Genomic DNA, 48,140 nt, shown 5'->3' with positions numbered 1-48,140 from the left:
TGCCCGCTCCCCGACCCGCCACCCCCGCCCAGCTCAAGGTCAAGGAAGCCATGGACGCCCGTGACGCCCTCGCCACCGCCCTCACCCGGGCCGGCATCCAGTTGCCCGCCATGGACATCCGTACTCCCTGGGCCGAGGGCGCCCGCTACGCCTTCGTCCACCTCGGGCAGTGCTCCGCACCCGTGGCACACGCCCTCGCAGAAGTGATCACTCGGGGCGCCTCCCGATGACAGCCGACGACCTGCCCGGTCCCGGCCCCGCCCCGGCCATCGGCCCGATCGTCCGGGACACCCGCCACAACCGCCTCGGCATCGTCACCGACCGCATCGGCCCCCACCTCCGGATCCGCCCCCTCACCGGCGGCCGGGCCTGGGAAGCGGAATCGGAAGACACCGAGCCGGTCAGCACCGCGGAAGTGCTCCGGGCCCGCCTCGCAGAGGTCAACGCCCGGAGCCGTAGGCCCCGTCCGAGCGGCTGAGCCGGCCGGCCGCTCCCGCGCCCCTCCGCTGTCAGTGGCCGCCGCCGTCCCGATCCTCGGATATTTGCGCCCATCAGGCCCGTAACCAGCGAGGATGCCGGACAATGTCGGAGGAACTTGTCCCGGTACCGGCACGGACTGCGACGGCGCACGCCGTCAGAAGGTGAGCGAGACGCGCAATGGCCCAGCAGCCGCCCCTCCTCCGCGATGTGATCGACATCAAGGAGTCGATCTCCACCTCCGACTTCGTCCTGCAGCTCTCCGAGGCCACCACCCCCGAGGGTGCCGAGCTCGCGCTCAAGGACTACGTCGTCACGGAACGGCTGCTGGAGAACTTCGACGAGGCCCTCGGCCTCATCAAGGCCTCCCTCGACGGGCACACCTCCAAGGCCGCGTACCTCCACGGTTCCTTCGGTTCCGGTAAGTCGCACTTCATGGCCGTGCTGCACGCCCTCCTCAGCGGCAGCCCGGCCGCCCACCGCCGCTCCGACTTCGACCCCGTACTCGCCAAGCACGAGTGGCTCACCACGGACGGCAAGAAGTTCCTCCTCGTCCCGTACCACATGCTCGGCGCGAAGGCCCTGGAGCAGCGGGTCCTCGGCACCTACGTCAGCCACGTCAAGAAGCTCCACCCCGAGGCGCCGACCCCCCGGGTCTACCGCACCGACTCCCTCTTCGCCGACATCCACGCCATGCGCGAGCGCATGGGCGACGAGGCCGTCATCAAGGGCCTCGGCACGGTCGGCGGGGAGGCGGACGAGGACGACGAGTGGGGCGAGTCCTTCGCCTGGACGCCCGCCCTCCTCGACACCGCGCTCGCCGCCGAGGAGATCCACGAAGCCGGGTACGCGCTCAACCTCGTCACCCCCTCCACCCCCGTGGAGCTGCGCGCCCGCCTGGTCCAGGACGCCAGCACCAACCTGTTGCCCGGCTTCACGCAGAACGCCCACGAGAACGAGCACGGCTTCATCTCGCTCGACGCCGGCCTGTCCGTGATCGCCGAACACGCGAAGTCCCTCGGCTACGACGGCCTGATCCTCTTCCTCGACGAGCTGATCCTCTGGCTGGCCACCCTCATCCACGACCAGAAGTTCGTGGGCCGCGAGGCCGGCAAGATCACCAACTTCGTGGAAGGCGCCGACGCCCGCCGGGCCATCCCGATCGTGTCGTTCATCGCCCGCCAGCGCGACCTGCGCGAGCTGGTCGGCGAGGAGCTGTCCGGGGCCGCCGAGTCCTCCATCCAGGACACCCTCAACCAGGCCTCCGGCCGGTTCGACAAGATCACCCTGGAGGACCGCAACCTCCCCCAGGTCGCACACGCCCGCCTGCTCCGGCCCAAGGACGCCGAGGCGGCCGCCCTCATCACCGCCGAGTTCGAGAAGACCCGCAAGGTCCGCCAGGAGGTGTGGGACACCCTCCTCGGCTCCGACCGCGGCGCCGACGGCGTCGGCGCCGACGAGGAGAGCTTCCGGCTCACCTACCCGTTCTCCCCCGCCTTCATGGACACGCTCGTCCACGTCTCCTCCGCGCTCCAGCGCAACCGCACCGGCATGAAGCTGATGGGCCAGCTCCTCGCCGACCACCGCCACGAGCTGCGCCTGGGCGACCTGATCCCGGTCGGCGACCTGTACCCGCTGATCACCGCGGGCGGCGACAAGCCGTTCACCGACAGCCTCAAGGTCGTCTTCGAGGCCGCCGACAAGCTCTACCGCACCAAGCTGCGCCCGTTCCTCCTCGCCACGTACAACGTGTCGGAAGAGGACGTCGAGCAGTACACCCACCGCCCCGAGACGCTCACCGACCCGGAGCTGCGCGGCCGGGTGAAGACCTTCGTCGGTGACAACCGGATCATCGGCACGCTCCTCCTCTCCGCGCTCGCGCCGAGCGTTCCGGCCCTCGCCGACCTGACGATCCGCCGTCTGTCCGCGCTGAACTACGGCTCGGTCGTCGCCCCGATCCCGGGCCGCGAGTACGGCATCCTCAAGAACAAGGTCGCCGACTGGGCGGGCCGCTTCCCGGAGATCAAGGAGACCGGCACCGATGCCAACCCGGGCGTCCGCCTGGAGCTCTCCGGCGTCGACGTCGACTCGGTCATCGCCAACGCCAACGTCAACAACAACCCGGGCAACCGCCTCGCCCTCGCCAAGCGGCTGCTCGCGGCGGAGCTCGACCTCAGCCAGGGCCAGCTGGTCGACGAGCTGAACCTCGTCTGGCGCGGCACCAGCCGCGCCGTCGAGGTGATCTTCGGGAACATGGCGGACGAGGACGAGCTGCCCGACCACGACCTCATGCCCCGCGAGGAAGGCCGCTGGCGCATCGCCATCGACCTCCCCTTCGACGACGGCGAGTACGGCCCCGTCGAGGACGCCAACCGCATCCGCCGCCTGCGGGAGAAGCAGCAGGACGAGCGGTCCCGCACCGTCGCCTGGCTGCCCACCCACCTCTCCAGCCAGCGGTACGCCGACTTCTGCCGGCTCGTCGTCATCGACAAGGCGCTCGCCGACGACCAGCGCTTCGACAGCCAGTACGCCGGCCACCTGAACGCCGACAACCGGGCCCGCGCCAAGGGCCTCCTCGAGACCCAGCGCGAATCCCTGCTGAAGAACGTCAAGGCCGCCTTCAAGCAGGCGTACGGACTCGCCGAGAAAAAGCCGGCGGACGTGGAGCTGGGCTTCAGCGACCACCTGGAGTCGCTGCGCGAGGTCGACGGGCTCACCCTCTCCTTCGGGCAGTCGCTGCGCGACGGCATCCGGCACATCGCCGGCAAGCTGCTCGCCACCCAGTTCCCCGACCACCCCGACCTCGACCCCGAGAACACCGGGACGGTCGTCAAGGCCGCCGACGCCAGGAAGGTCTTCACCCACGTCCGGGCCGCGGCCGAAGCCCGCGACCACCGGGCCGAGGTTCCGGCGGGCGACCGTGCGCTGATGCGGCGGATCGCCGGTCCGCTGCGCCTCGGGCAGCAGAAGGAGGCGTACTTCGAGCTGTCCACGTTCTGGGCCGACCACTTCCGCCAGCTCGCCCGGGAGAAGGGCGTCACCAGCGACCTCACTCTGATCACGCTCACCGACTGGAGCGACAAGCCCACCCCCCGCGGACTGCCCGACTTCCTCGTCCGGCTCGTCGTGGCCTCCTTCGCCGAGATGGATGACCGGGTCTGGGTGCGGGAAGGCATGCCGCTCGACCCCGCCCCGGAACTGACGCAGATCAAGGACCGCGACGCCCTGCGCAGCCAGCCCCTGCCCTCCGCCGAGGACTGGGAGACGGCCCGGCAGCGCTTCGCCGCGGTCTTCGGTCAGACGGCGCCCACCCTCCTGCGCGGCCGCATCGTCAACCAGTTCGCCCGACAGATCACCGAGCAGGCCCGTGCCTTCCAGGAACCCGCCGCCGAACTCGTCCAGCGGCTGGAGGACCACGCCGGGTTCCTGCACCTCGACCAGACCGGTGAGACCGGCCGCCTCGCACTCGCCCGGCAGGCCGTGGAACTGCTGAAGGTCCTGACCGGGACGGCGGGCCAGGGCGCCGCGGGGGCGAAGAAGACAGTCGAGGCACTGGCCCGCTTCGACCTCGGCCAGGCGAGCGCGGAGCAGTACGGGACGTCCATCGCCCAGGCGCGAAAGGTCGCCGAAGCGCTGGCCGCCGCGTCCTGGAGCACGCTGGAGCTGGCGTCGGCCGAGGGCCCGGAAGGCGAGGCCCTCCTTGAGTCCCTGCGCAACGTGGCCCGCAGTGAACAGCAGCGCACGGACAGGCTGGAAGAGGCACTTGCACGCACCCAGCGCGAGGTCCTGGCCCTGGTCAAGCGGAACCGGACTGTCTCTCCGCCGCCGGTAGCCCCGATCCCCGCCCCCGGACCCTCCGACGTCCCGCTGGACACACCCACCAGCGACCCCCGGATCCCGTATGAGCCGCAGCAGCCGTCACCCGCCCCCGCCTCGGGGCGGAAGTACCGCACGAGTGGTGGAGGTACGACCACGGCCTCGCGCGCGGTGGCCGAACTCCAGGCGGAGCTGGCGGAGCTGGCCGCCGCCGAGCCGGGCGCCAGGGTCGAGATCACCTGGCGGGTCGTCGGCGGATGAGCACCACTTCCACCACGGTCGCCGTCCGGCTGAACCTCGCGACCGTCACCCAGTACCTGTCGTCCCAGAGCTCTCTCACCGCTTCTCTGGCCGGGAGCGGCCGACGCCGTGCCGTGCTGCTGCGCTCCGCGCCCCAGTGGGACGGCCCGGCCGAGCCCTCCTGGGGTGACGGGCTGGCCGCGCGCATCGCGGCCGCGCCCTCGCCGCTCGCCGTCCACGAACTGCTGCTGGACCACCTCGACGGCAGGGTGCACGGGCCGGCCGTGCTCGTCGTCCTGACCGACCGCGAACAGAACGAGCTCGATCCGGCCATCCTCGCGCGCGCCCACAAGAAGCGCGTCGACACGGTCGACAGCTGGGATGTGGTCCGCGACGCGTTCCGTGCCCAGCAGGTCGACCCGCGTCTCAAGGAATCCAACTGGGCCGCGGAGGCCCTGCTCGACGCCACCCCGCCGAAGGGAGGAGGCTGGCCGCCCGTCGCCGGCGGCATGCTCTCCCGGCGTACCGCGCTGTCCTCCCTGGCCCTGCGCCGGCTACGACTGGGCCGCTACGACGAGGAGGCGGAATCAGCGGGCCGGACACCGACGGGGGACGCCCTGGACCCCCACGCGCTGTTCGGCTGGTCCCTGTCCGCCGGCGGACCCGAACTCCTCCTGAAGCTGCGCCGTCCGGAGCGCGACGGCCTTGCCGCGTTCCTCGGGGAGGAGGACCAGGCCGGCCACGCCGGACGGGCGCTCCTCGCGCTGGTCGAGGCCGACCACGGCGCGGACGCGGTGGCGTTCGGCCTTGTCTGCGCAGCGCTGTGGGTGCACTGCCGACCGGATGCCTCCGCGTACAAGGCACGGGGACGGGCCGAGCGCTGGTTCGGCGAACAGCCCCTCGCCCAGGGCGAGGAACTGGATCTCCTCGTGTCCCGGTTCGGCCTCGCCGCCGAGGAGTACGTCGCCTCGCTCCTGACGTCCGCGGCCCGCGGTACCGGTGGCGACACCGAGGCCGCGCGCGAGGCCCGGAGGCTCAGCGACACCGTCCTGGACCGTGCTTCCGTACTGGTCCGCCAATTCGGCGCGGAGGATGCCGCCGAGACCAGCGCGCTGCTCGCAGCCGGCCTGGAGGCGCGCTTCGCAGCGGTGGGCCGAGCTCTGTCGGGCGGGCAGCCCCTCGTCATCGCCGATGCCGTACGCGCCCTCGGCCGGCACAAGCGGGCCGGCGGTCCCGACGTCCTGGCACGGGTGGAACGGGCGCGGATGGCACAGCGGGTGGCGCAGTGGCTGGCCAGCGACCCGGCCGTCTCCTCCGACACCGTCGCCGACGCGCTGCAACGGCACATCAACGAAACCGGGTGGGTGGACCGGGCGCTCGAACACATCGAAGCGGGCGGCGACCCCACCCCCGTCCTCAAGTCGGCGTACGACGTGCTCGGCGAGCGGGTGCGCCTCAAGCGACGCGAGATCGACGGTGAGTTCGCCCGTACCCTGTCCGGCTGGACTTCCGCCGGCACCCGGCCCGGCTCCATGCTGACGGTGGAGACCTTCCTGGACCGGGTCGTGAAGCCGGTGGTCCGCCGCGGGGCCGACCGCCGGGTGCTCCTGCTGGTCCTGGACGGGATGAGCGCTGCGATCGCCTGCGAGCTCGGTGAAGAGCTGCGGTCTTCCTGGGCCGAGTTCGACCCGATGAGCGAGGGTGCACCACGCCGCCGCGCGATGGCCGCGGCCCTGCCCACGCTGACGACGGTCTGCCGTACGTCCCTGTTCGCGGGAAGGCTGACGAAGGGCACCCAGGCCGAGGAGAAGAAGCTCTTCCCCGCCCACGCCTTCTGGGACGGCGCCCCGGCCGCGGTCTTCCACAAGGACGAGCTCCGGGCCGAGGGCTCGGGCGACACCTTCGGACCCGCACTCACCGAAGCCCTCGGTGACGGGCGGACGCACGTCGCGGTGGTTCTGAACACCATCGACGACCGCCTCGCCAAGGAACAGAAGCTCGGCGACGGCGCCTGGCGCCTCGACGAGATAGGGCGGCTGCGCGATCTGCTGCGGGTCGCCGCCGCTCAGGGCATGGCCGTCATCCTCACCAGCGACCACGGCCACGTCGTGGACCGCCGCGATGTCAAGGTCAGTGCCACGGCCCCGGACTCGGCGCGGCACCGCGCCCCCGGTGGGCCGCTGGCGGCCGCGGAGGTCGTGTTGTCGGGGCCTCGTGTGGTCTGGCCCGAGCCGGGCGGCTCGATCGTCGCCCTGTGGGATGCGGACTCGCGGTACACCGCGCTCAAGGCGGGCTACCACGGGGGAGCCTCCCTCAGCGAGTTCACCATCCCCGTGCTCGCCTTCCTGCCGTTCGGCGCGACGCCCCCCGAGGGCTGGCGCGAGCTGGGCGATCAGCGTCCGGCGTGGTGGTTCCTGGAGGAGCAGAAGCCGCTTGCGGCCGTCCCCCAGGCCTCCCCCTCGCCCGCTCCGCCGGACAAGCCGAGCCGGCAGAAGCCGACGAAGGCGCAGGCCGAACTCGCCCAGACCCACGACTCCCTCTTCGACGTCTCTCTGGTACCGGCGGCCGAAGGCGAGGGTGCCCTGGTCACACCCGTTCTGGTCACGCCGGACGAGGCACTCGTCACGGCACTGCTCGCGTCCGCGGCCTTCCAGGACCAGGTCGGGCTACTGGCCCGCAAGCCTCCGTTGGACAAGCTGGAAAAGGCGATACTGGCGCTCCTGGAGGCCGGCGGCACCCTGCCCGTGACGGCTGTGGCGCAGCGCGTCGGCTACCCGGCCAGCCGCGCGGACGGCTTTGCCGCAGTGCTGCGGCAGGTCCTCAACTACGACGGAGTGCAGGTCCTGCAGACCCTGCCGGACGGACGGACGCTCCGTCTCGACAGGAGCCTGCTGCAGCTGCAGTTCGGGGTGTAGGCGGTGGCTCAGCCGGCGTAGTCACGCAGCAGGGTGGTGAAGGCCGTCAGCTCTCGCATCGACTCGAGGGGCAAAGGTTCCGCGTCGAAATGAGCGATGCGGTTCCGCACGTCCTTCACCCGTTGCAGATGGCGGACGAACTGGCCGCGGTCCAGGGACTCACACTGGAGCGCGGCCCAGTTGAGGTCCGCCTGTTGGGCCATCGTCTGCTTCTTCTGCTCGCCGTTGAGGAGGTAGACGTAGTCGCCGAACGCCAGGTCCTCGACCCTGCCCGAGCGGTGCTCCGGCTTCTTGTTCGTCTGGACCGCCTTGATCGCCTCCTCGGTGAGCCTGGATCCCAGCCACCGGCGCAGGAGGGATTCGATCTCGCCGAGCAGGAAGAAGGGGCGGGCAGCGCTCTCGAAGCGGCCGACCACGTGGGCCTGTGTCACGATGCCGGACAGGCTTCCGTCCTCGCCGCGGACCAGAAGGTAGCCGTGCTCCGACAGCATGGGCAGGCACGCGAAGAACTCCTGCCGCGCGTCGGCCAGCGGCAGCGACTCCTGCTGCATGGCGTTTTCCAGGCTGCTCTCCTTCCCCCGCTCGTACATGAGGGCCAGTGAGCGCCACGTGATGACGCCGTGGATCGTTGTCATGCCCGTCGTGACCGGTATCTGCGCATAGCCTCGCTGGCGCATCAGGTACGTCGCCTGGGACAGCTCCGTGGTGAGGGACACGCACCGCACCCCGCCACGGGCCGACGGCAGGTCGCCGATGCGGAGCCGCTGGGGCAGCGCGGCCGACGGGAGGGGATCCCGCTCCGCGGTGTCGGCGTCGTCCGCCTCGGGCTCGGATTGCACGGCCGTGGCGAAAGGGACGACCTGGACGCGCTCGCCCGGAGCGCAGGTGGCGAAGTCCGGCAGGGTGGCGAGCCCCGCATCGGTCAGTGCTTCCGCGATCTCGTGCACGTTCCAAGGCCGGCGCACGCGGACGCCGAACAGGTCCAGCAGCTCCCCGAGGGGTACCTCCGTGCCTTTGAGCGCCAGGAGTTCCTCGGTGCTCGGCTTCTGGTTCACTTGACCGCCTTGCCGTCGGTCATGTCGCGCAGGATCGTCCGCTTGCCCATGGCGGCGTACACCATGTCCTCGAGCTGCTTGGCCCGCGCCGCGTAGAACGCCTCGTAGTCGTTGTTCCTCAGGAAGTACGGATCGATCAGATGCGTCGCGATGACGTCGTCGAACCACTCACGACGCATGTCGGAGGCAGCGGCGAGCGAGTCGAGGTAGCTACCGGGTGCGCCGGTGAGGGCCTGAGCCGCACGCAGGGACAGCGGTGTCTTGTTGACGATGGAGTTGGCGGGGGACGACTTGGCCCCGTCCTGGTTCCGGCGCACCCAGGCCCGGGGGAAGATGTGCCGGACGTCCACACCGTACTCGTCCATCAGGCTCGGCTTCAGCGGCGCGTCCGTGTAGTGCCAGTCCACCGCGCCCTGCTTGATGAGCAGCGCATAGATACCCTTGTAGGCAGCGCTGTTCCGCGTGGTGAGCGTGTCCAGCCGCTCCGGGAAGAAGTAGGCGTCGGTGACGGTCTCCGGTGCGGGCCCCTCGCGCCGGACCCATGCCACCAGCTGTTCGACGTCCCGTGTGAAGCGGGTCTCGGTGGAGCCGCCGTACATCTCACCGAGCACGCCGCACCAATACCACTGCGTGATCATGTCTTCCGCACCGAGCCTGTCGGTGGCCTCCCCGAGGATGGCCCTGACCGCGGCGAGAGGTACCAGCTGGGTGCGGTAGGGCAGCTCCGCGGCGCGCACGATGCACTGCCTCTCGAGGAAGGCGCCGGCCCAGGTGAACGCCTGGGCAAGCCGCGGCGCGAGCGACTCGAAGTCCGCCAGGGGGAGCTCCAGGAGGTCGCGGCGCTTGCAGGAGACGCCGGTGCCCTGGCCGTCCTGCTTCCGGGACCACGTGCGGACCAGCGCCACGGCCTGCAGGAAGTCACTGCTGCTCAGCCCGTCGTCGATGCCCGCCTCGAGCCGTCCGAACACAGGGTGGCGGCCGGCCAGGTCCTCCTTGATCGCCCGCCAGACCTGCGGCAGCTGGTAGTAGTCTCCGGTCCGCTCGCGGTAGGCCCGGTCACCGGCGTAGGTCGCCGTCAGGAGCTCGAACACGTTGAGGGGAACGCCCCCCGTGTTCACCCGCTCGAAGACGGCGCACACCGCGTCCATGGAGGTGGAGGCCGCCAGTTTGATCATGGGTACCTGGAAGGAGCGCACGGGCTCCAGGACCTGCTCCTCGAAGCGGCTCCACCGGTCGAAATGGCCGTCGTCCATCTTCTCGTACGCTCGTCGCCAGGCATTCACCTTCGCGGTGTCGAAGACGATGCTCAGGGGGAAGAGTCCGGCAGCGCACTCGCCTTCGGCAGTGGTCAGGTCGTGGACGACGCTTCGGGCGAAGTTGGACCGCTGGACCTTGTCCTCCGGTACGGACACGATGGCCTCGTCGCGGTCAGCGGGCGAGCCGATCGCGTTCTTGACATCCACGTAGTACCAGCGCCTGACAGGGTTGCCACGCGCATCGGTGGTCTCGACAGGGCTGTCCTGGAACAGGGCTTGGAACAGCGAGGTGAGACGCTGCTGTCCGTCGAGGAGCAGCAGGCTGGGCGCCACCTCGTCCGCCACCTGCGCGCCGGTGAGGGCACGGGCACGGAACGGTGAGTCACCCCCTGTCTCCAGCGTCATCACCACGCCCAGGGGGTAGTCGAGCGTCACCGTCGCAATAATGGCTCGAATTCGATCGTCATCCCACTTCCAGTCCCGCTGGAAGTCGGGCAGTTGAAGGGAGCCTGACGCCACATCCGCCAGGAGCGCCTTGAGTTTCACATTGTCGAGTCCTGCCACGTGCCCGTTCCCCACCCTCGCAGTGCTGCGCGTTCTTCACGCGGGCGGCGATTAGACCAATCACGCGACACTGAGGTCAACGAGATCGGCCGCACCAGTAGTCGACTTCAGCCAACCGCTGGACGCCCTTGCAATGGGACACTGGTGGCGTGAGTACCGCTGCTTCCTCCCGTCCCTCCCCGGCCAGCGCGGCGCGGCGCCGTGCGGTGATCGACGCCTTGCGCCGCGGCGCCGTTCCCGAAAGCGGGCTCGACCTCCTGGCCACCGGCCTCGACCGGTTCGAGGCAGCACTCGACTCCGAGCTCGACGCGGTCGCCTCCGGTTCTTCGGTGTTCAAGGCCGTCCGCGGAGAGTACGGATCGGGCAAGACCTTCTTCACCCGATGGCTGGGTGAACGGGCCAAGCGGAGGGGTTTCGCGCTGGCGGAGATCCAGATCTCCGAGACGGAGACCCCCCTCCACAAGCTGGAGACCGTCTACCGGCGTCTGACCGAGCGGCTCACCACCACGAGCTTCCCCCCGAGCGCGCTCCGGCCGGTCGTGGACTCATGGTTCTACACCCTGGAAGAGGACGCCCTCGCGGACGGCGCCGACGAGGAAGACCTCCCACAGGCGGTCGAGAAGCTGCTGACGGCACGACTGGCCGAGGTGTCGCGGCACGCGCCCTCGTTCGCCACGGCGCTGCGCGGCTACAAGTCAGCCCTGGCCGCAGGCGACGAGGCGACTGCAGCGGCCGTGCTGGCCTGGTTGGGTGGCCAGCCGCACGTGGCTGCGGCCGCGCGACGCTCTGCCGGAGTCCGTGGCGACCTCGATCACTTCGGGGCCCTCGGCTTCCTGCAAGGCCTCCTGACCGTACTGCGGGACTCCGGGCACAACGGCCTGTTCGTCGTCCTGGACGAGGTCGAGACCTTGCAGCGCGTCCGTTCGGACGCCCGGGACAAGGCGTTGAACGCCCTTCGGCAGCTCATCGACGAGGTGCACTCCGGCCGGTTCCCCGGCCTCTACCTCTTGATCACCGGAACTCCTGCGTTCTACGACGGGCAGCAGGGGGTTCAGCGGCTCGCTCCTCTCGCCCAGCGCCTCGCCACCGACTTCACCACCGACCCGCGCTTCGACAACCCTCGTGCGGTCCAAGTACGGCTGCCGGGCTTCACACAGGAGTCGCTGGTCGGCCTCGGAGTGACCATCCGGGACCTGTATGCGGAGGGTGCCTCCTCGCCGGAACGCGTACAGTCACTCGCCGACGACGCGTACGTCGCCGACCTCGCGCGCGCGGTGGGCGGAGCCCTCGGAGGGAAGGCAGGAGTGGCGCCCCGGCTGTTCCTCAAGAAACTGGTCGGTGACGTGCTGGACCGCGTCGACCAATTCGAGGACTTCGACCCGCGCCGGCACTATCGGCTGACCGTGACGACCAGCGAACTCACGGACGTGGAGCGCAATCACGCGGCAGCCGGATCAGCCGACGACATCGACCTGGACATGTGATGAGCGCAGTCCCGGCGGGTGAGACAGGATCCGCCCACACCAGCCCCCACCCGGACGGCACGGACCCCGTCGACCGGCTCGATCCCGTCATCCTCCACCATGTCGTGAACACGCTCGGCTGGCCCGACCTGCGGCCTCTGCAGCGGGCCGCGATCGATCCCCTCATGGACGGCGAGGACGCAGTGCTGCTCGCCCCCACCGCGGGCGGCAAGACCGAGGCAGCGTGCCTGCCGATCCTGTCGGCGATGTCCGGCCGGCGCTGGTCCGGCACGTCCGTTCTCTACCTGTGCCCACTCAAGGCGCTCCTCAACAACCTGGTCACCCGTGTCGACTCCTACGCTCAGTGGCTCGGCCGCCGGGCCGAGCTGTGGCACGGAGACACCAAGGAGTCTCAGCGCAGGCGCATCCGTACGGATTCACCCGACATCCTCCTCACCACTCCTGAGTCCCTCGAGGCCATGCTCATCGGGGTCAAAACCGACCACGCCCGTCTTCTGGGCGGGATCCAGGCAGTCGTGGTGGACGAGGTGCACGCTTTCGCGGGCGACGACCGAGGCTGGCACCTCCTCGCGGTGCTGGAGCGTCTGGAACAGGTCACCGGACGCCCCATCCAGCGGATCGGTCTCTCTGCCACGGTCGGAAACCCTCAGCAACTGCTCACCTGGCTCCAAGGCTCCGGTGCGGGCAAGCGCCCGGGGCGGGTCGTTGCCCCCGGCCTCACCTTCACGCCGGCTGCGACCCCGACCACGGCCAGTGCGAGCGGGAGTCTTCGGCCGCCGGGAGAGGTGGAGCTGGACTACGTAGGGTCCCTCGACAACGCGTCCAAGTTGATCGCGGCCCTGCACCGGGGGGAGAAGAGGCTGGTCTTCTGCGAGTCCAGACGTCAGGTGGAGGAGCTGGGAGCAGCCCTGCGGGCACGCGAAGTGACGGTGTTCCTCTCGCACGCCTCCCTCTCGGCCGAGGAAAGAGCCCGTTCGGAACAGGCCTTCGCCGAAGCACGCGACTGCGTCATCGTCTCCACCTCCACACTGGAGCTGGGCATCGACGTGGGCGACCTGGACCGCGTCATCCAGATCGACTCGCCCCGCACCGTGGCCTCCTTTCTCCAGCGCATCGGCCGCACCGGCCGGCGCCCGGGGACCACTCGCAACTGCCTGTTCCTCGCCACCGGCAAGGACACCCTGCTGCAGGCCGCCGCCCTGCTGCTCCTCTGGGGGCGCGGCTGGGTCGAACCGGTCACACCCCCTCCGGAGCCTCGCCACCTCGTGGCGCAGCAGTTGCTCGCCGCCACGCTTCAGCAGCACCGCATCGGCGACCAGTCGTGGCAAGGCATGTGGAACGGACTGGCTCCGTTCGACCGATCGGCCTCCCCCATCCTTCGCTACCTGGTGAACGAGGGGTTCCTCGATGAGGACGGCAGCATGCTCTTCATCGGCCCCGAGGCGGAGCGCCGATTCGGCCGGCGTCACTTCATCGAGTTGACTGCCTCGTTCACCGCTCCCCCGCAGTTCACGGTGCTGTCCGGCCGTAACGAAATCGGGCAGACGGACCCTTCCGTGTTGACGGAGGAACGGCCTGGACCCCGTCGATTGCTTCTCGGCGGGCGCAGCTGGCAGGTGACGTTCATCGACTGGGGGCGCAAGCGGGTCTTCGTCGAGCCGACCGATGGTGGCGGCGTCGCCAAATGGACGGGCGGGTCGCTCGCCGGCCTCTCGTACGCTCTGACCCGCTCAATGCGCGACGTACTGCTCGGAGCAGACCCCCTGGTTTCTCTCACCCGTCGGGCCCAGACGTGCCTGACCGAGTGGCGCGAGGAGGATGCGCCTCACATCACCGATTCCGACGGCTCTCTGATCACTCGACTGGGGACGGATGTGCGGTGGTGGACGTGGGCCGGCTACCGGGCTAACGCGACGCTCGCCGCCACACTTCCGTCGATCAGTGACCCCGTCCAAAGGCCGACGGACTGCTACGTGCGGCTACGAGAAGACCTGACACCCGACATGTGGCAAGTGGCTCGTGCAGATGCTGACGGTGGAAACGCACTGGTGCTGCCCGATGTCGACCACCGAGCGGTACACGGCCTGAAGTTCTCAGCAGCGCTACCTCACCGACTCGCGATGGCCACCGTTGCCGCACGACTGGCGGACTTCGACGGAGCGCGCACGACCCTTCAGGGCCCAGTCCGTTTCCATACCGAATCCCTCACGTGAGACGGTCCGCAGGTCTTGATACTCACGGCCATGCCTGACGTCTCCGCATCAAGACGCCAGGCAGGACGGACAGCCAGCAGGTGTGATGGCGTGTTGATCGCCGACCACTCATCGGACGATGTGAACTGATATGCGGATACCTCCGGGGTCGCCGCGACATCGCCCTGCGCGCCCAGCTGAGGAGGTACTCACCGTATGCCCGCCCAGTTCCGCACGCCATCCACCCGTGGCGGCGATCCCAGCCTCGACCGCCTGCAGGCCGTCCTCGAGGAATGGCGAAGTCCCTGCTGGACATGGGCGGGCGCAACCGGCTGCTGAACTTCCGGCACACCAGGACCTCAAGATGGTGTCACCGGGCCGCAGAGTGCTCTCCGTCAGCGAGAAGGCCGCGGCGCTGAACGTAGTACGCAACCGCCTGCACAGCATCGGTCTGGGCGACTTCGTCATGGCTCTACACAGCGGACATGGCCGGGCCGATGTGACGGGGCTTCAGAGCGTCATTTGAGCGTCAGCATCCGAAGACTGCATAGGTGTTGTCAGCGAAGGGCGAGGGCGTTTCCTGCTGAATCCGCAGGTCAAGCGGCTTTCAGCAGTCTCCGGACCGCTTCACTCCTTGCTTGGCTGGAAACACGTCGAGCAAGGAGTGAAGGCCAAGAAACCGCAGGTCAGGACCCTTCCCGGACCGGCTCCAGGATCGCCACGCACTCCACGTGGTGCGTCATCGGGAAGAGGTGGACCCCTGGGGTGGTGAACAAAGCCGCAGGTCAGAGCCAGTTTTCCCCTGCTCTCCGAGGGGCCGTGCGTCGAACGAGCGTCACCAGCGTCGGCGTGCGTCACGGGCTATCGCCACGCTAGCTGCGCCGCCCTCCAGGGGTGCTTTGGCCAGGGTAGCGGAAACGTGTACGGCGCCGCCGGCCACACGCGGAAAGGGGTGTGGCCGGCGGCGCCGGGGAAACGCAATGGGCGAGGTGGGCGAGGGTTACCTACCGTCACCGACGAAGAGTATCCGTCGTCGGGCTCGAGGTGGCCCCCTCTGGAACGATCAGTTGGGAGTCCAGCCGCTGCCAGGCTCCGAGGACCGCTTGGTGAGCATCGGGGGCGAGGTGCGCGTACCGCTGCGTGGTCTGGTAGCTCTCGTGCCCGAGCAGGTGCTGCACCTCGTACAGTGACACCCCCTTCTGGACCAGCCAGGACGCACAGGTGTGACGCATAGAGTGCGGCGGGTAGTGCGGAACCGGCCTGCTCGTCCCGTCGGGTTCTGTGTAGTGCGCGCGCTTGACCGCGGGCCACCACGTCTGGGTCCGCCAGTTACCGTCGTCGAGCAACCGACCGGACCGGCCCTTGGTGACAGTGGTGAAGACGACTCCCACGCGGTCGCGGCCGCGCATGTGGCGGGCAAGGGCGTCGAGAACGTGCCCGGGGATCGGGACCTCGCGGCGGCTCTTCGAGCTCTTCGGGTACTCCTTGATGCCTGACTTCGTGTTGACCTCCACGACGAACAGCCGGCCCCGCCGCCAGTCGATGCGGTGCCCATGGAGGCCCGCCAGCTCTCCCCACCGCAGGCCGGTGTAGAAGGCGAGCAGCACCATCGTCTGCCACGGCTGTTCGAGCTCATCGAGGATAGCTTGGGCCTCCTCGACGGTGAACCACTGCGGCGGCTTTACTGCCTCCCGGGGGAGGTCGATGCGCCTGCATGGCGTCACGGCAATGAGGTTCTCGTCGACCGCCGCTCGCATGATGGAGGACATCAGGTTGTAGGCCCGCCGGATCGCCGAGGCCCCCTTCTTGTCCACGACCAGCTTCCGGACCCAGGACTGCACGTCCAGGCGGGCGATCGCGCGTACTTCCCAATCAGACCAGTACGGAGTGATGTGGGTACGTATGCATGAAGCGTCTCCTCGCTGCGTATGGGGCTCCACGACGCGGGCTTCCCACCAGCGGTCGTGCCACTCCGCAAACTTGATCTTCCCGGCCTGCGGATCCTGATAAGCATTCCGGCGGAGTTTCGCTTCCTGTTCCAGGCCCCACTCGCGGGCCTGTGACCGAAGAGGGAACGTTTCGGTGAACCGCTCGCCAGCATGGTTTCTGACAGTGGCCTGCCAGTTTCCGGAGGCCAGCTTGCGCAGGTACGGCATATTCCCTTTCCGATTGTCTTCGGTATGACGACGGCTCTCGCCGCAACACGTATGGGGTCGGACTCAGCTCAGCGCCGGGGGGAGGCGGCGGTGCGCCGCCGGACCAGTTCATGCACGTCCCTGCTCGGGATGCGGACACGCGAGCGCTCGTTGCCGGTGCGCAGGTCAACTACCGACAGCTCACCCGAGGAGATGTACCGGTATACGGACCTCCGGCTGATGTCGAGAATCTGGGCCACGCGGGGGACCGAGAGCAGGGTTTCGCACATGGTCAGGTCTTTCGCTTCACCCTGGGCATCCGACGACGCCCACGCAGTGACTGCGCAGGGCATGGCTCGGGCCGCAGCGGATATGGACAAGGCAGCCCGCACCACGCCACCGCCAAGTAGTCGGTGCGAACTACGTCAATGGTCTGGAGAATCCCCGGTTTGGCTAACCGGGGATCGTCGGCTATATATGTACGCCGCTGTGTGAACCTCAGGCGCTGTCCGGAGAGGTCAGGGGGCCAACCGGAATGACCGATGCGATCGCCCGTTGGCCTCGTTTTCTGCAGCCACAATCCCGTCGCAGGCAAAGCGGTCGAGGCTTCGGGGCACGACCTTCTCCGCGATGTCCACTGCGCGGGCGGTCTGTCGGGCGTTCACGCCAGGGTGCACGGCGATATGGGCGAAGACAGCTCGATCCCATCGGTAGCCGCCTTGGAGCAGGTCTTCGGCGAATAGGCCGGCCGCGCAGACAGACAGGCAGAGCGCCGTGGGCGTGCCGCCGTGGTCAAAGTGCTGCTGCGCTGTCAATGCATACACAGCGCCCAGGGTGAACAGAAGGCGGGCCGTGAGGCGCAGAGAGAGGAAGACGGTCTTGGACAGAGGATCTCCTGGAGCCATGCCTGGATCGAGGGTGCAGCGAGCCCGCTGGCCGCCTAGAGCGCGGAACCTTGCTGACGTGGTGTTCTCGGGGACGTTGTACGTTGACATGGTCCCGGGGAGCGTTCCAGTCCTTCGCGCGTCTTCCATGTCTGCCGTGGGCGAATCCTCCGAGCCGGGCACGGATTCCTGCCTCGAACGGGAAACTCCCTGCGGCACCGGACCTGACTTGGCACGATCACGAGCGTGACGCCGCACCCTCTCTTTGACGTCGCCCACGTGGCCAAATTCGAGACCTACGTGGCGGATGTCGGAACGATCTTTCGTACGTTCGCCGATCAAGACTCAGGATGTGTCTCGTACGGGGTCCTGGTGGATGGGCGGAGATGGTTCGTGAAGAGTGCTTCAACACCTGCAGCGGTGTCCTCGCTGCGGCGAGCCGTCAGCGTGCACCAGGCCGTATCTCACCCGGTCATCACGCCCCTGCTGCACAGCATCACGACAGATGAGGGACTGGTCCTCGTCTACCCCTGGGTGCCAGGCGAAGTTCTCTACCACCCCACCAGGTCGCGAAGCGGCGGCAGAACAGCGCCCGGGAATCCGATGGCCCGTTTCCGCAGGCTTCCGCTCCCCGACGTCCACGCCGCCCTGGATGCCGTTTTGGGTGCCCATCTCGCGGTAGAGGCCGCGGGGCTCGTGGCCGTCGACCTCTATGACGGCTGCATGCTGTACGACTTCGACGAGCGGCGGATGAGGCTGTGCGACCTTGACGAGTACCGGCAGGGGCCGTTCACGCTGGACGCCGACCGGCTCCCCGCCTCCAGCCGGTACATGGCGCCGGAGGAGTTCGTGCGGGGCTCGGTCATCGACGTCCGGACGACTGTGTTCAACCTCGGCAGGGCTCTGCGGCTCCTCCTTGACGCCGGCGACGAAGAGGACCAGTGGCGCGGCAGCCGCGGCCAGTTGGCCGTGATCCAGCGAGCTACAGCAGCAGATCCACAGGAGCGGTTCCCCTCGGTGCGCTCGCTCGTCGAAGCCTGGTCCACAGCAATATGACGGCTAGTCAGCACATCTCGCGCCCGTAACTGGCCTGAGGCCAGGTAAGCGACCGCCTCTGGCTCATCCCGGAGGCCATGCACGGGCGTAACGCTGCTGACCCGCTGCACAGGGTGGCGCGACGGGTACGGTCTAGCGTTCGACATCGTCCGGGTTGCGCGCAGCCCTGGGCTTCCGATCAGGAGGGGACCGCCGCACATGGGCAGGACTGAGTACTACAACGACCCCGCCGCTCCGAAGGCGAACACGCTCATCCCCGCGAGCAACCTGCTCGTCATCGACGACAACGGCGCCATCCTCCTCCAGCGACGCCGCGACACGGGCCAGTGGGCCCTCCCCGGCGGAGCCCAGGACATCGGCGAGACAGCCGCCCAGTGCGCCGTACGTGAATGCCTCGAGGAGACGGGCATCGTCGCCGAGATCACTGGCTTCCTCGGCATCTACACCAACCCTCGCCACATCGTTGCCTACACCGACGGCGAGATCCGCCAGCAATACGAGAACACCTACATCGGCCGCCCCGTCGGCGGCGAGCCGACCATCAACGAAGAGGCCGACGCCGTCCGCTTCGTCCAACCCGCGGACCTCGACAGGTACGACATCCACCCCAGCATGCGCCAGCAGGTCGGCGACTACCTCGCCGGCACCTACCCCCACCTCGGCTGAGCCACCAAGGAATAGCCCACCCCTGCCAGTCGAAAGGTACTGAAGGGTGCCAGTCACTAAGCGCAACGCCAGGGCCATCTTGCTGGACGGCGACCAGCTCGTCCTCATCAAGCGCACCAAGCCCGGCCGGGGCCCGTACTGAGTGACGGTCGGCGGCAGCGTCGAGGCTACGGACCCGAGTGTCGAGGACGCCCTCCACCGCGAGGTGTTCGAGGAGATCGGGGGCAAGCTGAACAGGGCGGAGCTGGTGCATCTCATTACCGACGTGTTCGAGGACGGCGTGGGCATCCAGCACATCTTCGCCGCACGCCTGAATCGGATGGACATCGAGGCACGCACGGGCACTGAGTTCGACAAGCCCGAGCGGGGCGGCTACGAAGTCGTGCGGTTACCGTTCACCGCGGAGACGATCCGGCAGCTCAACCTGATGCCGCCAGAGCTGGCCGAGTTCACCGCCGGCAACATCGAAGCCATCAAGGCCGTGCTCGACATACAGGTCCGCGCCATGGCCGAGGCTACGGAGGGGAAACTGACACTCGGCTCGTGAACCGCCGGAGCGGCCTCCGTGAGGCCAAAGCGTCGCACAACAGGGACACGCAACTGGCCCAGTCCAGTGCGAGGCACTGAACTGGGCCAGTTGATGAAGTAGATCAAGCTTCGATGAAGCTGCCGATGCTATCCAGCGACGTATGCAACAGCATCGTGACTGTGGATGCTTTCCAGGTTGCGGATGCTCACCGTGTGACGAAGGCCCCGCTCCCGGCACGCGAGGCTGACGTCGCGGGCCATGTCCTCAACGAATACAGGGTGGTCGTACGCCTGCATGGTGAGGACACGCTCGTCTGTGCGCTTGACCAGCGGCACTACAGGCGCCGAAGCGGAGGAGCTCAGCAACCGTACGGCGCTATGGACGGGCAGAGGATAAGGGGTGTCTCCCTGGCCCGTCACCTTGAGCGTGATTCGGCTGCGCTGGTTGTGCGCGCCGTAGTCGGAGATGGCCTTTGAGCACGGGCAGAGGCTGGTGACTTCACTGGTCACTGCCGTCGTCACTGTCACGGCGCCGTTGTCCCACTGCCCTTCGACGCGGACGTCGTGTACCTGCTTCGACTCGCGGCCGCTGGCCGGCGCAACGACGGTCGTACTGATCGGCATGGCCACTGTCACCGTGACCGCAGGCGCGTCGAGGAGGTCTGCCCCCGTCTTGAGCACGTGCGGAAACTGCCTTGGGTCGAACCTCTGCAGGTGGTCGTGTACGAGGGCGACCATGCGGCTCATGTGCGTACCACGGCGGTCGGACTGGAGCCGCACGGTGACCTCGATGTCCGCGATGCCTTCCTGACGGAGGTAGCCGTCTTCGAAGTACAGCGGATAGCGGAGGCCACTGATACCGACCTGGTCGACCTCGATGCCCCGGGAGTCAGTCTCGTTCTGGATGTCGTGCATACTCACGCGCCCCGATAGGTGCAGCCGGAGGTGCACGTCTCGCGGACGGTCAGGGCCGAGAGCGCAGGCAGAGTCGGCTGCAGGCGCTCCCAGATCCAGCGGGCAAGGATCTCGCTCGTCGGGTTCTCGAGGCCCTCGATCTCGTTGAGGTAGTAGTGGTCGAGCCGCTCCTCAAGCGGCTTGAAGGCACGCTTGATGTCGCCGAAGTCCATGACCCAGCCGGCCTCCGGGTCGACGGGGGCCTCCACATGGACGATGACCTTGTAGGAGTGGCCGTGCAGGCGCGCGCACTTGTGGCCCGCAGGAACATTGGGCAGACGGTGCGCGGCTTCGAACGTAAACTCGCGGAAGATTTCCATTACTGAATTCCCAGATACTTATGCGTCTGGAGAGAAAGGATCCAGCGCGGGTTCTTCATGCAGTAGTCGATGGTGGCCCTGGTGTTGGCTTCAGCGTCCGGACCGTCGAGGGGCTGGAGCCGGAAGTATCGAAAGTCCAGGTGCTCAAACTGGCTCGGGTCTCCGCCCGACTGCGGGTAGACGAGCTTCAGTTCTTCTCCACTCGTGACGACCAGTTCCGAGCCGATCTTGGGGCTTACGCAGAGCCAGTCGATGCCCTGCGGTGGTACGCGGGTGCCGTTCGTCTCCACTGCGACCTCGAAGCCTCTGGAGTGGAGTGCTTCGATCGCTGCTTCATCAAGTTGCAGGAGCGGCTCTCCCCCGGTGCACACGACGAAGCGGTGTTCCATGGAGGTAGACGGCCACGCCTGTTCAACTGCTTGGGCGAGGTCATCAGGGGACGTGAACCGGCCGCCACCCTCGCCGTCAGTTCCGACGAAATCGGTGTCACAGAACTGGCAGATGGCACGGTGGCGATCCTTCTCCAGGCCCGTCCACAGGTTGCAGCGTGAGAAGCGGCAAAAGACCGCTGGCCGGCCTGCGTGGCTGCCCTCGCCCTGCAGGGTGTAGAAGATCTCTTTGACCAGATAGGTCATTCTCACGCGCCCTGGTACTGCACGGGGTCCGAAACGCCCGCCTCGGCGAAGCCCTTCAGGCGAAGAAGGCAGGTCTCGCAGTGGCCGCAGGCCCGACCCTGCTCGTCCGGGTCGTAGCAACTGGAGGTCATGGAGTAGTCCACGCCCAGGCGCAGGCCCTCGCGGACGATGTCGGCCTTGGACATGGCCATAAGGGGAGAGTGGAGCTTGAGCTCCTGCGTTCCTTCGACGCCCGCCCGGGTCGCCAGGTTCGCCATCTTGGCGTACGCGTCCATGTACTCGGGGCGGCAGTCGGGGTAGCCGCTGTAGTCAACGGCGGTCACGCCGGTGAAGATGTCGCTCGCGCCGACGGTCTCTGCATAGGCAAGCGCGAAGGACAGGAAGATCGTGTTGCGCGCAGGCACGTAGGTGATGGGGACGCTGCTGTCAGCGTCGCTGGTGCTGGCGTCGTCGAGGGTGTCGTGCTTCGGAACATCGATCTCGGACGTGAGAGCGGAGCCGCCGAAAACTCGCAGGTCGATGTCCGCGATAACGTGGCGGGCTACGCCCTGCGCTTCGGCTACGCGCTTGGCGGCCTCCAACTCCACGCTGTGCCGCTGGCCGTAGCGGAAGCTCAGTGCGTACGGCGTGTAGCCCTGGTCCTTCGCGATGGCCAGGACTGTCGTCGAGTCCAGTCCGCCGCTCAGTAGAACGATCGCGGGACGCTCCATGCCTTGCTCCCTAGTTAGCTCCATGTGTACCGGAGCACCCTACCGTCAAAACTGACAGGTACAGTAACGGCAACAGTCGTCCAGTTAAGCCCGCCGGGGGAGTAGCATCACGTGAGACAACTATCGCTGGTAGTCACGTGCACTGACCGCAAGTCCGTGGTGCCGGAGGCCGCACTCCATGCGAGATCACTCCCGGAGGGCCCCGTGCGGGAACGCTCGGCTCTGTGGAAGGAGCGGGTGGCCCAGGCGGCCAGTACCGACAAAACTCGCACCCGTCCGCTCACCGATCTGTACCGCGGTGACCACTGGACACAGTCCAAGCGACTGCTTCAGTGGGCCGAGAAGGCCCACTTCAACGCGGAACTGTGGGTGGCGTCTGCCGGCCTCGGTCTACAGCCAGTCTCCGCGCCCGCACCTGCCTACGCTGCAACCTTCAGCACCCGGCACGCCGACTCGGTGGCTACCTCAACGGCGAGCAGTGCGGAGTGGTGGAGCCACCTCCAGGCGGATAGCGGCAGGACCACCCTGGAGGACCTCGGAAAGCGGGGGCCGGTTCTCATGGTCCTCTCCGAGGTCTACGCGAGGGCCATGGGCGCGGAGCTGCGGGCGCTCGGGGCCCTCGCAACCGAGGCATTGCTGATTGGCGGAGACGAAGAAATCGCCGGCATCCAGCGAGTGGCCTCAGACGCTGGGCTCCGCGGCGCACTGGGCGGCACGCTGACCAGTTTGAACGTCCGCATGGCCGCGTCCTGGCTTCAGCACTGCGAAGACCGTTCCTTGACATCCGCAGCCACCAGTAATTCGTGGCATCAATGGGCGGTCGGGGTGTCGAAGCCAGAGCGCCACAATCGTGAGCCCATGTCCGACGAAGAGGTCATCGCCTTCATTAAGAGGGGCATCGCATCCGCTCCGGGTACTTCGCGAACGCGACTTCTGCGGGCTCTACGCGACAGCGGGCGCGCTTGTGAGCAGAGCAGATTCGCCGGCTTGTTCAACCGCACGATGGGGAACCAGTGACAGAGAACGTGATCAGACGCCGGGCCCTGCGTATCGAGCAGAACCCGAAGATTCCCCTCTACCTGTTTGCGCTGGAGGCAGGGGAAGTTGACCTTGTCGCGGACGTTGCACGAATCTCGCGTGATGAGGCCGGAAAGCTCCTCGGCTACCAGCGTCCCGAGAAGAGGCAACACGTCAAGCAGATCTTGGAGTACCTCGACGGCGACGACGTCCTGTTCCCGAACGGCCTCATCCTCGCACTCCCCGCTGCGGTCCGGTTCAAGGGAAGCCGGGGCCCCAACCCCAGCGACGGACTTGCCACGATCGGAACTTTGGAGATCCCTCTGCCGGCATCACCGGAAGAGCCGCGCCCGGCACTTATCGTGGACGGCCAGCAGCGAAGCCTGGCCCTCGCCCGCACACGGAACTCGAAACTACCGATCACCGTGGCAGGATTCGTGGCCGAAGACCTGGACATCCAACGTGACCAGTTCCTGCGCGTCAACACGGTTTCACCATTGCCCGGCAACCTCGTCTCCGAACTCCTGCCTGAAGTCAACACCCAGCTGCCCACGAAACTCTCGGCACGCAAGCTCCCTGCGATTCTGGTGAACGCACTCAATCAGGACAGTGATTCACCGTTCAAGGGCTTGATCAAGCAGGCATCGACGACGGCGAGCAAGAAGTCCGAGGCTGTAGTCAAGGACAACAGTCTCCTCCAGGCCATCACTGAGTCCTTGTCCGGCTCGGGCGTCCTCTTCCCCTATAAGAACCTGTCCAGCGGTACGACTGACACTGCAACCATCCGCAACATTCTTGTCGTCTACTGGACTGCCGTGAAGGACACCTTCCCAGAAGCGTGGGGGCTTGCCCCAACTCAAAGCCGACTCATGCACGGTATTGGTATTCGATCCATGGGCCGGCTCATGGATCGAGTGATGGAGAGAGTGCTGTTCAGTGCGGATATAGATTCGGACGACGCTTACAGCAGGGTCATGGCCGAACTGTCGCTCATCAAGCCGCACTGCCATTGGACTGAGGGGCGCTGGCCCGAGATCAACTATTCCTGGAACGAACTGGAGAATGTTGGGCGACACATCAACATTCTGTCGAACTATCTGATCCGTGTGTACCGTGAGTCGAGGATGAGCGCGTCGTGAGATTCTTCTTTCCGGACAGTCAAGACCAAGTCAGCCCAACCTACGACTTCATCAATGATGAGTACTCCCCTTATCGGGTCCGCCAGAGGGACGATTTCTACGCACACCAGGCCGTAAAGCCAGCCCCGTATGACGGAGTGCTGGTGAGCAAGGCTATCGTCGATGGATCGGCTAAGGGAGCAGGAAAATACAGCGCTCCTCAGCGCGAGCGACTCTATCGACTCGGAGTCAGAGATTTCTTTCGCCTCCCGGCAACCATGACGAGTCTCGGGGACTGCGGCGCATTCAACTATATCGACGAAGAGTACCCGCCATATTCCGTTGAGGAAGTCCTGGACTTCTATATGGGCTGCCGGTTCAATGCGGGAATCAGCATCGACCATGTAATTTTCGGATACGACCCCGACTTGTCTGATCAGGATGCAAATCCTGCATGGGTGAAGCGTCGCGAGATCTCGCTTGAGTTGGCGGAGAAGTTCATTGCCGCCGTAGAGGCCCGCAATGCGAAGGTCCGCGACGAAGCCAACAAGCTCGAACCGGTGGGTGCAGCCCAGGGGTGGAGCCCGGACAGCTATGCAGACAGTGTCGCTCGACTCCAGAAGATGGGTTACAGGCGAATTGCCCTCGGCGGCATGGTCCCGCTGAAGACTCCCGAAATCCTTGATTGTCTCAAGAGGATTTCTAGAGTCCGCGCGGACGGCGTAGACCTCCATCTACTTGGCATCACCCGCATTGACAGCATGGAAGAATTCTCAAAATATCACGTCGAAAGTTTCGACAGCACCTCGGCCTTCCGCCAAGCGTTCATGGATGAACGCAACAACTACCACACCGCCAACGGCCCCTATATGGCCATCAGGGTTCCGCAGGTCGATGGAAACCCGACGCTCAAGCGTCTGATTCTTGCCGGCGTGGTGTCGCAATCCGAGGCCATCAAGGCGGAGCGGGAATGCCTTCAACTGCTGCGTAAGTTTGACGAGGATGCGGTGGACGTCGACGAGGTCATGGATGCCCTGCGGGGATATCAGACGCTCCTCGGCGACGCCAAGAAGCTGAAGCAGGTAGAAAAGTACAGGCCGACGCTTGCCGACAGGCCATGGCGTCACTGCCCGTGTGACCTGTGCAAGGAACACAAGATCGAGATGGTCATCTTCCGTGGATCGGAGCGAAACAAGCGCCGCGGATTCCATAACATGACCGTACTCGAAGCCAAGATGCGCAAGCTGACGTTCGCATAGTCGCCAATCTCAGCACCAAACGCCCAAAAAGAACTCAAACAGGAGACAGCGTGGCCGACCGATACGAACTGAGGCTCCCCGCCCTCAAGGTGCTTCAAGGCAGCAAGGAGATCTACTGCTTCGCGGTCGACGGCAAGAAACTGCACGACTTTGCGGCCGTCTCACGCGTCCGCCGTGACGGCCAGAAGCGGTTGCAGGGGTACCAGCGGCCCGAGGTCCTCAGCCACATCCGCTCAATCCGCCGCTACATTGAGTCCGAGGGGGCGATGCTCCCTAACGCCCTGGTCCTCGCGTTCGACGAGCGTGTGAGGTTTGAACCTGCGGTCCGCGGCGGCGACGTGAAGTACTCCATCCCCGGCGAGCTGATCATTCCAGTCGATGAGTCGCTGGCCGACGAAGACAAGCCGGCCTGGCTCGTGGATGGACAGCAGCGTAGCGCGGCGATCAGAGACGCTGATCTCCATGAGTTCCCTGTCGCAGCCGTGGGCTTCATCGCCTCCGGACAGGAAGAGCAGCGGTCGCAGTTCATCTTGGTCAACTCCACGAAGCCACTCCCCAAGGGGCTCGTGTACGAGCTCCTGCCCGAGACCACGGGCCAACTGCCGCGTTCGTACGCCCGCCGCCAGCTCGCCGCGAGGCTCATGGTTCTTCTGAACATGGGAGACGGTCCCTTCAGCGGAAGGGTTAGCAGCCCCACATCCCCCACCGGCAACATCAAGGACAACAGCGTTCTTAAGATGCTGGAGCACAGCATCTACGAGGGCGCCCTGTTCCAGTACCGAAACGCCGCCGACGGCACCGGGGACGAGGAGCGGATGCTGGCTCATCTGCTGGCGTTCTGGCAGCCCGTCGAGAGCATCTTCCGGGAAGCGTGGAACAAGCCGCCGAAGGAGTCGAGGCTGACCCACGGCGTGGGCATCCAGGCCATGGGCTTCGTCATGGACAGGCTTACTGCCGACGTCCCGGTTGAGAAGGTCGACTGGGACCAGGTTCGTTCCACCCTGCGGGGTCTGGAAGAGCATGTGGCGTGGACCTCAGGCTCCTGGACGCTCCCCGATGGCCAAGAGCGCAAGTGGAACAGCCTCCAGAACACCTCGGGAGACGTCCGGCTCCTGAGCAGCTACCTCCAGGCGCTCGTCGCCAGGTAGTACCGCTCAATGACCGGCTGCGGTGGCTGCCCAGTGGGCTGGGCAGCCACCGCGTCTGTCAGGAGGACGCAGCTGCCGCAGCACGGAGTTTGTCCACGGCCGCGCGCAGAAGCGAGGCCGATCCACTTCCGTTGGCATATCCGATGTGCTCGGTCACGGCGTGCTGGTCGATGAAGCCGGTCGCGGCGTGCTTCGCACAGCGCGTGGCAAGGACGATCACATCAGCAGTGCGGGCCTTCTGCCGCAACTGAGGCGTACCGACGTGGTCTGAGGCCGTCGTCACCTTCACCGCTGGCGCGAGTCGCCCGACCTCTTCACGGCAACGAGCGAGTACGGCTTCGTCCAGCGAGTACAACAAAAGCGTAAGCGGTGGGATCTCAGAAGGCGACTCGCCCTGATCGCCATCCCCGGCAGGGGGCTCCCACTCGAACGCTATGTCGAGTTCTCGTGAAAGGCGCTGGGCGAAGGCCCAGTCTGCTCTTTCGAGCCTTTGTTGATGCAGCCACAGGGGCTCCAACAGCGCGTACGCCAGATTGCTGCGCGCCTCTGTGTTGGGGCACGCGGCCAGGAAGAGCCTGTCGACGAAGTCCAAGGCAATCGGCGCCCGCTCGGGCGAGACCCAACGACCGCGCTCTGCGCCGATCTCGTCAAGGAGATCCGTGTAGGTCCGTGCTGAAGGCGCGGCACGGAGTGCGATCTCCGTGAGGGCCTGCAGCACAGCGAGGTCCCCGGGACCGAAGCGGTCAAATGTCACCGCATTACGGATAAACGCGTGAGCGGTCAGCCCGGCCGGCGCCTCGTACCCGACGGCATCGATGAACGCGCCGACCGCTCGCCACGCCTCTTCCGCGGCGTGGTTCTCCAAGCCGTCAAGGAACGCGGCGAGGGCCGCATCTTCAGTTGCGGGCGAGGGCCAGGACATCCAACTCCGGTTCTCAAGAGCCAACTTGCCTTCGCTTGACCTCGCTGTCACGGCAGCCAGAAGAGACTGCCAGGAATCGACAGGTAGATGCGCTACGGTCGCCTCCTGTGCCGCTTCCTCGGCAGTTGGCTCCAACTGAGCTGACGTCTGCGGATTGTCGGCGGTTTCCTCGTGCCGCCCCTGGAGTGCTCTCCGGGAGTCATCCCACACCAGTGGAGAGAGCTCGTCAGCACGGTCCGCATGCTGCACCGCTTCCACAAGACGGTGGAGTGTCGATACGTCATCAAGAACAGTTGCCGCCATCAAGAGAACAGTGATCGCCTGCGGGCCCAACGAGTCCACGCTGATGTCCAGGAGGTCCGGGACGAACCGGCCCCGTTCCACGAGCAACTCCTGTGCAGCCGAGAGATCGTTCTCCGCAAGCGGCCCCTCCAGCGCCGCGTAGACGGCGTTCAGGATCGCTTCCTTGACGGGGGCAGGAGGGTTCTGGCTGACGACGTCGGCAAGCTCCGGGAGGCTGAGGATTTCTCGGCTGCGACCGAGTCGATCGAGTCGCTTGATTCTCAAGTTGGCAAGGTTGGTCGCGGTCACACCACCAGCTGCCGCCAAATGATCAAGCACCACACTGGAGGCAGCCTCTGCGCCTGCCGCCAGCGATGCGTCGAACTCCGCAAGGAGCCGACCGATCGGCTTGGCGACTCGCCACAGCCTGGGAGGCCGGCTGGCCACAGTTTTCTGCATCAACAGCAGGACATCAGCGAGGTTCCCGCGGTGCTCAAGAGTCCGTCCGGTGTCTAGCCGGAAAATGGGACGGTCACCAGCGAAATCAAGGAGTGCCCGTTCAACTGGATCGTCCGGATCCAGCCGAACTGGCTGAATTCCGACCTGTTCCTCGTATGCGACGTAGGTAGGTCCAGCGAAGGCACGGATCAGCTCAGCGGTGTTCGACCGATCGCCCTGGTCGCGGGCGATCACATACATGGCGAACCGGTCTCTGTCGGCGTAAGCGCGAGGCAGCACAATCGGTGCGTCGTCGCCCCGCCGCAGCGCCTCTACAAACGGCATGCTGCGGTCCTTGTGCCGGTACTCCGCGTCCAATCCTGGCCAGGCGCGGTTTCCTGGGCCGAAGAACCGCTGCAGGAACTTCTCGACGTCTTCGCGTGTTTGCTGCTGGGCCTGGGTCACGAGCCACTCCTCCACCGCTGAGCCAGATCAAGCCGCGCCTGAGCAGCGTCAGGGCCGCCTACCTTGTAGGTGACTGACTCATCGTTCTTCGCCATCCCGCGCACCGTGTAGTTCATCGAGCCAGTGAGAATCCACTCCTGCCCGCACAACGTCTTCTCATGGACGTCTGGATCTCGCCGGATGCGCAGGTTGCCCTGTTCCGCGGACTCAAGCCGTTGCAGAAACGCCCCGTTGTGGGAATCGGGGCGCGTGATCACATACACCTGCGCCCCAGCCGAGGCGATGCGCACGAGACTGTCTGACAGCCGCCAACCACTGGGCGGTACGTCACCGAACAACGCGTCGTAGGCGCCGTGACTGTTGTCCAGCACTTGAACGTCCGTGATCCAAGGCGAAACCAGCCACACCTCGCTACTGGGGCTGATCATCTCCGCCATCAGGGCAGCGGACAGCATCGAATCAACGCGCAGGCCCGTCCGTGCACCGATGCGCAGCGTTCTGGTCAGGGTCGTCACTGGACTGCCTCCCTCAACTCCACTCGGACGCGCAACTCGTCCCGATGTCTGGCGTAACCACGAACCTCCCCGTAGACACGGAGGAAGTCCCTGTCCACTGGGAGTGCCGGCACGCGGACGACAGCTTCCGCCATGGCCTGCGCCTCGCTCGCACGGCAGACGAGTTCGACGGCTGCGCTCTCAGACATCGCCTTCTGGTAGGCCAGGGCCCAGTTGGTGGCAGTGACGTCCACCTCAGGGAAGCGGTCGTTGTGGGCGGCGTGGACAAGTAGCCGGTCGAGCACTGGGAAATCTACATATGGCTGGTAATGCTGTAGGTCCTGAGTGCGAGCTTGGCGGCCGCGTGGCCAGAGGAGGCTGAAGGCCTGGTCTGCGGTCAGTGTGCGGCTCCCACCGAGGTGAAGTCGGTTCGAGCCGACGGCGTACGCCATCACTCGAGCATCGACTTCGATCCCGAGACGCTGCTCGAGGTCCGTCCAAGCGTTGACCAGCGACAATGCCTGCATATCTGTGTCGGGGCCCGATCCCGGGCGGAGGAGCCGCGTCGACAACGCGGACACTGCGGTTCGCCGGGGGCGTCCGTCCAACTCCTCCCAGGCAGCCAGCAGCCCGTTCAATGCCTCCTGGGCCTCCTCGGCGTTTTCGGCGCCGCGCAGTGTCCTGATGGATTCGGCTGCATCGCCGCTGGGCTCATCGGACAGGTGCTGAAGCAGCCGCGTCAGTGTGGCGTCGACGTACTCGTAGTCGCTGGGGGCAAGTGCACTGGTGACGAGCCCCCAGAAACGCCGGGGGTCCTGCCCGTAGTAGCGCACCAGGTGCTCGATGATTCCGAGTCCACCGATCGACGTTTCGCTGAGCCACACCACTGTCTGATCGCCGGGCCTTGCGCCGGGCAGGACGTCGACGATCAGGTCCCCGTCCTGGGTGTCGGGACAGGCGCGCTGGGCCGCGGCAAGTATCGCTGCTGCCATGGTGTCTCGGTAGGCCCGCTGCGCCAGATCTTCGGTGCGGACAGCGATGTCCGGGGCGACGAGGAGTTCCGCAGCCTGGTCCACGGCAGCTGTCACCCGGCTGTCCTGAACTAGTTCCATGAGGCCTGACACCAAGCGGTCGTTGTCGAGGATCTGCTCAGGGCCGTTGTTGTCCCGGTAGAGCACGCTGAATATCTGGGGCAGATGCCCAGTCCACGCACCCTTCGCCAGCGCAGCACGTACCTGAGCCGCGGTGCGCTCGCCGTCGAGACCTTCGAGGGCGAAGGCCGTCAAATAGACCTGCGTCAGCCGCTCGCGCTGGAACCTGTTGGAGATGTCTGTCAGTGCGGGATGCTCAGCGACTTCGTACGAGAAGGCCAGGGACCGCCAGGATGGGGAGGACAGGTAGGACCTCACGATGGCGTCGGATGTATCGAGAGGCTCAAGCAGGATGCGCACTGCATCGACGTCGAGCCTGAAGCCAAGAGCAGCCCGCTTGCCGTGCAGTTCGTAGTGAACCCTGCGTGTCTCGACTCCACCGCGCTCGAAGGCAACTTGGCACTCGGCCCCCATGCTCATCCGACGCATCTCGATGGGATTGCCGGCAGCGTGTGTCGCGAAGCTGATCGAGGCAATCCGCTGGCGCCATGGGGATGGGTCGGGAATGTCCGCCGGCGTAGGCGACGCATCGTCCGGAACGACGATTTGAGTACCCCACAAGGGGAAGCCCTGCGAGCGGTCGGAGATGTCGGGGGTGGGCTGCTCCAGTTTCAACTGGTGGGGCCTGAAAACCCGTAGCCCGTCGGGGTCGGAGGACCCGTTCGGATGCCATGTTCCCTCTGGGTCGGCATGCTGAACGATTCGCGTGAGGGGCAGAGCGTCCGTGCCGCTCGGAGGTACCGGTAGCCACGTCCGGTGTTCATCACGGCGATGTCCGAACCGGCGGCTCACACGTCCAGGGACTGCTTCACGTAGGGCTCGGGCGATGGGGAGTTGCTCAAGACTGTCCCTCTCCGGAAAGGGCAGCAGAAGGTCAACTTCCGGCAGATTCAACGGCTCGAAGAGAGAGCGCGTGATGAACTCCGGAAGGAGGGCCCCTTCCTTAGCGCCGGCGTCGGTGCGCTGGAACGACCAGTTGCTTCGCAAACGTCGCAGAGCCGTGGGCACGACAGCTAGGAGCAGTGAGCGCGGCTGCTCCCACAGCAGGGCTTGTGCCTCGTCGGGGCTGATCTTCAGGGCTCGTACGAGATGCTGAGCGAACTCGTCCTGCAGGGCAGGTTTGTCGAGGAGGGCCTGGAAGAGGTTTCCGACCGCCTCGTGGCCGGGACGATCGCTTTCGCTCACTGCATAGCCGTTGGGAGCGCGGAGGACCTTCCGAGGGTCAGCCCACAAGCTCCTGGAGCGGAGTTTGCGACTCGTCCAGTCCAACAGCGCCTGCGTGGCTTGTATCTTCAGGACGAAGCGGTTCCCGATCGGCAGGCTTCGAGCCGGCACTTCAGGTGCGAACAGTGTTTCGTACGCCTGGTAGGCGAGGCGATCGCGCCCGTAGTCCGACAGCGTCACTACGGTGATGGGCCTGGTACCTCGCTCGCGGCCTGCGCGGCCGCGGCGTTGAATGAACGCTGCGGCGTCGCGCGGTGCCTTGTGCTGGAGCACGAGGCCAACACGTGGATCGTTGAATCCGACCTCGAGGGAGGCGGTGGCGACAGTCAGGTTGGCGTCGTGATCAACACCGACGTCCTGGGACGACGTGCGGCCGATACGCAAATGGTGCAGATGGAGGCCCGGATCCAGGTCGTGACCGATCTTTTCAACAACATCCCAGGACTGGCCGTCGACGTAGCGTGCGGCGTGTTCGTCACGGTCAGAGGAACGCAATCCTGCGAGGACTGGCTTCCGACGGTCGCTGCGGCGCCCAAACCGGTCTTGTCCGCCTTCGGCATCACGCAGGTCGTTGTAGAAGCGGTTGGTGACGTCGAGGTCATCCGTAAAGAGGAAGCCTGTGGAGCCGTACAGGAACCGGTTGTTGTCCAGGTCGAGCATGCGGCCAAAGAGCATGGCCGTCTGGATCGATGTGGACAGCAGGCTTGCCCCCGCGACGGGATCGCCTCGCAGGGCGAGGGCATACTCCCGGCCTTCGGACTCCATCGTCTCGTCGGCCGGCTCGATGGAGGTGACGTCGCTGGGGTGAAGGCCTACGAGTTGTCCGAAGAACCTGTCCGCGTCGCGAAGTGTCGCGGACAGGCCAACAAACGTAATCGAACGGCGAGTCGCTTCGCGCCAGCGCCGCAACAGCAAGGCCACCTGCGCGCCGTGCATGCCGCTGTACGTGTGAACCTCATCGAGGAGAACCAAAGACGGCGCGGTCCTGGCGCCACGCCAGCCGAGGAGCCGCTCCAAATAGTTGTCACCGCTACATCGATTGAGCATCTCTGTTGTGGTGAACAAGAGATCCGGCGGGTCGTTCTTGAGTGAGTCTCGGGTGAGCGCGATACGTCCGTGCTTGAGCGTGTAACCACACTTCAGGCAGGTCAGTCGTTCACGCCCGTGTCGGCGGTCGTCGTCCGCCCACTGGAGGTCGCCTGTTCCACAATCAAGGCTGGGGCATGGCAGATACGGGCACACCGCTCCCTGGCGGGTGCGCGCCCAGGCGTTCGGAACCCTCGAATCCGGCTCCATGCGCCGGTCGCGGGTATTCCACGGGGTGTCTCCGTAGAGCGCGCCGATCCGAAGAGGTCGTCGCCCGCGGTCTCGCAACGCCGACTCGACACTGTCAACGGTGCGGATAGCTTCACGAAGTTGATCGCGCAGAAGCTCCTTGCGAGGGTAGAGCGCCAGTGTGTGGACGCGCTCGGCCTTCCCTGGTCTTGCACTCTCCGCCATGGCAGCGAACGCCGGCAGATAAAACGCAAGGGTCTTGCCGCTACCAGTACCGGCGCCGACGATGATGCCCTTGTCTCGGTCGGTGTTCAGGGAAGCGAACACTGAACGCGTTGCGTCCAACTGGAAGCGAGCCAGCTTGCGGCCCTTCAGCTGGGCAGCTGCCACGTGCTCTTGCACATCGCCCCACCTGGGGAGCTGTGCGAGTTCCTGGAGGACCTCAGCCGCTGGGATATCGCGGCGCGGATAGCGGCGAGCCGCTACGTGGAGCCGGTAATCGGCGACGAGGCGGCGCTGTCGCTGCCACCAGCCCGGCTGCGCTTCATCAGCCCAACCGCCCCGGTCGAAGAGTTGTCGGAGCCCGGCAGTGAGGCGCAGCGACTCCGCCAGCCTGGTGCGGTAGCGCGGAGGGGAGGTCACCGGTACCTGCACCTCGTGCAGCAGTGCACGGAGCAGGAGCTCCTCCAGCACCACATCGGCCGATGTGCCGGCCGGAGCTGCCTCATGGCTGCCCAGGAGACGGTCGATGGTCTCCAAAACCTCAGCCTCGGAGAGCGCGCTCTCCGTAACCCCCCATGAGAGAAGCGGAAGTTCGCGGTTCTCCAACTGATTGAGGAGTTCGTTCGCGAAACGGATATCGAGGTGGTCTGTCACGCGCCGGTCCTCTGCAGGGTGATGTGAAGGTCCATTTCGAACTCACGCAAGAGGGCGATGTCCTCATCCGTCACGTCGTGGAGCGTGGGACCAGGACGCTTCTCCAGCCGTTCCAGAAGATCCAGGAGCTCCCGGGGCGGCTCGCTCTTGCCATGCAGGGACTCTGCGAGAGCCGCGTACGTGCTGGTGAAGAGAGTGATGTCTGCCTTGGTTACACCACCCTTGCGGTTCGCCGCCTGCTGCAGTTCCACCTGCCGAGAGCGTGCCTTGACGCGCTCGTTGGCCGCCAGCATGGGGATGCGAGCCAGCGGTAGATCAGCAGTCTGCGCTGCGGCCCACGCACTCCATGCAGCATTGTTGTCGGCCTTCAGGCGGTCCGTGATCTCCTGGACCTTCTTCCTCGCCGTGTTGAAGACCGTGTCGCTGGGCAGCCCGTTGGCTGCTTTGCGCATGAACGCTGTGCGTGCGGTGTCGATGCTCGACAGATCAGGCCTGTGTGCAGCTTCGAGGCCTTCGAGGGTGCGGCTTATCTCTACTTGGTTGCCGAGATCGACCAGCGACGCGCGGAGTTCCTTGGTGCGGCCGAGAACCCGGGCAGCCTCCTTCTCGCCGACTGCTCCGGCGGCGATCAGGCGTGCACGGTTCTGTAGCTGTACGGCCTTGTCGTACACGGACATGTCTGTCACCAGTCCTCCCGGTCGTCGTCCGCTGCCGGGGCGGCTGTCAATGCCTGCCACTCGTTGCAGATCTCCTGTACGGCTTCGGCTGCGCTGTCGCCGGCCGAGCCGCTCGACCGTGAGTCGGCGCTGGCGAGCGCAGCATTCAACCAGGCATCAGTTGTCATGAGGAGTTCCTGGACCACCGTCAATGACTTGCCGCGCTCCTTCACCGCGGCAGCGACGCGCGCATTCCGTCGTGCGACGTCATCACGGCTCTCGTCCGCCGCCTTGGTGAGGTCGTCCTCGAGGGCAGCCACGCTCTTCCAGTCGGCGGCCGCGCCCGCTCGAAGCAGAGTCTCAAAGTGACGGGACTGCTCTGCGGTCAGCGGGAGTCCAACCTCTCTGGCCGCCGCCAGAGCGTCGCGGATCGCTGCCATGCCTTGGATCCCCGAGATACCTCGGGGCTGACGAAGCCGGATGGCACCGAGCATTTCCGCAAGCCGGGCGAACTGCTCATCGATCAGGGACGGCCACGATGCGAAACCATTAACCGCTGGACGCACCCACGTCGGTACGTCGACCCCATCGATATTCCAACTCCAGGTCGCTGCGGCCTTCTCCAGGAGAGGCATGACGCGCGCAGCATCGATCATGGTCACAGCGCCGATACCCTGCGCGATACCGACGGCGTGCCGGAGTTGCTTGACGAGTTCGGGGCGCGCCTTGAGGTGCATTTGCAGGGCACCTGTCCACGTGGTGGTCCGGATCAGGTTGTCTTCGCGGCTCCATCCTTGCCCGTCGTCCAGCGCGGCGGACAGCAGATTCGCGGTGGTCATGCCGGGCCATGCCCGACCAGCGAGGGCCGCACCGAGCAGAGACGCTCGCAGTCCCACAACCAGGTGGTCGTCGGTGAGCTCCATGTGTCGCTGCAGGCGTTCAGTGAAGTCGGGCGCATGCTGCTCGGCCAGCGCAGCCAACCTGCGGATGTCCTCGGCTCGGGCCGGCAGCTTTCGCTCTGCCCGCAGCAGGCTGTCGAAGAACCAACTGTCCTTGGCTCGCCGTGTGAAGGTGATCGGCGCTTCTTCAATGCCGCGCAGGTTCTCCTTGGCACCCTCGATGGACACGATGGTTGCCTTGGGGGGCCAGGCTGCTCTCTTCAGGTCTCCCAGGGCCTGCTCCCTCATCAGTGGCGCGTTCCACAGGTACCGCTGGACCACTGCGGTGGACACGGTGCTTCGGATACGGAGAGCGGTTGCCGTGTCGAGCATGCCCTCGCATGTGCTCCACTCATCGACTGTTTCCAGCATTCGCTGAAGTTCCCTGGGGAGTTCATCTGTCTGGCCCGCGGGCCTCGTGTTCGTCTGCGGCTCGTCAGGCTCCCTCCGCTGACGGGTGGACCCGGAGGTATCACGCGGCAGTTCGCCGCCCAGAGGTTCCAGCGCAAAAGCGTCCAGAACCGTGGTGCTCAGCGCGCTGGCATGAGAAGGGGCATCACCCCAGAACTCCAGGACTAGCTTGCGCCGTTCCGCCGAAGCGTGATCACGCTCGTCTACATGGAGGCGAACATCGCGGTTGAGAGGTTCGTCGATCGCCGCAGGGCGGAACTGCTGCCGGAATGCCGGGCCAGGGAACTCACCCCGCTGCAAGTCGCCCGCTTGCTCGACCAACACCGGTCGAACCACGCTGCCCAGTACGACACGCGGATTGAAGGACCACGGTTTGTCTTTGGGAGCCGTTGAGTGAACAGCCCTCACCAAGGCCGACTCGTTGAAGGGATAGAGACCAAATCCGTCGGGCGTCGCGCCGAACGTCTCGTGACACTCCGCCTGCAGGTCGCAGGACATGCACTTGTTTGGAATTCCGTCAGAGGAACGCTCCAGGCCCTCACGGCCAATACGGCCGGCGTTCAAGTAGCGGCCCACAAACGAGGCGATCTGCTGGCTTCCCGACTCCTCCGGGCCGAAGGGAACATCCAGGTGGTAGACGTACCCAGTGGCTGCCTGCATCCTGGTCAGAGCGGTCTCGGGGAGTGAGTGGAAGTAGCCCGTGGTCACGGCCATGAGGGTGCGGATCGGCGCGAGTGTCGTTTGCCCCTCGCGATTGGCTGCCTCCACTACGGCATCAAGCAAGTCACGCTGCACGCCTTGGATGAGGGCGAAGTCCTCGATGAGTAGGACGATCTCCTTCCCCTGCCGGTGGTACTCCTGCCGCACCTGTTGCATGGCGTCCAGTAGACGGCCAGCCCCTAGGTTGGCTGCACCCTTGATAGCCGCCTCAAGGTGGCTATTGAGCAGGTCCACGGCGATAGCTTGGAGGTCGCCACGGGTGCTCATGGTGCCGAGGAGCCGCTGGGCCATCCCCGAAACGGACTCGATGTCGCGAATGTCGAGAGGGAGGTCGCTGACGCTGAAGCCCTCGGGGCGATCAGCCTGCCCTGCCTGGCGGTTGTGAATGAGTTGGGCGGCCAGTTCCGGTACGAACTTTCCCGGGGCCAGCATCTCAGCCCGAACATGCGGGTCGAGGAGAACGGCAGCCAATTTCCCAGGCCCAACGAACATGCGCCCCAAGCCCGCTACCTCTGCGGGAGAGGTGGCCTCAAGGGCTTCGCTCAATTCGTTGAGGATTCGCCTTGCAAGCGACTCCTCATCGATGCCCTCCGTAAACCTGTTGATGTCCTCCTTCAACTGCGCCAAGTCGCTGCTCTCTGCATTTGCGATCAGAGTGCTGACCACGGCCTTGAGACTCGTCTTGGACTTCTCAAGATAGATGACCTCGCGTCGGTCCACATCGGCAGCGTTTGCAGCGAGTCGCTCACGCACCCAGCGCACAAGATGCGATTTACCGGAGCCCGAATCACCCACGACCGGCATGAGCAGGGCGCCGCTATCAGGCTGAAGCGCAAGAAAGTCGTCGAGAACAGCTTGTTCGTCGATCGGCTCACCTTCAAGGACGAGTTCCTTCTCATCCATGAGACGAGCTCGCTTGATCCGCAGCGGCGCATGGGTGGCCAGGAAGACGGACCGTGGCGGGCTGACCGCTTCGGTATTGATCGTGGAGGCCACTGTTGAGGGATCCCAACAGATCATTCTGCCGAAATCAGCCACGGATTGCCTCCAGGATGGTGATGTCGCTGACCGGACGCGGGCTCGCAGGCCTCTCCGGGTCATGCACTAGGAGGATCTTTCGAGCATCGTCGTCGTGCTCCAGGCGAATCCACTTCTCGTCGTGGCCGCGCAACAGAGCAAACGAGAGTGCAGGACCGGCCACGTTTTCACCAGGGTCAGCCACTCCGATAGCGAGAGAGTGGGCTCCTCCCGGTAGGACGGGAAGGCTCTCGCGTAGGGTCCGCAAGGCTTCGACAGCATTGACGCGTTGCGTAATCTGCCACAATACGTTCACCGTCTGCTTGATTGCCACCGTGCAGTCGGACACCAAAGGGCTACGGCCCTCGCTTCGGATCAGTGGCGCTGCTGCCAGCCCGAGTGCCGGCGCCCAGTGTCCGAGACGCAACCAGCGTGTCTCATTCGCGAAGATGGGATGCACCTCCGGTCGCAGCACCTTGTCTTTCTCTATGTCCTTGTCCAGGATCTTCTGTGCGGTGACCCAGTCGACGGGGTGGTCCATGGGATCAAGCGAGAGCAACCAGGCGAGCGCGCGCGTGAGGTCACGAGGGCCCGATAGGTCGTTGTCGGCACCCAAGTTGGTGTTGCGGTCGGCATCAAGGACCGCTCGGCGCAGGATCGAGGTATAGGCATCGAGATCATTGCTGCTGGTCAGTTCACGGGCCGGGCCGGCGAGCGAAAGTTCCTGGCTTTCGCCGTCGATGTACACCAGGCCGAGATCGGAGAGTGAACTGATCGCGTTCTCGAATGGAGGCCGCGACTTTGAGTCTTCAGGCTGCAGGGAAGGAGGGCTCACCAACGCTCGCGCCTCGTTCACAGCGATGCTCTTGCCTAGGTAGACAAGGAGGCGAACCACCGCCCACGTTTGAGAGGGCAGGGCTGCATCTACGTTTAGGAGAGTCATCAGAGTTCCTCCAAGGCGCGGCGGATCGACAGGCTCGCCTCGTATACATCGACGAGCGGTGTGCCCGGTCTCTCTGGGTGGCGCATGTGCCGCGGGTGAATTAGGTAGGTGGGTGTGTTCCAGGCAAACCGGTCCCCGACGTCGTAGCTTGGGCTGTCAGCATCAGGGGCCGTCAACCACACCATGGGACCTGGCCAAGAGGTCAGGAGAGCACCATCCTCGTCGAGGATCACAGTGCGGGTCCGCGCGGTTGTCTGAAGTAGGTTCCTGGTGTGGGCGTTGAGACCCGGTCCGCCGACGACGGCGATCCCCCGCCGTACGAGTTTCTCCACCAGGCGCACGACCAATACGCGGTCGCTCGGCTCCTGCCACCACAGGCTCAGACACTGGCGCTCCCCGAAGTACCGGGCCAGTGGAAGGCGGCCGTGGTTCTGCGGCGAGGGAACCAGGGGGCGCGGCTCGCCGGCCAGGCGATAGAAGCCGTTCGGCTTGAGTTGGGCGGTAGCTCGGCAGTAAGGGCACCCTCGGCAGTTGATTCCGGTTCGGAGTTCTCCCTCCCCATCGGGGACACGATAGTAGGCGCCGAGCACGTCGCCGATACAACGATTTCCGCTTAGGGCGGCTTTGAGTTCCCGCAGGGAAGACTGCTGGTCCCGAAGCAGCTTGTTGCGCTCACTTTCAAAGCGGACTCGAAAGTGGTCGGGGTTGTTGGTCTGAGGGTCTACCAGTTCCACATCGACGTATTTGTTAGCGGTCTCGTAGAAATACTGTAGGCGAGCTTTCCACGTGGCATTTGATTCGGTCTCGCAGCGCCTGGGTGGCTCGGGAGGGTACTGTCTAATCAGTCCGGCTCTCACCATGAGGTTGAGGATCCGAACGTTCCATGAACGACTCGTGTTGTAGGCCACGGACATGTCGGCGGGGTAGGAGTCGAGATCAAGCCGGTAGAGGTCTCCCACTGAGGTCTTGCTGTGCCACATTGCCTCCCACCGCTCCAATGCCCGCGGCGCACCGATGATTGCTTCGCCGTTGATGTGCTCGGCGACCTTCTCGTCCTGCCGCGTTGTGGCCAGATACGCGACCGATGGGCTGCCATCGCGACCGCCTCGGCCGACCTCTTGGTAGTAGCGGTCCACCGTTTCGGGCAGACAGGCGTGCACGATCGTCTTGACATCCGGGAGGTCGATGCCGAGCCCAAAGGCGGACGTGCCGACCACGATGTCGTACCGGGTAGCTGTTGCCTCCTCAGCCGTGCCGTCAGTCGTCCGTCCACCCCATCCTTCCAAGGCTTCGCGACGATCGGCATCGTTGGCCTCGCCGGTGACGTGGACGACGCGCTGCATGCCTCGCGCATGCAGACGGTCGGACCACTCCTTGGCGTCCACGACCTTCGTCGTGTAGACAATCATCGGTTTAGGCAGCAGCGACACGGCGTCGAGGACTGCAATCTCCCTCTTCTCCTCGTTCGCACATGAGTCGATGTAGTAGCTGGGCTCATGGCGGAGTTGGCCAGCCCACACGATTTGTGCACCTTGTGGAGCGGCAAAGAGGGTCTTGAGAGTCTCCATCTGCTGTGCGGTGAGCGTGGCGCTCATAGCGACGGTGACAGGCCGGCGCTCTGGCGGGGATTTGCTAAGCCACGTGCGGCGATGGCTGGACATCGTTTGGAATTCAGTACGGAAGCTGTTTCCCCACTGCTCAACGAGATGCGCTTCGTCGATAACGAAGTATTGGAGCAGGCCCGCTTCTGCCGCGTCCTCCAGCGGCTGCTTCAGGCTTCGGACGAGCGACTCGGGTGAGGTGAACACCAGGCGCTGTCGCCCTGCAGCAATATCCGCCCGCATCTCTGCCTTCTCGTCGGGCGACAGGCCACTGGTGTAGGCGTAGCGGCGGGTGGGGCTTTGGTGTCCTTGCCGTTCGAGGAGATCCCTCGTGCGCCGCTCCATGTCGACAGCCAGGATGCTCGTGGGCACGACCACCACCGACACACCGCTGCTCTTGCTCTGCAAGAGTGCGGGCGCCATCGCCACAGCTGTCTTCCCATGCCCCGTGGGCAGACAGATGATCGTGGTGCTACCCGGTGAGGCAAGCGCCACTGCCCGGGCCGCTTGGCGTTGCCCAACGGACACGTAGCCGCTGTGGTCGTCACCCAGCGCGGAAATCCAGAACGGGTCGGCCGAACACGGTTCAAACTTGCGGCGATGCTGTGCGTCCTGGCCGAGGTAGACCTGCTGAAGGTCTACCTCGGCTGCGGTACGGGAGGTCGCATCCGGCGTCGCGGGCCACCAAGGCTCCGCAGTCACGTACACATGCGAGCCACCGCGGCGTGGCCCGGTTTGGCAATGCAAGGCCTCCCACTGATCCCGGCGAGGCAGTTGAGGATCCAAGGGAACTTCGAAGCCGGTCGTGTTTCCTCGGGCCCGAGCTTCCAAGAGGATCTGCCGGGTCAGCGAGACAACGTCTCGCCATCCTGTGGAACCGTTACTGAGGCCAACAAGCGCGTCACGGAGACGCCGCAAAGTCCCCTTGGCCTCGATCTCGGACGGGATCTCCGGCCAGTTCCTGAACAGGGCGACGGCGCCGGTCCAGTTGTCAGTTGCCACGGCGGACCCTCCTGATGAGGCCCGTCTTCACCACACAGGTCGCGGCCACGAGTTGGATCTTCGGAGTGCTCAGCCCCTGCACCAACGCGTCGGTGACATTCACATCGACGGCGTAGCTCTCCCTGTCCTCAAGTAGGCGGCCGGCAGCTCGGCGCGCTTCTGCCTGTGCCTTCGCAACGGCAAGGCGCTCACGCCCCTGTTCCTGGGCACGAGAGCAGCGGTCGATCAGCTTGGTCGCCTGCTTCAACTCACCGACTGCGACGGCTTCGGCAGCCCTCGCCGACACTTCATAGCCAGGACGACCGTCGAAGAGGTCCGTCAACTGGTGAATCGACTTTGCGTTGAAGTTGCGATCCTTGGCATTGTCATAGGGCGCGTTCAGCCAGTTCAGCGTGGCTTGGTCAGTCAGGGCCTCGTGGCTGCCAGCCGGGACCCACACCTTCAAAGTGAAGGGAGGAAGAAGCCGGTCGGCCTGGTGTCGCAGAGCAGCTGTCGCCTGGACCCCGCCCTGCGTGAACGCCAGTGCCGGAGAGATGTCCGCTTCAACGAGATAGTCGAATCCGAAGTATGGCTCGTGCTCGCCCAGATAATCCCTGTCAAAGCGGGCAAACGCTGTGGCCTGACCCCGGTCGTCGAACGCGATAGCGTTCGAGAGTACGTCGATGAGAGGGTTTCCGACGCGGAAGATCCGCGTCCCGGGGAACCGCAGCGCGGTGGACCGATTGAACGCGCCCCGAGCTACCTCTGCGGTAAGACGCCTACCCTCATACAGGTGAGGAGAGATGAGTGGCGGCGGGGACAGCCTGAACTCCTCGCACTCGCAGCCGTTGATGACACGCGAGTTATGGCGCAGCTTGATTCCGCTCGCGCCCTCCCCATCTCCGGCATACCGTAGTAGGACGTCCCGAGTGGTCTGCCACTCCTGCTCGATCTCCCCCAAGCGGACGGCGAAGTCGGTGTGCTGAGGAGACGCGTCGTAGATCGACTCGAGCATGTCCATCTTGTCGATCGCGCGCCGAGCCGCGGCGAGTTGGGAGCGGACGCTCCCAGCCAGATCACCAAGCCCCTCGGGGCCGTGCTCAAGGGCTTCGCTCCAGACCTGAGGAAGGTGTTCCGCGATGGCGTCCTGCAGTGTGGACACCGACTCGGAGAAGATGTCGTAGCCATCAGTAAGCAGGGACAGCCAAGTGCCGCTGTAGGTCTCAGCATCGACAAGAGCGAACTGGCGGGCAGGGTCTGACTGGCTAAGCGACTCGACGCCGCGGTAGCGGTCCATCCGGCCGAGGCGCTGCTCAAGCTGGTTCGGCGACCACGGCAGGCGCAGGTGGATGACTGTGTCTGCGATCTGGAGGTTGAGGCCGTCCTCGGCGGAGTCATCCACGACGAGCACGGGAGTCTTCCGGGCGGCGCACTCCCGCCACGCCTTGATCGCCTCTTCCGACGCCTTGAGACCGACGCTCCTGGAGTGCTCGGAGACGGAGGCCGTCCGAAAGCGTGTCCGCAGTCGCTGGGCAAGCCGTGTCGCGAGTGTGCCGGGGCCGCAGAAGACCACGATTCGTCCGCCTCCGCTCAGGGCCGGCCGGAGAGTCGCGGTGAGATCCTTAAGCTCGGCGTCGGAGTCTGAGTCGGTGAGTGCCAGTTCGAGCTTCTCGAGGATCTTCGGTTCGTCGGGTGAGAGAGGCGGGTCTGCGAGATAGGTGCGTTCACGCAAAGTGAGGCCCGCCCGCTGTGCTGCATCCTCGTCTCGGCGGACGCGCCACCGGAGCGCATCGATGTAATCCGTGGACACACCGCCGAGGCGCGAGGCGAGTACGCACAGCACGCGAGCGTATGCGCCTCGCGCGATTTCGCGGTCTTCATCGATCAGGCGACCCCAGGTCTGGGTCTGCCACTCCAAAAGACTCTCTGCGGCAGGATCGTAGGACGAGGTCACTGTCAGTGGTGTCGGTTCGGCACGACCACGTACTTCGTAGGGGGCAAGGGCCGCGTCCTCATCGTCACGTAGGACGCGAGCCCGGCGGTGCCTGATAACGCGGCGGTGCAGGCGATACGTCTCGCTGATGTGCGCCCGCAGTTCCGCGATGCGCAGGGTCAGCGTCGGCTCGTCGACTTCCTCGCGCAGATCGCCGTCTTCGTCCAGGAGGTCCAGGACCTGTGCGGCCAGATCGTCGAAGCGCGCATCTGCGGGCAGCACCTCTTTGATGAGGTCGAGCGCGGACGGCAGGAGCATCGGGAAGTCGGCATTGAGGCTGTAGACGCGGTCGGCCAGTTCCGCACGACGGTTGTACCGGTGCTCGAATGCCTCCCGATCGCTCCAGCGGTACATGTCACGGTCGAGGAGGTGCAGAAGGCCTAGGTGTGTTGTGTAGCTGGAGGTCACGGGCGTGGCTGACAGCAACAGGAGCTTCGAGGCGGAGTGCGCAAGTCGGCACAAGGCCTGGTAGACCTCGTCCGTGTCGTCTCTGTCTTGGACCAACAAGTGGGCCTCGTCGACCACCACGAGGTCACTCTCGTGGTAGTTCTCCCACTTTTCGGGTGTCTCGTGTGAGGTGATCGTTACCCGCACAGGGAAGTCCTCGGTGAAGAACTTGTCGCGCAGTTCGGCCTGCCACTGCCGGCGCAGCGGGTCGGGGGCGACGACAATCACCCGGGCCTGAGGGTTGTCGATCAAGGTCTGACGGATGACGTATCCGGCCTCGATGGTCTTACCGAGGCCGACCTCATCCGCGAGGAGATACCGCTGGACAGGGTCGGACAGAACAGTCAGTGCGGCGTTGACCTGGTGCGGGAAGATCTCGACCGCAGACGACAGGAAGGCAGAGATGCCGGCGCAGGCCGCCCGCTGCGTGGTCAGGTTGTGCAGCAGGGGCAGGCGAGTGTCGTACAGGTAACCGGACTCGTTTCCTCCAGACACCAGGACCTGCAGGGGGTCACGTACCGGTTTGTCCCAGCGCACACGGAGTTGAGACTCGGGCACCGGCAAGTCCGAGTCGAAATTGGGGAACCGGATGTAGTACTGGCTCCCGATGCGGTCCCTAACCCGCCCGGCCTGCCACTCACCGGTGCTGGGGTTGCGCCGGAACACGCGGGTCTCCGGCTTGAGTCTGGCGTGTCGACAGTCAGCCGCTGGCAACGTCCGTGACTCGAGTTCCGGTTCGGCGACAGACTCGAAGAAGTCCACGCGGAGCGCGTCGCCGATGACGGCCCCTACCCGGCCGATTCCGGGCGCCCCTGTGAACTCGACGAGGTGCCCGACCGTGAAGCCCGACGACATCCTTCTTCTCGCCCCCCACCTGCATTTATAGCAACTTCGACGAGCTTAGAGGGAACCACTGACAACAACATCCAAAACGCCTCTCACATATTCGGACGTCTATTCGATTACGGTCGGAAGATGCTCCGGCGCAGCACCCCAACAGCCTGGCCATTCCAGGGCGTTTTGCACAAAACAGCCCCGATCGGCTTCCGGGACGGCTGTGAGTGGTGATGTCCGAAATGGATCTAACGATGGGCGGCCATGGCGCGGGGGTCAGCGCTTCCGCTTGCCCTCCAGCGTCAGCACCCACGACCCTCGCCTGCAGACCTGCGCTGGAGCCGAGGCATGGCGGCCTTCCCTACAGGCTGGACCGACACCTCTTTCGTGCCGCCGCCCTGCGGTGTGAGAGGCGAATCCCAGCCAGAGTCTGGCAGGGCGGATGCCTCAGGATTGTCAGTGCCGTGAGCTGTACTGTTTGGACGTTCGCCCCGCCGCCCGTCCGCCGCTGGAGCAGAGCGCAGCAATTCATACCCCCGAGACAGAGAGTAGATCGTGAACGTCCCCGCTCCTGCTGGCATCGCCACACTCATCGCATACATCGCCACCATCCCGGCCGCAAACCTGGCAGTCACCCACTTCGGAGCCGTACCTGTCGGCTTCGGCTACGCCGCCCCCGCCGGTGTGTACATGGTGGGCCTGGCACTCGTACTCCGTGACCTTGCACGAGAATCGGCTGGCCGTGGTGCCGTCCTCGCAGCCATAGCCATCGGCACTGTCCTGTCGTACTTCTTGGCCGACCCCGCCCTCGCCCTGGCCTCAGCAGCGGCCTTCGCGGTTGCTGAGACTATGGACTTCGTCGTCTACGAGCCGCTGCGGCAGCGAGGCCTGCTGATCGCGATGCTTGCCTCGAACGCGGTCGGACTCCTCTCCGACAGCCTCTTGTTCCTGAAGCTCGCCTTCGACTCCTTCGAGTACCTGCCGGGGCAGATCCTCGGCAAGGCGTGGATGACCCTTGCGGCGGTTGCGGTCTTGACCGTCCTCCGCCGGCGGAAGCGCGCTACCTCCTGACCTTCGACCACCGCCTGCCCGCCCAGCGCACCCTTGTGCTACCCGCCCTGGGCGGGCCTGATCTCTGAAACTCGTGCCTGAGTGAGCTTCCGCCAACTTGAAGTGCCAGGTCAAAGGGCTGGTGTGACCGGTCCTCCGGGTCTCGTGCTGGTCGTGGGCGTGAGTCCACGGAGAAGATCATTCGTCAGCGGTTGACTTCGAGGTTCGTCAGGACGAGCAGGGCCCGCAGGAGTTGGGATCCGCCAGTTCTTGAGGTGGGCGAAGCCGTGCTCGACCGGTGCGCGTCCGATGGCGAGGACTCGGTTGGCTTCCTTCTGGCCTGGGGTGAGCCTGTGGGTGCGGGTTGCGGCGTAGCCGGTGACGATCACCGGGTCGTGGATGTTGTTGTCCAGGCCACGGAAGCCGAGGTCGGCCAGTACCCCAAGGCCGGCGGCGCGCAGGTGGGCCAGGATGTGGTCGTGGCGGGCGGCGGTGTTGTCGTGGGTGCGGCCGGGAGCTGTAGGAGACCACCAGCCGGTCTTTCCGGCACGGGGCGACGGCCCTACTGTGTGGACGGCCCGTGCCTGTCGGGCGAGGCCCGGCGGGGTAGGGCCCTGTGGTTCTTCAGAGGGGGGCACGCGTCATGCGCGGGTTGGATCCGGACGATCCGGCGGTGGTCGGCCCGTACGTGTTGACGGGCCGTCTGGGCGAGGGCGGAATGGGCAGGGTCTACCAGGGCCGTTCTCCCGGCGGGCGCTTGGTCGCCGTGAAGGTCGCCAGGCGTGATCTCGCCGCCGATGCGGCTTTCCGATTACGGTTCCGCAGCGAGGTCGAAGCGGCCCGCCGGGTGGGCGGATTCCACACGGCGCAGGTCATCGACGCCGACCCCGACGCGGACCCGCCGTGGATGGTCACGGCGTTCGTCCGAGGCCGGACCCTCGATGTGGCGGTCGCCCAGGACGGGCCGATGGACGAGGCCGGGCTGCGGGCGCTGGCTGCCGCCCTGGCTGAGGCGCTGGGCGCGATCCATGCCTGCGGTCTGGTGCACAGGGACCTCAAGCCGTCGAACATCATCATGTCGGGTGACGGGCCGCGGGTGGTGGACTTCGGTATCGCGCGCGCACTGGACGCGACGCGGCTGACGCAGACGAGCGTCGTGGTGGGTACGGCGGGCTTCCTTGCTCCCGAGCAGATCAGCGGCGGCGTGATCGGGCCGGCCTGTGACATGTTCGCGCTCGGGGCCGTGCTGGTGCACACCGCCGGTGGGCGGGCGTTCGGAGAGGGCAGCCACCTGGGGCTGATGTACCGGGCCGTGCATGACGAGCCGGACCTCTCGGCCGTGCCCGAACCGCTGCGTCCGCTGATCGCCGCATGCCTCGCGAAGGATCCGGGTGACCGGCCGGATCCCGCAGGGCTGCTGAAGGCTCTCGGGCCGCCGTCGTCCGCACCACCGGAGGAACGGCCGGCCGGGTCCGACGCGGGCGTCGGGCCGCGGGAGGGCGCGGCGGACGCAGTCCCGGCCGGCCCAGTCCGCCCCGTCCCGCCCGCGGTGACGGTCCCCGCGACCGCGGTCGACGGCCCGCGGACCGAGGCGCCCGCCCGCGGCGCCGGACTAGGGTCGGCCACGTTCACCACGCCCCGCCGCAACCGCGCCGCGGTCGCCCTGACGTGGGCCACCTTGGCCGCAGTCTGCACCGTTTCCGCCTTCAACCTCACCCGCACGCACGAGACCACCGCCACGGTGATCGTTCTCTTCCCCTGGCTGTCCGCGCCCCTGTTCGCGGCGATCGTCGCCTGGCAGCCCGCCGCCCTGCGGATGGACGCCTCCGGACTGACCGCCGGCAAACAGACCCTGAACGGCAGGCGGGGGGCCCGCATCGCCTGGCGGCACCTCGCAGGTGTCGACCTGGCCCCCTTCGGGCCTCGGAGCTTGCCCGTCCTGCGCCTCACCTTCGCCGACGGCGCGCCCCTGCCCTTCGACCTCGACCCGGACGCCTGGCAGGCCACCGCACTCGACGTGACGGTGTCCAGAAAGGTGACTTGGACGGAATCCGACGGCGGTCCCGCCCGGCCGCGCCGTCCCGACCCCGATGCCCTCTCGCAGACGGCACTGGAAGCCATACGGCACTTCGCGCCCGACACCCTGCCCCGAGGGCAGCAGAGCCGGCCGACCAGAAGGAAGGACCTTCCCGAGCGCCTCGAACTCGCCGTACCGCTGTCCCACCGCAGGGCCGCGGCCGTCGCCTGGCTGGTGGCGGCAGCAGGCTGTGCCTGGTGGCTCTACCTCCGGACACAGGGCGACGATCCCGAAGGCGTCTGGGACCTCCTCCTCTTCACCGTGCCCGGGATCGGCATGCTCACATGTCTGGGACGGCTGGTACAGGCACTGTTCTTCGCCCAGACCGTCGCCTTCGACGCGGCCGGCATCACCGTGGACAGCCTCGGCACAGGTCCCTCTCTCCGCGTCGGCAGCCAGCTCATCCCCTGGGCCGACGTCTCCGCTCTGAGTTCGGTGGATCCCGGGACCTCGATCGTCCGTGTGCACCTGAAGAGCGGGAGGGCGCTGCCGCAGCCGCAACGCGGCCTGGCACGGCACACCCAGACCCGGGTCGACCTGAGCGTGAGCGGCGGCGGCATCCGAGGCTCCCTGGAGCGCCGGCGCCTCGTCACCGCGGTCCGCCACTTCGCCCCCCACGTCGACACCGGCCGCCTTTGAGCACGCCTCACAGCGGTGATCGAGCCGGTGTGTGACGAGCGTAACCGCGCATCATCGGCCGAGGCGTCCCGACGGTACGTACGCCCTGTCCGACGTGGACACCGCCGCCTCCATCCTGCGTACCCTCACGGATGCCGCGCGCCGACACCGCGTGCTCATCTTCGGCGGTCCCCGCCCACCGGCAACAGACCGCGCTTGCCAAGGGCACGGGGCGGGCCCGGTGACCGAGCAGGCTCCCGCGCCTGGAAGCGGCTGGCGCGGGCGGGGTGTCCGGGGG

General features: G+C 66.1%; 32 protein-coding genes and 1 pseudogene. 15 read left to right on the top strand and 18 right to left on the bottom strand.

Annotated elements, in window-relative coordinates; genetic code table 11:
- Positions 1 to 50: 50 nt before the first annotated feature.
- The 4 genes from HYE82_RS05850 to pglZ all read left to right on the top strand — a co-directional run bounded on the left by HYE82_RS05850 (position 51) and on the right by pglZ (position 7,448).
- Positions 51 to 230, top strand: coding sequence for a hypothetical protein (locus tag HYE82_RS05850; RefSeq protein ID WP_179172845.1), 180 nt, complete (start codon positions 51 to 53; stop codon positions 228 to 230).
- The gene (locus tag HYE82_RS05845; protein WP_179172840.1) at positions 227 to 478 is read left to right on the top strand and encodes a hypothetical protein; all 252 of its coding nucleotides are present in this window, start codon (positions 227 to 229) and stop codon (positions 476 to 478) included. Before HYE82_RS05850 ends, HYE82_RS05845 begins: the two co-directional genes overlap by 4 nt.
- A 179-nt stretch (positions 479 to 657) precedes the next feature.
- Positions 658 to 4,554 carry a phage resistance protein gene (locus HYE82_RS05840; protein WP_179172839.1) on the top strand — a complete coding sequence of 1,299 codons (3,897 nt, stop codon included), beginning with the start codon at positions 658 to 660 and terminating at the stop codon, positions 4,552 to 4,554.
- Positions 4,551 to 7,448, top strand: a complete 2,898-nt coding sequence (gene pglZ, locus HYE82_RS05835; protein WP_179172838.1) for a BREX-2 system phosphatase PglZ — start codon at positions 4,551 to 4,553, stop codon at positions 7,446 to 7,448. Before HYE82_RS05840 ends, pglZ begins: the two co-directional genes overlap by 4 nt.
- Before the next feature lie 8 nt (positions 7,449 to 7,456).
- Here the strand turns inward: pglZ and HYE82_RS05830 are convergent, their stop codons facing one another.
- Together HYE82_RS05830 and HYE82_RS05825 are read right to left on the bottom strand one after the other, a co-directional pair.
- On the bottom strand, positions 7,457 to 8,503 hold the full coding sequence (locus tag HYE82_RS05830; protein WP_179172837.1) for a CBS domain-containing protein: 1,047 nt from the start codon (positions 8,501 to 8,503) through the stop codon (positions 7,457 to 7,459).
- Complete coding sequence (locus HYE82_RS05825; RefSeq protein WP_114054610.1) at positions 8,500 to 10,323, bottom strand: DUF262 domain-containing protein; 1,824 nt, start codon at positions 10,321 to 10,323, stop codon at positions 8,500 to 8,502. The genes HYE82_RS05830 and HYE82_RS05825 overlap by 4 nt, the downstream gene beginning before the upstream one ends.
- A 149-nt stretch (positions 10,324 to 10,472) precedes the next feature.
- On the opposite strand from HYE82_RS05825, the gene brxD reads away from it, so the two are divergent.
- On the top strand, positions 10,473 to 11,807 hold the full coding sequence (gene brxD, locus HYE82_RS05820) for a BREX system ATP-binding protein BrxD (protein ID WP_179172836.1): 1,335 nt from the start codon (positions 10,473 to 10,475) through the stop codon (positions 11,805 to 11,807).
- A complete protein-coding gene (locus HYE82_RS05815) occupies positions 11,807 to 14,020 on the top strand; it encodes a DEAD/DEAH box helicase (protein ID WP_179172835.1) in 2,214 nt (737 codons plus the stop codon). Before brxD ends, HYE82_RS05815 begins: the two co-directional genes overlap by 1 nt.
- Before the next feature lie 989 nt (positions 14,021 to 15,009).
- On the opposite strand, the gene HYE82_RS05810 is transcribed toward HYE82_RS05815, so the two are convergent.
- The 3 genes from HYE82_RS05810 to HYE82_RS05800 form a co-directional block, all read right to left on the bottom strand.
- On the bottom strand, positions 15,010 to 16,155 hold the full coding sequence (locus tag HYE82_RS05810; RefSeq protein ID WP_256986951.1) for a site-specific integrase: 1,146 nt from the start codon (positions 16,153 to 16,155) through the stop codon (positions 15,010 to 15,012).
- Positions 16,156 to 16,223: 68 nt separating this feature from the next.
- Complete coding sequence (locus tag HYE82_RS05805; RefSeq protein ID WP_179172834.1) at positions 16,224 to 16,424, bottom strand: helix-turn-helix domain-containing protein; 201 nt, start codon at positions 16,422 to 16,424, stop codon at positions 16,224 to 16,226.
- Between the two features lie 228 nt (positions 16,425 to 16,652).
- Positions 16,653 to 17,039 (bottom strand): MarR family transcriptional regulator, encoded by a 387-nt coding sequence (locus tag HYE82_RS05800; protein ID WP_179172833.1) that lies wholly within the window; start codon positions 17,037 to 17,039, stop codon positions 16,653 to 16,655.
- 225 nt (positions 17,040 to 17,264) lie between these two features.
- On the opposite strand from HYE82_RS05800, the gene HYE82_RS05795 reads away from it, so the two are divergent.
- From HYE82_RS05795 to HYE82_RS05785, 3 genes and pseudogenes are all read left to right on the top strand, one after another.
- Complete coding sequence (locus tag HYE82_RS05795) at positions 17,265 to 18,074, top strand: serine/threonine protein kinase (protein WP_179172832.1); 810 nt, start codon at positions 17,265 to 17,267, stop codon at positions 18,072 to 18,074.
- Positions 18,075 to 18,272: 198 nt separating this feature from the next.
- Positions 18,273 to 18,740: an NUDIX hydrolase gene (locus HYE82_RS05790; protein WP_179172831.1), complete on the top strand. Its 468-nt coding sequence runs from the start codon at positions 18,273 to 18,275 to the stop codon at positions 18,738 to 18,740.
- Between the two features lie 46 nt (positions 18,741 to 18,786).
- A pseudogene (locus tag HYE82_RS05785) lies at positions 18,787 to 19,287 on the top strand (NUDIX domain-containing protein).
- A gap of 128 nt (positions 19,288 to 19,415) precedes the next feature.
- On the opposite strand, the gene HYE82_RS05780 reads toward HYE82_RS05785, so the two are convergent.
- The 4 genes from HYE82_RS05780 to queC are packed head-to-tail and all read right to left on the bottom strand — an operon-like array spanning position 19,416 to position 21,887.
- Positions 19,416 to 20,183, bottom strand: coding sequence for a GTP cyclohydrolase I FolE2 (locus tag HYE82_RS05780; RefSeq protein WP_179172830.1), 768 nt, complete (start codon positions 20,181 to 20,183; stop codon positions 19,416 to 19,418).
- A 2-nt stretch (positions 20,184 to 20,185) separates the two neighbouring features.
- Positions 20,186 to 20,542, bottom strand: a complete 357-nt coding sequence (queD, locus tag HYE82_RS05775) for a 6-carboxytetrahydropterin synthase QueD (protein ID WP_179172829.1) — start codon at positions 20,540 to 20,542, stop codon at positions 20,186 to 20,188.
- Positions 20,542 to 21,177, bottom strand: coding sequence for a 7-carboxy-7-deazaguanine synthase (gene queE / locus HYE82_RS05770; protein WP_179172828.1), 636 nt, complete (start codon positions 21,175 to 21,177; stop codon positions 20,542 to 20,544). Before queE ends, queD begins: the two co-directional genes overlap by 1 nt.
- Before the next feature lie 2 nt (positions 21,178 to 21,179).
- Complete coding sequence (gene queC, locus HYE82_RS05765; protein WP_030687035.1) at positions 21,180 to 21,887, bottom strand: 7-cyano-7-deazaguanine synthase QueC; 708 nt, start codon at positions 21,885 to 21,887, stop codon at positions 21,180 to 21,182.
- 204 nt (positions 21,888 to 22,091) lie between these two features.
- Here queC and HYE82_RS05760 point away from each other — a divergent pair, with 204 nt between their 5' ends.
- Genes HYE82_RS05760 through dbpB (HYE82_RS05745) form a run of 4 tightly spaced genes read left to right on the top strand, consistent with a single transcriptional unit; the run spans position 22,092 to position 26,429 of the window.
- Positions 22,092 to 22,904, top strand: coding sequence for a hypothetical protein (locus HYE82_RS05760; protein WP_309144215.1), 813 nt, complete (start codon positions 22,092 to 22,094; stop codon positions 22,902 to 22,904).
- Positions 22,901 to 24,043: a DGQHR domain-containing protein DpdB gene (gene dbpB, locus HYE82_RS05755; protein ID WP_179172826.1), complete on the top strand. Its 1,143-nt coding sequence runs from the start codon at positions 22,901 to 22,903 to the stop codon at positions 24,041 to 24,043. Before HYE82_RS05760 ends, dbpB (HYE82_RS05755) begins: the two co-directional genes overlap by 4 nt.
- Positions 24,040 to 25,281, top strand: a complete 1,242-nt coding sequence (dpdA, locus tag HYE82_RS05750) for a tRNA-guanine transglycosylase DpdA (RefSeq protein ID WP_179172825.1) — start codon at positions 24,040 to 24,042, stop codon at positions 25,279 to 25,281. The genes dbpB (HYE82_RS05755) and dpdA overlap by 4 nt, the downstream gene beginning before the upstream one ends.
- A 50-nt stretch (positions 25,282 to 25,331) precedes the next feature.
- On the top strand, positions 25,332 to 26,429 hold the full coding sequence (gene dbpB, locus HYE82_RS05745; protein ID WP_179172824.1) for a DGQHR domain-containing protein DpdB: 1,098 nt from the start codon (positions 25,332 to 25,334) through the stop codon (positions 26,427 to 26,429).
- 58 nt (positions 26,430 to 26,487) lie between these two features.
- On the opposite strand, the gene dpdD is transcribed toward dbpB (HYE82_RS05745), so the two are convergent.
- Genes dpdD through dpdE form a run of 8 tightly spaced genes read right to left on the bottom strand, consistent with a single transcriptional unit; the run spans position 26,488 to position 44,118 of the window.
- Complete coding sequence (gene dpdD, locus HYE82_RS05740) at positions 26,488 to 28,536, bottom strand: protein DpdD (RefSeq protein WP_179172823.1); 2,049 nt, start codon at positions 28,534 to 28,536, stop codon at positions 26,488 to 26,490.
- Positions 28,533 to 29,051 carry a phospholipase D-like domain-containing protein DpdK gene (gene dpdK, locus HYE82_RS05735; protein WP_309144214.1) on the bottom strand — a complete coding sequence of 173 codons (519 nt, stop codon included), beginning with the start codon at positions 29,049 to 29,051 and terminating at the stop codon, positions 28,533 to 28,535. The genes dpdD and dpdK overlap by 4 nt, the downstream gene beginning before the upstream one ends.
- Positions 29,048 to 33,556: a protein DpdJ gene (gene dpdJ, locus HYE82_RS05730; protein WP_179172822.1), complete on the bottom strand. Its 4,509-nt coding sequence runs from the start codon at positions 33,554 to 33,556 to the stop codon at positions 29,048 to 29,050. The genes dpdK and dpdJ overlap by 4 nt, the downstream gene beginning before the upstream one ends.
- On the bottom strand, positions 33,553 to 34,233 hold the full coding sequence (locus HYE82_RS05725; RefSeq protein ID WP_179172821.1) for a hypothetical protein: 681 nt from the start codon (positions 34,231 to 34,233) through the stop codon (positions 33,553 to 33,555). The genes dpdJ and HYE82_RS05725 overlap by 4 nt, the downstream gene beginning before the upstream one ends.
- A 5-nt stretch (positions 34,234 to 34,238) precedes the next feature.
- Positions 34,239 to 37,319 (bottom strand): protein DpdH, encoded by a 3,081-nt coding sequence (gene dpdH / locus HYE82_RS05720; protein ID WP_309144213.1) that lies wholly within the window; start codon positions 37,317 to 37,319, stop codon positions 34,239 to 34,241.
- Positions 37,312 to 38,241 (bottom strand): protein DpdG, encoded by a 930-nt coding sequence (gene dpdG, locus HYE82_RS05715; protein ID WP_179172820.1) that lies wholly within the window; start codon positions 38,239 to 38,241, stop codon positions 37,312 to 37,314. The genes dpdH and dpdG overlap by 8 nt, the downstream gene beginning before the upstream one ends.
- Entirely contained in the window at positions 38,241 to 40,844 is a 2,604-nt protein-coding gene (gene dpdF, locus HYE82_RS05710; RefSeq protein ID WP_309144212.1) for a protein DpdF, read from the bottom strand. Before dpdF ends, dpdG begins: the two co-directional genes overlap by 1 nt.
- A complete protein-coding gene (gene dpdE / locus HYE82_RS05705) occupies positions 40,834 to 44,118 on the bottom strand; it encodes a protein DpdE (RefSeq protein WP_179172819.1) in 3,285 nt (1,094 codons plus the stop codon). The genes dpdF and dpdE overlap by 11 nt, the downstream gene beginning before the upstream one ends.
- A 534-nt stretch (positions 44,119 to 44,652) precedes the next feature.
- Here dpdE and HYE82_RS05700 point away from each other — a divergent pair.
- The gene (locus HYE82_RS05700) at positions 44,653 to 45,168 is read left to right on the top strand and encodes a VUT family protein (protein ID WP_179172818.1); all 516 of its coding nucleotides are present in this window, start codon (positions 44,653 to 44,655) and stop codon (positions 45,166 to 45,168) included.
- Between the two features lie 110 nt (positions 45,169 to 45,278).
- Here HYE82_RS05700 and HYE82_RS05695 read toward each other — a convergent pair whose 3' ends face one another.
- Complete coding sequence (locus HYE82_RS05695; RefSeq protein ID WP_309144211.1) at positions 45,279 to 45,785, bottom strand: transposase family protein; 507 nt, start codon at positions 45,783 to 45,785, stop codon at positions 45,279 to 45,281.
- A 5-nt stretch (positions 45,786 to 45,790) separates the two neighbouring features.
- Here HYE82_RS05695 and HYE82_RS05690 point away from each other — a divergent pair, with 5 nt between their 5' ends.
- Positions 45,791 to 47,863, top strand: a complete 2,073-nt coding sequence (locus tag HYE82_RS05690) for a serine/threonine-protein kinase (RefSeq protein ID WP_179172817.1) — start codon at positions 45,791 to 45,793, stop codon at positions 47,861 to 47,863.
- Positions 47,864 to 48,140: the final 277 nt, after the last annotated feature.

The sequence above is a fragment of the Streptomyces sp. BR123 genome (assembly GCF_013401435.1).
GTDB lineage: Bacteria > Actinomycetota > Actinomycetes > Streptomycetales > Streptomycetaceae > Streptomyces.
This window is presented reverse-complemented; position numbering and strand designations above follow the sequence as displayed.

Coding starts and splice junctions, on each gene's coding strand:
- HYE82_RS05845 (WP_179172840.1), top strand. CDS start 227: ATGACAGCCGACGACCTGCCCGGTCCCGGCCCCGCCCCGGCCATCGGC.
- HYE82_RS05840 (WP_179172839.1), top strand. CDS start 658: ATGGCCCAGCAGCCGCCCCTCCTCCGCGATGTGATCGACATCAAGGAG.
- HYE82_RS05790 (WP_179172831.1), top strand. CDS start 18,273: ATGGGCAGGACTGAGTACTACAACGACCCCGCCGCTCCGAAGGCGAAC.
- HYE82_RS05810 (WP_256986951.1), bottom strand. CDS start 16,155: ATGCCGTACCTGCGCAAGCTGGCCTCCGGAAACTGGCAGGCCACTGTC.
- queD (WP_179172829.1), bottom strand. CDS start 20,542: ATGGAAATCTTCCGCGAGTTTACGTTCGAAGCCGCGCACCGTCTGCCC.
- HYE82_RS05850 (WP_179172845.1), top strand. CDS start 51: ATGGACGCCCGTGACGCCCTCGCCACCGCCCTCACCCGGGCCGGCATC.
- HYE82_RS05800 (WP_179172833.1), bottom strand. CDS start 17,039: ATGGCTCCAGGAGATCCTCTGTCCAAGACCGTCTTCCTCTCTCTGCGC.
- pglZ (WP_179172838.1), top strand. CDS start 4,551: ATGAGCACCACTTCCACCACGGTCGCCGTCCGGCTGAACCTCGCGACC.
- queC (WP_030687035.1), bottom strand. CDS start 21,887: ATGGAGCGTCCCGCGATCGTTCTACTGAGCGGCGGACTGGACTCGACG.
- HYE82_RS05815 (WP_179172835.1), top strand. CDS start 11,807: ATGAGCGCAGTCCCGGCGGGTGAGACAGGATCCGCCCACACCAGCCCC.
- HYE82_RS05805 (WP_179172834.1), bottom strand. CDS start 16,424: ATGTGCGAAACCCTGCTCTCGGTCCCCCGCGTGGCCCAGATTCTCGAC.
- HYE82_RS05780 (WP_179172830.1), bottom strand. CDS start 20,183: ATGCACGACATCCAGAACGAGACTGACTCCCGGGGCATCGAGGTCGAC.
- dpdE (WP_179172819.1), bottom strand. CDS start 44,118: ATGTCGTCGGGCTTCACGGTCGGGCACCTCGTCGAGTTCACAGGGGCG.
- HYE82_RS05690 (WP_179172817.1), top strand. CDS start 45,791: ATGCGCGGGTTGGATCCGGACGATCCGGCGGTGGTCGGCCCGTACGTG.
- dpdG (WP_179172820.1), bottom strand. CDS start 38,241: ATGACTCTCCTAAACGTAGATGCAGCCCTGCCCTCTCAAACGTGGGCG.
- HYE82_RS05725 (WP_179172821.1), bottom strand. CDS start 34,233: ATGTCCGTGTACGACAAGGCCGTACAGCTACAGAACCGTGCACGCCTG.
- queE (WP_179172828.1), bottom strand. CDS start 21,177: ATGACCTATCTGGTCAAAGAGATCTTCTACACCCTGCAGGGCGAGGGC.